40 protein-coding genes, 3 pseudogenes and 2 riboswitches are annotated in these 49,921 nt (G+C 63.9%); of the genes and pseudogenes, 27 read left to right on the forward strand and 16 right to left on the reverse strand.

Features of this window, described 5'->3' with window-relative positions:
• Positions 1 to 177: 177 nt before the first annotated feature.
• The 3 genes from APH36_RS08175 to APH36_RS08185 are packed head-to-tail and all read left to right on the forward strand — an operon-like array spanning position 178 to position 3,463.
• On the forward strand, positions 178 to 1,326 hold the full coding sequence (locus tag APH36_RS08175) for an LLM class flavin-dependent oxidoreductase (protein ID WP_060498217.1): 1,149 nt from the start codon (positions 178 to 180) through the stop codon (positions 1,324 to 1,326).
• A gap of 17 nt (positions 1,327 to 1,343) precedes the next feature.
• Positions 1,344 to 2,408, forward strand: coding sequence for an ABC transporter substrate-binding protein (locus tag APH36_RS08180; protein WP_060498218.1), 1,065 nt, complete (start codon positions 1,344 to 1,346; stop codon positions 2,406 to 2,408).
• Entirely contained in the window at positions 2,405 to 3,463 is a 1,059-nt protein-coding gene (locus APH36_RS08185; RefSeq protein ID WP_060498219.1) for an ABC transporter substrate-binding protein, read from the forward strand. The genes APH36_RS08180 and APH36_RS08185 overlap by 4 nt, the downstream gene beginning before the upstream one ends.
• A 54-nt stretch (positions 3,464 to 3,517) precedes the next feature.
• Here the strand turns inward: APH36_RS08185 and APH36_RS08190 are convergent, their stop codons facing one another.
• Positions 3,518 to 4,717 (reverse strand): sugar transporter, encoded by a 1,200-nt coding sequence (locus APH36_RS08190; RefSeq protein ID WP_060498220.1) that lies wholly within the window; start codon positions 4,715 to 4,717, stop codon positions 3,518 to 3,520.
• A 205-nt stretch (positions 4,718 to 4,922) separates the two neighbouring features.
• Between APH36_RS08190 and APH36_RS08195 the strand changes: the two genes are divergently transcribed.
• The gene (locus tag APH36_RS08195) at positions 4,923 to 6,239 is read left to right on the forward strand and encodes a hypothetical protein (protein WP_060498221.1); all 1,317 of its coding nucleotides are present in this window, start codon (positions 4,923 to 4,925) and stop codon (positions 6,237 to 6,239) included.
• 137 nt (positions 6,240 to 6,376) lie between these two features.
• On the opposite strand, the gene calA is transcribed toward APH36_RS08195, so the two are convergent.
• On the reverse strand, positions 6,377 to 7,429 hold the full coding sequence (gene calA / locus APH36_RS08200; protein ID WP_060498222.1) for a vanillin reductase: 1,053 nt from the start codon (positions 7,427 to 7,429) through the stop codon (positions 6,377 to 6,379).
• A gap of 181 nt (positions 7,430 to 7,610) precedes the next feature.
• On the opposite strand from calA, the gene APH36_RS08205 reads away from it, so the two are divergent.
• Positions 7,611 to 8,516, forward strand: a complete 906-nt coding sequence (locus tag APH36_RS08205; protein ID WP_060498223.1) for an AraC family transcriptional regulator — start codon at positions 7,611 to 7,613, stop codon at positions 8,514 to 8,516.
• Between the two features lie 64 nt (positions 8,517 to 8,580).
• On the opposite strand, the gene thpR is transcribed toward APH36_RS08205, so the two are convergent.
• Complete coding sequence (thpR, locus tag APH36_RS08210) at positions 8,581 to 9,126, reverse strand: RNA 2',3'-cyclic phosphodiesterase (protein ID WP_060498224.1); 546 nt, start codon at positions 9,124 to 9,126, stop codon at positions 8,581 to 8,583.
• Positions 9,127 to 9,284: 158 nt separating this feature from the next.
• Here thpR and lpxO point away from each other — a divergent pair, with 158 nt between their 5' ends.
• From lpxO to APH36_RS08260, 10 genes and pseudogenes are all read left to right on the forward strand, one after another.
• Positions 9,285 to 10,184: a lipid A hydroxylase LpxO gene (lpxO, locus tag APH36_RS08215; protein ID WP_060498225.1), complete on the forward strand. Its 900-nt coding sequence runs from the start codon at positions 9,285 to 9,287 to the stop codon at positions 10,182 to 10,184.
• A 120-nt stretch (positions 10,185 to 10,304) separates the two neighbouring features.
• Positions 10,305 to 10,649, forward strand: a complete 345-nt coding sequence (locus APH36_RS08220; protein ID WP_013973174.1) for a carboxymuconolactone decarboxylase family protein — start codon at positions 10,305 to 10,307, stop codon at positions 10,647 to 10,649.
• A 78-nt stretch (positions 10,650 to 10,727) separates the two neighbouring features.
• Positions 10,728 to 11,297, forward strand: coding sequence for a GNAT family N-acetyltransferase (locus tag APH36_RS08225; RefSeq protein WP_060498226.1), 570 nt, complete (start codon positions 10,728 to 10,730; stop codon positions 11,295 to 11,297).
• 56 nt (positions 11,298 to 11,353) lie between these two features.
• Positions 11,354 to 11,562: riboswitch (cobalamin riboswitch) on the forward strand.
• A gap of 108 nt (positions 11,563 to 11,670) precedes the next feature.
• Positions 11,671 to 13,797: a TonB-dependent siderophore receptor gene (locus tag APH36_RS08230; protein ID WP_060498252.1), complete on the forward strand. Its 2,127-nt coding sequence runs from the start codon at positions 11,671 to 11,673 to the stop codon at positions 13,795 to 13,797.
• Between the two features lie 203 nt (positions 13,798 to 14,000).
• The gene (locus tag APH36_RS08235) at positions 14,001 to 15,167 is read left to right on the forward strand and encodes a DUF1624 domain-containing protein (RefSeq protein WP_060498227.1); all 1,167 of its coding nucleotides are present in this window, start codon (positions 14,001 to 14,003) and stop codon (positions 15,165 to 15,167) included.
• Between the two features lie 80 nt (positions 15,168 to 15,247).
• Positions 15,248 to 15,447: riboswitch (cobalamin riboswitch) on the forward strand.
• A 109-nt stretch (positions 15,448 to 15,556) separates the two neighbouring features.
• On the forward strand, positions 15,557 to 16,567 hold the full coding sequence (locus APH36_RS08240; protein WP_060498228.1) for an ABC transporter substrate-binding protein: 1,011 nt from the start codon (positions 15,557 to 15,559) through the stop codon (positions 16,565 to 16,567).
• The gene (locus APH36_RS08245; protein WP_060498229.1) at positions 16,567 to 17,583 is read left to right on the forward strand and encodes an iron ABC transporter permease; all 1,017 of its coding nucleotides are present in this window, start codon (positions 16,567 to 16,569) and stop codon (positions 17,581 to 17,583) included. The genes APH36_RS08240 and APH36_RS08245 overlap by 1 nt, the downstream gene beginning before the upstream one ends.
• Complete coding sequence (locus tag APH36_RS08250; RefSeq protein WP_060498230.1) at positions 17,580 to 18,368, forward strand: ABC transporter ATP-binding protein; 789 nt, start codon at positions 17,580 to 17,582, stop codon at positions 18,366 to 18,368. Before APH36_RS08245 ends, APH36_RS08250 begins: the two co-directional genes overlap by 4 nt.
• A gap of 17 nt (positions 18,369 to 18,385) precedes the next feature.
• A complete protein-coding gene (locus APH36_RS08255) occupies positions 18,386 to 18,820 on the forward strand; it encodes a pseudoazurin (protein ID WP_060498231.1) in 435 nt (144 codons plus the stop codon).
• Positions 18,817 to 20,154: pseudogene (locus APH36_RS08260) on the forward strand (OprD family porin). Before APH36_RS08255 ends, APH36_RS08260 begins: the two are co-directional and overlap by 4 nt.
• A gap of 47 nt (positions 20,155 to 20,201) precedes the next feature.
• On the opposite strand, the gene APH36_RS08265 reads toward APH36_RS08260, so the two are convergent.
• Both APH36_RS08265 and APH36_RS08270 read right to left on the reverse strand, forming a co-directional pair.
• Positions 20,202 to 20,525: a hypothetical protein gene (locus APH36_RS08265; RefSeq protein WP_060498232.1), complete on the reverse strand. Its 324-nt coding sequence runs from the start codon at positions 20,523 to 20,525 to the stop codon at positions 20,202 to 20,204.
• Positions 20,526 to 20,646: 121 nt separating this feature from the next.
• Positions 20,647 to 21,144, reverse strand: coding sequence for a GNAT family N-acetyltransferase (locus APH36_RS08270; RefSeq protein WP_060498233.1), 498 nt, complete (start codon positions 21,142 to 21,144; stop codon positions 20,647 to 20,649).
• A 129-nt stretch (positions 21,145 to 21,273) separates the two neighbouring features.
• On the opposite strand from APH36_RS08270, the gene APH36_RS08275 reads away from it, so the two are divergent.
• From APH36_RS08275 to APH36_RS08300, 6 genes and pseudogenes are all read left to right on the forward strand, one after another.
• A complete protein-coding gene (locus APH36_RS08275; RefSeq protein WP_060498234.1) occupies positions 21,274 to 21,753 on the forward strand; it encodes a hypothetical protein in 480 nt (159 codons plus the stop codon).
• 75 nt (positions 21,754 to 21,828) lie between these two features.
• Entirely contained in the window at positions 21,829 to 23,400 is a 1,572-nt protein-coding gene (locus APH36_RS08280) for a sensor domain-containing diguanylate cyclase (protein WP_060498235.1), read from the forward strand.
• Between the two features lie 117 nt (positions 23,401 to 23,517).
• Positions 23,518 to 24,294, forward strand: a complete 777-nt coding sequence (locus APH36_RS08285; RefSeq protein WP_060498236.1) for a ParA family protein — start codon at positions 23,518 to 23,520, stop codon at positions 24,292 to 24,294.
• Positions 24,295 to 24,379: 85 nt separating this feature from the next.
• The gene (locus tag APH36_RS08290) at positions 24,380 to 24,790 is read left to right on the forward strand and encodes a DUF2946 family protein (RefSeq protein ID WP_060498237.1); all 411 of its coding nucleotides are present in this window, start codon (positions 24,380 to 24,382) and stop codon (positions 24,788 to 24,790) included.
• A 74-nt stretch (positions 24,791 to 24,864) separates the two neighbouring features.
• Positions 24,865 to 27,015, forward strand: a pseudogene (locus APH36_RS08295) (TonB-dependent receptor).
• Between the two features lie 211 nt (positions 27,016 to 27,226).
• Complete coding sequence (locus APH36_RS08300; protein WP_060498238.1) at positions 27,227 to 28,564, forward strand: MFS transporter; 1,338 nt, start codon at positions 27,227 to 27,229, stop codon at positions 28,562 to 28,564.
• 32 nt (positions 28,565 to 28,596) lie between these two features.
• Here APH36_RS08300 and APH36_RS08305 read toward each other — a convergent pair whose 3' ends face one another.
• From APH36_RS08305 to APH36_RS08315, 3 genes are read right to left on the reverse strand one after another with little or no spacing between them, the layout of a single operon-like run.
• A complete protein-coding gene (locus APH36_RS08305) occupies positions 28,597 to 31,743 on the reverse strand; it encodes an efflux RND transporter permease subunit (protein ID WP_060498239.1) in 3,147 nt (1,048 codons plus the stop codon).
• Between the two features lie 16 nt (positions 31,744 to 31,759).
• Entirely contained in the window at positions 31,760 to 32,974 is a 1,215-nt protein-coding gene (locus APH36_RS08310; protein ID WP_060498240.1) for an efflux RND transporter periplasmic adaptor subunit, read from the reverse strand.
• The gene (locus APH36_RS08315) at positions 32,967 to 34,220 is read right to left on the reverse strand and encodes a TolC family protein (RefSeq protein ID WP_060498241.1); all 1,254 of its coding nucleotides are present in this window, start codon (positions 34,218 to 34,220) and stop codon (positions 32,967 to 32,969) included. Before APH36_RS08315 ends, APH36_RS08310 begins: the two co-directional genes overlap by 8 nt.
• Before the next feature lie 205 nt (positions 34,221 to 34,425).
• Between APH36_RS08315 and aroQ the strand changes: the two genes are divergently transcribed.
• Both aroQ and APH36_RS08325 read left to right on the forward strand, forming a co-directional pair.
• Positions 34,426 to 34,875 carry a type II 3-dehydroquinate dehydratase gene (gene aroQ / locus APH36_RS08320; RefSeq protein ID WP_016714675.1) on the forward strand — a complete coding sequence of 150 codons (450 nt, stop codon included), beginning with the start codon at positions 34,426 to 34,428 and terminating at the stop codon, positions 34,873 to 34,875.
• Entirely contained in the window at positions 34,872 to 35,720 is an 849-nt protein-coding gene (locus APH36_RS08325) for a shikimate dehydrogenase (RefSeq protein WP_060498242.1), read from the forward strand. Before aroQ ends, APH36_RS08325 begins: the two co-directional genes overlap by 4 nt.
• A 119-nt stretch (positions 35,721 to 35,839) precedes the next feature.
• Here APH36_RS08325 and APH36_RS08330 read toward each other — a convergent pair whose 3' ends face one another.
• Both APH36_RS08330 and APH36_RS08335 read right to left on the reverse strand, forming a co-directional pair.
• Positions 35,840 to 36,355 (reverse strand): thioredoxin family protein, encoded by a 516-nt coding sequence (locus tag APH36_RS08330; protein ID WP_060498243.1) that lies wholly within the window; start codon positions 36,353 to 36,355, stop codon positions 35,840 to 35,842.
• A gap of 10 nt (positions 36,356 to 36,365) precedes the next feature.
• Positions 36,366 to 36,641 carry a DUF2790 domain-containing protein gene (locus tag APH36_RS08335; RefSeq protein ID WP_060498244.1) on the reverse strand — a complete coding sequence of 92 codons (276 nt, stop codon included), beginning with the start codon at positions 36,639 to 36,641 and terminating at the stop codon, positions 36,366 to 36,368.
• Between the two features lie 220 nt (positions 36,642 to 36,861).
• Here APH36_RS08335 and APH36_RS08340 point away from each other — a divergent pair, with 220 nt between their 5' ends.
• The 3 genes from APH36_RS08340 (at position 36,862) to APH36_RS08350 (ending at position 39,502) form a co-directional block, all read left to right on the forward strand.
• Positions 36,862 to 37,602, forward strand: a complete 741-nt coding sequence (locus APH36_RS08340) for a response regulator (protein WP_003250463.1) — start codon at positions 36,862 to 36,864, stop codon at positions 37,600 to 37,602.
• Positions 37,599 to 38,885 (forward strand): HAMP domain-containing sensor histidine kinase, encoded by a 1,287-nt coding sequence (locus APH36_RS08345; RefSeq protein ID WP_060498245.1) that lies wholly within the window; start codon positions 37,599 to 37,601, stop codon positions 38,883 to 38,885. Before APH36_RS08340 ends, APH36_RS08345 begins: the two co-directional genes overlap by 4 nt.
• 134 nt (positions 38,886 to 39,019) lie before the next feature.
• Complete coding sequence (locus APH36_RS08350; RefSeq protein WP_060498246.1) at positions 39,020 to 39,502, forward strand: DoxX family protein; 483 nt, start codon at positions 39,020 to 39,022, stop codon at positions 39,500 to 39,502.
• Between the two features lie 119 nt (positions 39,503 to 39,621).
• Here the strand turns inward: APH36_RS08350 and APH36_RS08355 are convergent, their stop codons facing one another.
• From APH36_RS08355 to APH36_RS08380, 6 genes and pseudogenes are all read right to left on the reverse strand, one after another.
• Positions 39,622 to 40,320: a DUF2063 domain-containing protein gene (locus APH36_RS08355; RefSeq protein WP_060498247.1), complete on the reverse strand. Its 699-nt coding sequence runs from the start codon at positions 40,318 to 40,320 to the stop codon at positions 39,622 to 39,624.
• Positions 40,313 to 41,146, reverse strand: a complete 834-nt coding sequence (locus APH36_RS08360) for a DUF692 domain-containing protein (protein ID WP_060498248.1) — start codon at positions 41,144 to 41,146, stop codon at positions 40,313 to 40,315. The genes APH36_RS08355 and APH36_RS08360 overlap by 8 nt, the downstream gene beginning before the upstream one ends.
• A gap of 73 nt (positions 41,147 to 41,219) precedes the next feature.
• Entirely contained in the window at positions 41,220 to 41,711 is a 492-nt protein-coding gene (locus tag APH36_RS08365; RefSeq protein WP_060498249.1) for a hypothetical protein, read from the reverse strand.
• Between the two features lie 174 nt (positions 41,712 to 41,885).
• A complete protein-coding gene (locus APH36_RS08370) occupies positions 41,886 to 42,437 on the reverse strand; it encodes a DUF4174 domain-containing protein (RefSeq protein WP_060498250.1) in 552 nt (183 codons plus the stop codon).
• A 228-nt stretch (positions 42,438 to 42,665) separates the two neighbouring features.
• Positions 42,666 to 47,163: pseudogene (locus APH36_RS33045) on the reverse strand (NEL-type E3 ubiquitin ligase domain-containing protein).
• Between the two features lie 79 nt (positions 47,164 to 47,242).
• On the reverse strand, positions 47,243 to 49,603 hold the full coding sequence (locus APH36_RS08380; RefSeq protein ID WP_060498251.1) for a DNA polymerase II: 2,361 nt from the start codon (positions 49,601 to 49,603) through the stop codon (positions 47,243 to 47,245).
• A gap of 93 nt (positions 49,604 to 49,696) precedes the next feature.
• On the opposite strand from APH36_RS08380, the gene APH36_RS31570 reads away from it, so the two are divergent.
• Positions 49,697 to 49,834: a hypothetical protein gene (locus APH36_RS31570; RefSeq protein WP_156342102.1), complete on the forward strand. Its 138-nt coding sequence runs from the start codon at positions 49,697 to 49,699 to the stop codon at positions 49,832 to 49,834.
• The last annotated feature ends 87 nt before the right edge of the window (positions 49,835 to 49,921 follow it).

Raw genomic sequence — 49,921 nt, forward strand, 5'->3', positions numbered from 1 at the left:
GAGGCCGGGCCTGCTCATGCTGCTCTCCCAGCATCCACTGCTGCCCGATTGCTGCCTCAGCAGCACCCCATCACATGCCGACCCCGCAAACCACCACCCCACAGGCCCTGCGCCGTCCATGGCATAGCCGTTGCACCACCCTCCCCACTCGCACACTCTCCCCCTTCAGGAGCCCCCATGACCACCGAATTCTTCTGGCGCCTGCCGCTGGGCACCGACGGTCCGCAGCTGTCCACCGATCGCCACAACCGCGGCAACCCCGTGCATCGCCCCGGCAACATTGCCCCCGGCCGGCTGTCGGGTGGCCAGGCCGACGGTTTCACCTACATCGACTACATCGCCCAGGTAGCCAAGGCTACCGAACTGGCCGGCTTCGAAGGCGCACTGCTGCCCACCGGCCCGGAGCCATGGATCGCCGCCGCTGCGCTGGCCCGCGAAACCCGCCGCATCCGCTTCCTGATCGCCTTCCAGGCCACCTGGACGCTGCCCGCCTATGCCGCGCAGCAGGCAGCGATCCTGCAAAACCTCAGCGGTGGCCGCCTGGACTGGAACATCATCACCGGCGGCAACCCGGCCAGCCAACGGGCCAATGGCGACTTCCTGGAACACGACCTGCGTTACAAGCGCACCGGCGAATTCCTCGACGTGATCCAGGGCCTGTGGCAGAACGACACGTTCTCCTACGCAGGCGATATCTACCGTCTGGAAAACGGCAGCCTGCCGCCGGGCCTGCAACACGAACGCAAACCGGGTGTGTACTTCTCCGGCTTTTCCGATGCTGCGTTGGACGTGGCCGCGCGCCATGCCGATGTGTACCTGAACTGGGCCGAGCCGATTGACAAGCTCAAGCCGCACATCGAACGCGTACGCGAGCTGGCCGACAAGCAGGGCCGCACCGTGCGTTTCGGCCTGCGGGTCGACCTGTTCGCCCGCGAGACCGAAGAACAAGCCTGGCGCGAACTGCGCCAACAGTTCGAGCGCCTGGAAGGCAAGGCCAGCGCCTCGGCCAAAGGCTTCATAACCGGCTCGGACTCCGTCGGCGGTGCACGCCAGGCAGCCTATCACCAAGGTTTGCAGGGCTTTGAGGAACTGGTCCTGGCACGCAACCTGTGGGCCGGTTTCGCCAAGGCCAAGCCTGGCCCCACCGTAGGCCTGGTGGGCAGCCACCAGCACATTGCCGAACGCCTGGCCGAATACCGCGATGCCGGTTTCAGCACCTTCATCCTCGCCGCCAACCCGCACCTGGAAGAAGCCCTGCGCATCGGCCAGGAAGTGCTGCCGCTGGTGCAGCAAACCACCCCAGCCCCCTTGCAGGCCAGCGCCTGAACCTACCGGAGCACACCATGAGCCAACCCCTCGATACCCTGTGGTACACGCGCTGTCCGGTGCCCACCGGCCTGGGCATCGCCGTGCAGCAAGGCTGGCTGCAGGACGACCTGGCCAGCCTTGGCACCCAGGTGCAGTCCTTGCGCGAAGCCGACCAGCAGGCCGTGCGCGAATCGCACTTCGACCACAGCTTGCTCAATTCGGTACGCCACGGCGGCAGCATCCCGGCCATCTGGGCCCGCGCCCAAGGGCGTGACACCCGTGTGATCGGCCTGTCGTGGGCCGATGAAGCGCAGTTGATCCTGACGCGACCAGACAGCGGCATCCACACCGTAAAAGACCTCAAAGGCCGCCGCTTTGGCCTGCCTGACTGGGCCTCGGCACAGATCGACTTTACCCGCGCCCAGGCCCTGCGCGGGCTGGAAAATGCCCTGAAGCTCGAAGGCCTGCAAGTGGGCGACGTGGAGCTGGTCAACTACCGCTACGACGGCACATTCAGCGACCGCCCGGTGCGCAACGTGGCCGGTACACCGGTGTCCAGCACCCAGAGCGAAGGCCGCAACCTGGAACTGGCCGGCCTGCTGCGCGGCGAGGTGGACGCCACCTTCCTCAAGGGCGCCAGTGCCGCGCAACTGTCCCACGCCTTTGCCCTGCGCACGGTGATCGACACCGGCAGCCACCCCGACCCGCTGATCCGCAGCAACAATGGCACGCCGCGCACGCTGGCGGTAGACAGCCACCTGCTTGAGCAGCATCCGCAGGTGGTGCGTACCTTGCTCGGCTCGGTACTGCGCGCCGAACATTGGGCCCACCAGCACCCGGATGAAACCCGCCGCTACCTGGCGCGGGAAACCAACAGCAGCGAATACTGGGTGCAAGTGGCCTACGGCGCTGACGCCCACCTGCGCCTGAGCACCCGCCTGGACGAGCAGGCCATCGACGCCCTGCAGGACTTCGTCGAGTTTCTCAAGCGCTGGCGCTTCATCCCTGCCCGCTTCGAGGTGCGCGACTGGATCGCCCGCCAACCCCTGGACCAGCTGCTGGCCCCCCTTCCCATGGACAGGAAACCCGCGACCCCATGACCAAGCCCCTGGAAACCCTCTGGTACACCCACAGCCCCGTGCCCACCGGCCTCGGCATTGCCGTGCAGTCAGGGCGACTGGCCGAGGCCTTTACGCCGTTCGGCACCAATATCCAGTCGTTGCGTGAGTCCAGCGAACGCGAAGTACGCGAAGCCCACTACGACCACCACCTGCAGAACTCGGTACGCCATGGCGGCAACATCCCGGCGATCTGGGCCTACGCCAGTGGCGTCGAGACCCGTGTACTGGGGCTGTCGTGGAGCGATGAAGTGCAGCTGATTCTCACCACCGAAGAAAGCGGTGTGCGCAGCATTCGCGACCTGAAGAACCGCCGCTTCGGCCTGCCCAAATGGGCCAATGTGCAGATCGACTTCACCCGCGCCCAGGCCCTGCGCGGGCTGGAGAATGCCCTGAAGCTGGAAGGCCTGGCGGTGGCCGATGTCGAGCTGGTCGACTATCCCTACGGCGGCACTTACAGCGACGATGCCAAGCAGCACCTGTATGGCGCCGAAGTGAGCCTGGACACCAGCCGCTTCAGCCGTCGCAACAACGAGCTGATCGGCCTGCTGCGTGGCGATATCGATGCCATCTTCCTCAAGGGCGCCCATGCGGTGCACCTGGCCCACGAGTTCGGCCTGCGCGTGGTGGTCGACACCGGCAGCCATCCCGACCCGCTGATCCGCAGCAACAACGGCACCCCGCGCACCCTGACCGTGGACCGGCACTTGCTGGAAAACCACTTCGATGCCAGCTGTACCTTGGTCGATACGGTGCTGCGCACCGAACAGTGGGCCTGGGCCAACCCGGAAGAAACCCGGCGCTTTCTGGCGCGCGAGCTGAACACCAGCGAGTACTGGGTGGCGGCGGCCTATGGCGACGATGCGCACCGGCGTTTGCGCACGACGCTGGACAGCCGCTCGATCGAAGCGCTACAGGACTTTACCGAGTTCCTGTTCAGGTGGGGGTTCATACCGCGCCGCTTCGGTGTCCGGGAGTGGATTGATTTTCGGGTGCTGGAGCATGTGATCGGCTCGACGTCCCGGTTGGCGGTTTGAATGCCGGGGCGCGCCTTGCGCCCCTAAGCCACACACGTGCGCGCCAGGCGCGGGTCAGTGCGCCAGTGCCTGGCGGAACCGTCGGGTGCTGGCAACCGCCAGCACCAGCCCGATGACTGCCACGCTACCGCCCACAAGGCCGATATCCGCCACGTCCATCTGGCTGCTGACGATACTGCCCAGCAGCGCGCCACCACCAATACCGATGTTGTAAATGCCCGAGAACAACGCCATGGCCACATCGGTGGCGTCGGATGCCAGCTTCAACGTCTTCGACTGCAACGACAGGCTGAAACTGAGAATCGCCACACCCCAGAACATGCTCAGTACCGCGAACGCATAGAAGTTGCCCGACAGCGGCAGCAACAACAGCAGGCACGCTGCCAACAGGCCGATCGAACCCACCAGGAAACCATGGGGGAAACGGTCGCTGTAGCGGCTGAACAGCAACGAACCGAACACCCCGGCACCGCCAAACAGCAGCAGCAACAGCGTGGTGCGCTCACCGCCAATCTGCGCCACATGCAGCGCGAACGGCTCAATGTAGCTGTAGGCGGTGAACTGCGCCGTGATCACCAGCGTCACCAGCGTATAGGTAATGACCAGCGCCTGGCGCTTGAACAGGATCGGCAGGCTGCGCAACGAGCCGGAGTTCTGGCTGGGCAGCAGCGGCAGCGATTTCATCAGGCACAGCATGGTGGCCAGCGCCACCCCGGCAATGCTCAGGAAGGTGATGCGCCAGCCCAGCGCCTCACCCACCACGCGGCCCAGCGGAATGCCCAGCACCATGGCCAGGGTGGTACCAGTGGCCAGCAGGCCCAGCGCCTTGGCCTGCTGGCCCGGTGGTGCCACGCGCACCGCCAGCGAGGCCGTGATGGCCCAGAACACCGCATGCGCCAAGGCAATACCGATACGGCTGACCAGCAGCATGGCAAAGCTCTGCGACAGCCACGACAACAAGTGGCTGACAATGAACACCAGGAACACGCACAGCAACAAGCGCCGCCGTTCGACGTTACGGGTCAGCAGCATCATCGGCAGCGAGGCCAGCGCCACCACCCAGGCATAGATGGTCAGCATCAGGCCGACCTGGGCAGTGCTCATGTCGAAGCTGCGGCCAATGTCACTCAACAACGCCACCGGCACGAACTCGGTGGTGTTGAAGATGAAGGCTGCCAGGGCCAGGGCGATGACGCTCAGCCAGCTGCCGCCGCCCGCCGTGGGTGGCTGGTGGGTGGGTATGGGTCCGTTCATGGGTGCAAACCGCTTCTCCGCAGACAAGGCAACAGGTCGCACGCCAGCCACCCGCTTGCAGGGGCGCCGACGCACGCTTTGTTATTGATAGGAATGCCCGGCATGGTACGCGTCAAGCCGGAGCCTCACAACCGCGTGGTAGGCAGAAGGAGTACCATGCGCGTTTTGTGTGAAACGCGCGTGCAACAAGGAGCCCGATCCGCTCATGGACAAGCAGCACCCCCAGCAGCAGTGGCAGCAGGCGGTAACTGCCTACGCCCAAGCCGTCAACGACTACGTCGCGCAGGGCCGTGCGCAAGGCTGGGATAACCTGGAAGCGCCACAGGCGCCAGCCACCGGGCACTTGCTGGACGCCTGGCTGGCTGCCCTGCAGGCCGCCAATCGCCCTGGCATCGACGAACAGCAGCGCCGAGCGTTTCGCGAGGCCTGGCCACCCGCACACCACCCCTTGGCACCGTTGCTCGATGACCACGGCCAAGGGATCAGCCATGTCCTGCTGCTGGAGGACGGCAGCCTGCTGGCCCGCATCGGCATGCCTTACGACAAGGGCCAGGTCGTGCGTATCGACTGCCATGGGGTGACGCCGGTGATCGGCATCGAGCACTTCGGCCGCTGCCCGGCCCGCCGCTACTTCGCCCTGGCTAATGCCGAGGGCGTGCGTGTGACCGACGGCTGGGGTGGCCCGCAAGTACAGCGGTTGGCATGGCCAAGCGGGCTTGAGGGGTTGCCGTCGGGGTACCCGTTCGAGCCGTTCGACCTGCCGCCCGCGCCAACCGCGCTGGTCCCCTTCCCGGATGGCCAGCGCGTGCTGCTGGTAAGCGCCGAAGGGATCTTCGTGCTGACCACTCAAGGTGCGACTCGCCTGCTGCCGCAACAAACGCGGGTGCTCGACGAGCTGGCCGAAGGCACCGACCCGGACGACATCAGCCTGAGACTGAGCATGGAGCATGGTGCGGTATCGGCGGATGGCCAGCTGATCGTGGTGGGCGAGCAAGGCACCCGCCACCAGGTGCTGGATGCCCAGCTCAGGCCGGTTGCCGAGATCGGCCCAGGCAGCGAGTACCCGCACTTTGCGTTGTTCAACCGCACGGGTGACCAGTTGATCGTCAATGCCTGCCATTTCCATAGCGGTGCAACGCTGGCAGTGAAGGTGGCGGACTTGCCGGGGCTGGATACCGATTACTACAGCCAGGACCCGCGTACCCCGCTGGTGCAGGACGGCGCCAGGGTCTATGCCGGGGTGGCGCGCGATGGCGAGTACATTGTAGGGGATGCCTATGGCTACCTGCGGGCGTTCGGGGAGGATGGTACCGAACATTGGCAGCATTACCTGGGGTCGACCATCAGTGCGATGGATATCAGCGCCGATGGGCAAACGCTGGTGGCGGCGAGCCATGCGGGGGTTGTGTCGGTGATCGCGCTGGACAGCGGGCGGCCTGAATGGCAGATCGGCACCGGGGCGCATGGCGAGGTGCGGCGGTGGTTGTTCTGGAAGGGTTGGGACAAGGCGATGGCCTGGTAACGGCTCCAGCCGCTTTATTGCCTGTACTGGCCTCTTCGCGGGCAAGCCCGCTCCCACAGGGACCGCACAGACTTTGAAAACTGTGCAGTACCTGTGGGCTTGCCCGCGAAGAGGCCGGTACAGACAACCGAAAATAATCAGCCCTGCAAAGTGGCCATGTCGATTACGAACCGGTACTTCACATCACCGGCAATCATACGCTCGTACGCCTGGTTGATATTGCGAATATCCAGCATCTCGATATCGCAACGGATGTTGTGCTCGGCGCAGAAGTCCAGCACTTCCTGAGTCTCGGCAATGCCCCCGATCAACGACCCCGCCAGCACCCGGCGCTTCATCACCAGGTTGGCCGCGTGCACCGCCGGGTCGATCGGTTCGATCAGGCCGACCAGAATGTGCACACCGTCGAACTTCAGGGTTTCAAGGTACGGGTTGAGGTCGTGCTGTACCGGAATGGTGTCCAGCAGGAAATCGAACCGGCCGGCAGCAGCGTGCATCTGCTCGGCATCGGTGGACACGATCACGTGGTCGGCGCCTTGGCGGCGGGCTTCTTCGGCCTTGGCCTGGGACCGGGTGAACAGGGTCACTTCGGCACCCAGGGCCTTGGCCAGCTTGATGCCCATGTGGCCAAGCCCACCCATACCGAGGATGCCGATTTTATGGCCCGGGCCGACGCCGTGGTGCTTGAGCGGCGAATAAGTAGTGATGCCGGCGCACAGGATAGGCGCCGCGCTGGGCAAGTCCATGCCAGCCGGAATGCGCACCACGAAGTGCTCGCTGACCACGATGCTGCTGGAATAACCGCCCATGGTGTTGCTGCCGTCGACCCGGTCCGGGGTGGCGTAGGTCATGGTCGGGCCTTCCAGGCAATATTGCTCCAGGTTCTTGGCGCAGGCTTCACAGTGGCGGCACGAGTCGACCATGCAGCCGACGCCCACCAGGTCACCGACCTTGTGCGCAGTCACCTGGCCGCCCACCGCCGTGACGCGGCCGATGATTTCGTGGCCGGGCATCAGCGGGTACACGGCAATGCCCCATTCGTTGCGCGCCTGGTGGATATCGGAATGGCACACGCCGCAGTAAAGGATTTCGATGGCGACATCGTCCGGGCGTGGGTTGCGGCGCTCGAAGGTGACAGGGGCCAGGAGGCTGGTGGGGGTTTGGGCGGCGTAACCGATGGCGGTATACATGCAGGGCCTCGCAGTAAAGTGAAACGATTCAGGCGGCGCATTTTGCGCGCCGTTTGCTGCCTCGCACACGGCTGATTCTCCGGCATGCATGCCTGATTCTCCGAAGATTCCCCCCAGCATCTGGCGCTACACCTTCAATCTGCGATGATTAGGCTGTCCGATTCTCTGCCCCTGGTTCACCATGCAACTGACCCGCCACGTCGACGCCAACGCGCCGCTCTGCGCGCTGATCCGCAGCCTCGCCACGCGCCCTGGCTTCGTCCCCACGCACCTGCCCCAGGTACAGGTGCTGAGCTGGGACCACTATGTGGCCAGCAGCCCTCAGATCTACGAGCCCAGCCTGATGATCCTGGCCCAGGGCAGCAAGCTGGCGCGCCTGGGGCCGCGTACCCTGGAATATGGCGCCGGGCATTACCTGGTGCAGGCGTTGTCGGTCCCGTTCATGTGTGAAACCTTCGCCACACGTGAAGCGCCCTTGCTGGGCGTGGCGGTAGACATCGACCGTGGCGTGCTGAGTGAACTGGTGCAAAGCATGGACCTGGCACCGGACGCTGCAGTGCAGGCACAAACCCCGCAATCAATGACTTCGGCAGCGCTGGATGCGCCGATGCGCGACAGTGTGGAGCGGCTGCTGCACTGCCTGCAGGACCCGCTGGATGCCAAAGTGCTGGGCCCGGCGCGCGTACGCGAAGTGCTGTACACCGCCCTGCGCGGCCCACAGGCCGGTGTGTTGCGGGCACTGGTGGAGCAACAGGGGCACTTCGCCCGCATCGGCGCCGCCCTCGCCCACCTGCGCGCGCACTACAGCGAGCCGCTGAGCGTGGAGGCACTGGCTGCGCGGGCAAACATGAGCGTTTCGACCTTCCACGAACACTTCAAGCGCTGCACCGACATGGCACCGATGCAGTACCTCAAACGCCTGCGGTTGTTAAAGGCGCAGCAGATGCTGATCGGTGAAGGCCTGGGGGTGGCACAAGCTGCGCACCGGGTGGGCTACCAGAGCACCTCGCAGTTCAGCCGCGAGTACAAGCGCCAGTTTGAACGCAGCCCGGGGGATGAGTCGCCGTATCAGAGCTTGCCGGTGTAGCAGACCATCACCGCGTTTAGAGCCATGGCATTGATTGCGGGCTTGCGCGCAGCTTTGCCCAGCGTCAACTCGAAAGCGGCCACTGTTCCAATGGCCAGTAAGATCCCTTACGCGACTCGTATAGCGTGAAGTGGCGTGCCGAGAGGTAGAACTCCGGCGCGCTGCAGGCTTCGGGCGGTTGCCCACGGTAATCCCTGGACAGCGTCAAGTGCGGGCGATATTCACGGCTGGCGGCCTCCACCCCCAACGGCAGCAACGCCTGCTGCAACCCGTACACCAGTTGCAACAGGGCCGGCGGTGTCTGCTGTGCCTCCAGCACCAAAGCGCTGGCCCGCTGCCACACCTGCAAACGGTCGAGCAACAGCCGTGGCGGCGCAGTCGGCAGCGCCAGTTGATCGACCGCCGCACAGATCGCAGGCACCTGCGCGGCATCCACGTCACCAAGAAACAGCAACGTGACATGAAAGTTGGCCGCCGACACCGGTTTGCCGCTGCGCAGGTTCAAACCCCGGCGCCACTGCGCCAGGGCACGGCGCTGTACATCGCTGACCGGCAGGGCGAAAAACAGCCGTTTGAAGGGGCTACCGCTGGGTCGTGCATCCTGAACCATACAAACTCCCGAACATGAAACGTTTGCGCAAGACTGTAGGGCATTACACCAATGTCGCCCCGTCGTTTCGTAACAATAAGTACAAACTGCCCCCATGATTGTTTATGCTGGCTGGCTTATGCCATGGCGCATGGCCATTTTTCGACAAGTAAACGTCCATGAAAATTGCACTCGTACTTATCTTCGTCCTCTCGATCGCCTATGTTCACCTTCGCGGTCGGGTTCGTCACAAGCTGACCCGCCAGCTGGGCGACCATTCCAGCTTCCTGGCCCCGGTCAACAGCTTCCTGTACCTGTTTTCCAAGCTGCCGGCCAAGCCTTACCTGCCGGTCGAGGCCTTCCCCGAACTCAAGCCGCTGCAGGACCACTGGCAGGAAATCCGCGAGGAAGGGCGCCAGTTGCTGCATGTGGGCGAAATCAAGAAGTCCGACAATTACGATGACGTCGGTTTCAACTCGTTCTTCAAGACCGGCTGGAAGCGCTTTTACCTGAAGTGGTACGGCGAAAGCCACCCGTCGGCAATGGCCCTGTGCCCACGTACCACCGAGCTGCTGCAAGGCATCGGCACCGTCAAGGCCGCCATGTTCGCCACCCTGCCGCCGGGCGCCAAGCTGGTGCGCCACCGTGACCCGTATGCCGGCTCGTACCGCTATCACCTGGGCCTGGATACGCCAAACGACGACGGTTGCTACATCGACGTGGACGGCGAGAAGTACTCGTGGCGCGACGGTGAGGGGGTGATCTTCGACGAAACCTACATTCACTACGCGGCCAATACCACCGAACACAACCGCATCATCCTGTTCTGTGACGTCGAGCGCCCGCTCAAGTACCGCTGGGCAACGGCGTTCAACCGCTGGTTCAGCCGCAACGTCATGGCCGCCGCCGCCGCGCCCAACGGTGACGGCGACAAGACCGGTGGTATCAACCGGCTGTTCACCCGCATCTACAAGATCCGCGAGCGTGGCAAGGCACTGAAGAAGCGCAACCGCATGCGTTACTACCTGGAAAAATGGGCCGTGGTCGCGGCGTTGGTGCTGGTGTTCATCTACATCTGACCGGTTTATGCAGGCCCTTCTACCATCGGCCTGCGTACACCCACCAAAGTACAAGCCTCACACTTGCCACACTTCGACTAGCCTGAAAGCTCCACTCGCAACCCCCCCAAGGTGAAGACGATGAGCATGATGGACTGGGACGCCTACCGTAAGCAGTTGATGGCCGGCATCGGCGATCTCAAGCAACTCTCCCCCGACACCGTGGCCGGCTACATGACCGCCAGCGGTGCGGGGGCCAAGACCAACCACCTGGACGCCAAGACCCGCGAGCTGATCTCTCTGGCGGTGGCTGTGACCACCCGCTGCGACGGCTGCATCGCCGTACATTCGCAGCAGGCGGTCAAGCATGGCGCCAGCCGCGAGGAAATTGCCGAGGCCCTCGGCGTGGCCGTGGCCATGAATGCCGGTGCCGCGCTGGTCTACTCGGCGCGGGCCATGGATGCTGTGGGCAAGGCCAACGGCTGAGCACAAACGGCTCCGCCGCCCTTGCGCGACGGCGCCGCGCGATCCAGACTGGGCGGCTTAGCCCGCGCAGGAACCCGCATGATCCACATTCGCCCCATGACGCTCGACGATTTCGATCGTTTCTGGCCCACCTTCCAGGCCATTGTCCAGGCCCGTGAAACCTATGCCTTCGACCCCGCCCTAAGCTTCGAACAAGCCCGCCAGTTGTGGCTGGAACTGCCCTTGCACACGCTGCTGGCCGAAGAAGATGGCGAGCTGCTGGGTTCGTATTACCTCAAGGCCAATGCTGCCGGGCCTGGTGCGCATGTGGGCAATTGCGGCTACATGGTCTGCGAACAGGCGCGTGGCCGTGGCGTGGCGCGCCTGATGTGCGAGCACTCGCAGAAGCTGGCACGTCAGGAGGGCTTTCTGGCCCTGCAGTTCAACTCGGTGGTGGCCAGCAATGAAGTGGCCGTGGCGCTGTGGCGCAAACTGGGCTTCGAGACCGTTGGCCGCTTGCCCAAGGCTTATCGCCATGCCCGCCTGGGGCTGGTGGACTGCCTGGTGATGTACAAATGGCTGGCGGACGAGCCGGTGGTGGAGAAGCCGCCATTGCTGATCGGGCGCAAGAATATCGAAGCGCGGGTGTCGCGCCGGCGCGGGCGCTGATCGGCCAACCGCGCTCACCCACACCGCGCATTTGACGCCCCGGCGTTTCAATGGTCAGATGCGCGCCAGTTTCAGGTGCCCTGTACCGCCGCGTGCAGGGTGAAACGGGAAGCCGGTGCGTCGTATCGACCACGACAAGTCCGGCGCTGCCCCCGCAACGGTAAGCGAGCGAACCCTTCGACATACCACTGTGCATGAGCATGGGAAGGTGAAGGTTTCATGCCCCTCGCAAGCCCGGAGACCGGCCTGGAGCTTCACTTGGCAACCCGCGGTGGGCGGGCGCAGGCCGGTATCCGTGCGCGCGCCTGCCTGCACGGTGCGCCTTTGCGTGTTTTCCACCGGGATCCATTCATTCCTGCAGCAGTGGAACGACATGTCCCGTATGTTCAAGCTTCATCCCCTGGCGGCCTGCCTGGCCGTCGCCCTGCCAGCCCTGGCCGATGACCAAGGCCGACAGCCCCTGGCCCTGCCCTCCACGGCCATCACCGACACCCTCGACAGCCACGCTATCGACCTGGTCACGCCGACCCAGGCCGGCTCGCGCCTTGGCCTCAACGCCCTGGAGACGCCGGCCAGCACCAGTAGCATCAGCACCGAGCAGATCCAGCAGCGCAACAACCTCACGGTGCAGGACGCCGTGACCCGTTCGCCGGGCATCACCTTTGTCGGCTCCCCGGGCGACGGCGGCACGGGCCTTTCTGCTCGCGGCTTTGCCGGGCACAGCTCGGTGATGACCCTGTTCGACGGCGCACGTCTGTACACCGGCGCCGGCACCCAGACCTTCCCTGTCGACCCGTGGATGGTCGAGCGCATCGACGTGATTCGCGGCCCGGCTTCGGTGCTGCATGGCGAGGGCGCCACCGGTGCGGTGGTCAACGTGATCCCGAAAAAGCCGTTTGCCGGCGAAGTGCGTAACCACCTGCGCCTGGGGTACGGTTCGTGGGACCGCCAGCAGCTCGGCCTGGACAGCGGTGGCAGCCTCAGCGAACGCCTGAGCTACCGCCTGACCCTGAACCAGCAAAGGGGCAATGGCTGGGTCGACCGCACCCCTTCGCGCAGCCTGGCCCTGAGCGCCGCGCTGCGTTTCGACGCCAGCGACGACCTCAGTTTCACCCTTGCCCACGACCGTGGCGATGCGGAGCCAGCCAACTACTACGGCACGCCACTGATCGATGGCCACTACCGCAGCAGCCTGCGCAAAAAAAACTACAACGTGCAGAACGACGTGCAGCACTACGTCGATGAATGGACCCGGCTGAACACCGACTGGACGCTGAACGACCACCTCAGCGCCAGCAACCAGCTGTACTACATCAAGAGCCGCCGCCACTGGCGCAACGCCGAAGACTACAGCTGGGACGCCGAGCGCCAGGAGTTGCAACGCGGCAGCTACCTGGAGATCAAGCACAACCAGGAGCAGTTCGGCGACCGCCAGACCTTTACCTTCGACCACACCCTGTTCGGCCTGGCCAGCAAGACCGTGGTGGGCGCCGAGTACAACAAGGTGCGTTTCAACGTCGACAGCAATGCCCCCTACAACGACGTGGGCGGCGACTACATCGACCCGTGGCAGCCGCAACCTGGGTGGTTCCACAGCGCCTCGCCCCTGCGCCCGCAAACCTTGTCCACCACCCACACCTTCGCCTTGTTCGCCGAGAACCGCCTGCAGCTGAGCGATCGGTTGTCGTTGGTCACGGGCGTGCGCCGCGACCAGAACCACATCGACCGCGACAACCTGGTCGATGGCAGCCGCAGCGACCACAGCCTGCAAGGCGGCAACTGGCGCGTCGGCCTGGTGTATGCGTTTACCGACGACCTATCGCTGTACGGCCAGTACTCCACCAGTGAGGATGGGGTGAACAACCTCATCAGCCTCAGCCCGGCTCAGATGCACTATGACCTGACCGAGGCGAAGCAGACCGAGGTGGGCCTGAAGCAACGCTTCTGGGACGGTCGCGGTGAATGGACGTTGGCGGCCTACCACATCGTCAAGAAGAAGCTGCTGGTTGACGACCCGATCACCCACGAGAGGCAGCAGGCCGGGCAGCAGACGTCTGATGGCCTGGAAGCAACCCTGGAACTGGCGCTGGCGCATCAGTGGCAGGTGTCGGCGAACGCATCGCTGGTGCGCGCCAAGTATGATGACTTTGACGAAATGGTCGGTGGTGCAGCGCAGGACCGTGCGGGCAATCGCCCGGCCAATGTGCCACGGCGGACTGCCAACCTGTGGCTGAGCAAAGGCTTCGGGCAGCAGGTGGAGGCCGGCATTGGTGTGCGTTATGTGGATGAGCGCTTTGCCAATACTGCCAATACCCAGAGCGCGCCTGGGTACACCGTGGTCGATGCCAGTGTTGCCTGGCAAGTGCTACCGGACGTGCGGCTGGGGTTGCAGTTGAACAACCTGTTTGATCGTGAGTATGTGCAGTCGGCGTTCAGTGGGCAGCAGTGGTTGATGGGGATGCCACGATCGTACTTTGCGACGGTGGATTACAGCTTCTGATTCAGGTTGCCTGTACCGGCCTCTTCGCGGGCTCGCCCGCTCCCACAGGGATATCACAAACATTGAAAACTGTGGTGTACCTGTGGGAGCGGGCAAGCCCGCAAAGAGGCCGGCACAGGTAACACAAAACCCTCTACCAACCTCTAACCAATTAGTTATAAGATAACGTTTTACATGACATTCATTCCTATCAGCGACCCTCCATGACAAGCGCCAGCGCCACCCCCACCCTGCTCACCCAGCGCCTGCAGAGCATCGACGCCCTGCGCGGCCTGGTGATCCTGTTCATGCTCCTGGACCACGTCCGCGAAACCTTCTTCCTGCACCGTCAGGTCAGCGACCCGATGGCCATCGACACCACCGAGCCGTCGCTCTTCATCAGCCGCACGCTGGCCCACCTCTGCGCGCCAGTGTTTGTCCTGCTGACCGGCCTTTCGGCCTGGCTGTACGGCGAAAAGCATCAGGGCCGTGGCGATGTGTCGGCGTTCCTGTTCAAACGCGGTCTGTTTCTGGTGGCGCTGGAGTTTACGCTGGTCAACTTCGCCTGGACCTTTCAGCTGCCGCCCAGCGTCATCTACCTGCAAGTCATCTGGGCGATTGGCATCAGCATGATCGCCCTGTCGCTGCTGGTATGGCTGCCACGCGCCGCCCTGCTGACCCTGGGCGCAGTCATCGTCGCCGGCCATAACCTGCTCGACGGCCTGCACTTCGGCGTGGAATCGGCCTTGCATGTACCGTGGGCGATCCTGCATGACCGTGGCTGGCTGGCGTTTTCCGATACCCTGCGCCTGCGCACGTCCTACCCGGTGCTGCCGTGGATCGGCGTCATCGCCCTGGGCTACGGCCTGGGCCCGTGGTTCGCCCGTGGCAGCGAGGCCGGCGAACGTCAGCACCGCCTGCTGCTGGCCGGGCTGGTCGCGTTGCTGGGCTTTGTCGTGTTGCGAATGTTCAACGGCTATGGCGAGGCGCCCTGGAGCGGCTACCCAACCTTCACGCAAACCCTGATGAGCTTCTTCAACATCACCAAATACCCGCCGTCACTGCTGTTCCTGGCACTGACCCTGGGCTGCGGCCTGCTGTTGCTGCGCGCCTTCGAGCGCGCCGGCCAGGCCCGCTGGATCAGCGTGCTGGCGGTGTTTGGTGCTGCGCCGATGTTCTTCTACCTGCTGCACCTGTACGTGCTGAAGCTGCTGTACCTGGCCAGCGTGGCGCTGTTCGGCCTCAACCATGGCGACTATTTCGGTTTCGATGGCATCGCCGCCGTGTGGCTGGGTGCCGTTCTGCTGGCCGCGTCGCTGTACCTACCGGTGCGCAAGTTCGCCCGCCTGAAAGCGCGCCGTCGCGACATCACCTGGCTGAAGTATTTCTAGCTGCAAGTTGCAAGCTGCAAGAGGTGGCAGCGTACGCCTGCTCGCTTCTGCTTGAAGCTTGAAGCTTGAAGCCGAAGGCGTCTAAGATGCGGGCCGCCGGTTTCCACCACGGAATTAATAGGGAATCCCAGGCCCGCCAACACGGGCCAAACGGAACTGCCCCCGCAACTGTAGGTGCCGAGCCTGCTCCATCGATGCCACTGGGCGTAATAGCCCGGGAAGGCTGGAGCCGGGCCATGACGCACCAGTCAGGAGACCTGCCGGCCTACTTATACCAACCGGCGGGGTGTCCGGGATTGGCCATCTGTGTTGCCCCTGCCAACGGCGGGGCGCGGCGATGCCTGTCCGTGCGTTCCTCACCCGAACTGTCCGATAGGAGATCGCCCAGCATGCTGCCCCGTTTCGCCACCCTGCTCGCCGGCCTCGGCCTGACTGGCCTGGCCCAGGCCGCCGCCACCCATTACCCGCTTACCGTCGAGAATTGCGGCAGGCCGCAGACGTTCGCCCAAGCGCCGCAACGCGCCGTCACCATCGGCCAGGCCGGCACTGAAATGCTCTACGCACTGGGCCTGGGTGACAAACTGGCTGGCACCTCGTTGTGGTTCAACAACGTACTGCCCGAATACAAGGCGCAGAACGACAAGGTGCCGCGCCTGGCCGACAACGACCCAAGCTTCGAGGCGGTAGTGGGCAAGCGCCCGCAACTGGTCGCGGTACAGTTCGAATGGATGGTCGGCGCCCAGGGCGTAGTCGGCACCCGCGAACAGTTCGACGAACTGAAGATACCCACCTACCTGCTGCCGTCGGACTGCGAAGGCAAGGACAACCTGGTCGGCGCCGACGGTACTCGCCTGCAAGCGTTCCAGGTAGGCAGCATCTACAAGAGCGTCAGCCAGCTGGCCGAGATCTTCGATGTGCAAGACCGCGGCACTGACCTGAATGCCGAGCTTAAAGGCCGCCTGGACAGCGCCAAGGCACACCTGGCGGGCAAGGACCTGTCCGCCACCTCGGCACTGTTCTGGTTCTCCAGCGCCGACCTCGACATCGACCCGTACGTGGCCGGCCGCCAGGGCGTCGCCGACTTCATGCTGCGCACCCTGGGCGTGCGCAACGTGGTCGAGTCCACGGAGGAATGGCCCACCGTAGGCTGGGAAACCTTGGCCAAGGCCAACCCCACCTGGCTGATCATCGCGCGCATGGACCGTCGCCGCTTCCCCGCCGACGACTACCAGAAAAAGCTCGAATTCCTGCGTAGCGACCCGGTTACCCGCAACATGGACGCGGTGAAGCATGACCGCATCATCATCCTCGACGCCGACGCCATGCAGGCCGGCATCCGCCTGTTCAGCGGCCTGCAGACGTTGTCTGCCGCCTTTGCCAGCGGTAAAGCGGCCCAGTGATGATTCGCCTGTTACCTTGCATCGCGGTCGCCCTCGCAGCCCTGCTGGCCGCCTTGCTGGCCGGCACCGCCATGGGTGAAACCAACCTGTCGCCCCGTGTGGTTGGCCAGGTGCTGGCCAACCACCTGTGGCAGGCCGGCTACCCGGTCGACCCGATCGACGCCGGCATCGTCTGGAACTACCGCCTTACCCGCACCCTGGTCGCCGCTGCTTGCGGTGCCGGCCTGGCGACGTGTGGCGTGATCCTCCAGGCGCTGTTGCGCAACCCCTTGGCCGAGCCTTATCTGCTGGGGCTGTCTGCCGGCGCCTCGACCGGCGCGGTGCTGGTCGGCCTGCTGGGGCTGGGTGGCCTGGCATTGAGCATGTCCGCCGGGGCGTTCATCGGCGCACTGGCCGCATTCACCCTTGTTCTGGTACTGGCCCGCGCGGCCGGCCCCGGCAACAACAACGCCCAGGTCATCCTTGCCGGCATTGCCGGCTCGCAACTGTTCAACGCGCTGACCGCCTTTCTGATCACCAAGTCGGCCACTGCCGAACAGGCACGCGGCATCCTCTTCTGGCTGATGGGCAACCTCAGCGGGGTACGTTGGCCATCGGTGTGGCTGGCGGTGCCGGTGGCACTGTTCGGCCTGGTGGTGTGCCTGTTGCACCGCCGCGCGCTGGATGCTTTTACCTTCGGCGCCGATTCGGCTGCTTCGCTGGGCATCCCGGTGCGGCGCATCCAGCTACTACTAATCAGTTGCGCGGCGCTGGTGACGGCGGTGATGGTGTCCATCGTCGGTGCCATCGGTTTTGTCGGGCTGGTGATTCCCCATGCCCTGCGCCTGCTGCTCGGCCCCGGGCACAGCCGCCTGCTGCCCGCCAGCGCACTGGGCGGCGCGCTGTTCCTGATTGCCGCCGACGTGCTTTCGCGCACCTTGATTGCAGGCCAGGTGATCCCTGTGGGAGTGGTCACCGCGCTGATCGGGGCACCGGTCTTCGCGCTGATTCTGGTTAGCCGCCGGGGGCGCTCATGACCGTCATGACCGCTGTACAGGTTTCGCCCCTGAGTTGCCAGGGCCTGGGGTTGCAACTGGCCGGCAATACCGTGCTCAGCGGTATCGATCTGAGCGTTGTCGCGGGTGAAACGCTGGGCATTGTCGGCCCCAACGGCTCAGGCAAGTCTTCGCTGCTCAAGTTGCTGGCCGGGCTGCGCAAGCCGGCCAGCGGCAGCGTGCAACTGCTGGGCGAACCGCTGGCACAGCTGTCCCGCCGCCGTGTGGCGCAGGCCCTGGCACTGGTCGAACAACAGGCCGACACCCTCGATGCAATCCGTGTGTTCGACGCCGTGGCCTTGGGCCGTACACCTTGGCTGTCAGCACTGGCTCCGTTCTCACAAGAAGACCGTGTCATCGTCGAGCAGGCGCTGGCTGACCTCGACGCCCTGCACCTGCGCACACGCCTTTGGGGCACATTGTCCGGTGGCGAGCGCCAGCGCGTGCACATCGCCCGCGCCCTGGCGCAACGGCCGCAAGTACTCTTGCTGGACGAGCCGACCAACCACCTGGACATCCAGCACCAGCTAAGCCTGCTGCAACAGGTTCAGGCCCTGCCGGTCACCACCCTGGTAGCGCTGCACGACCTCAACCAGGCGCTCACCTGCGACCGCGTGGCCGTACTCGACAAAGGCCACCTGGTCGCCCTGGGCAAACCCCTTGAAGTGCTCACCCCCGAGCGCCTGCTGAACACCTTTGGCGTTCACGCCCATTACCTTACCGACCCCTTCGACGGCGCGCGCATCCTGCGCTTTCGCGCCCCCTGAACCAGGACGTTCACCCGATGCCGCTGCGCCCTCTCGCCTTGCTGCTTGCCAGCACCCTGCTCGCCCCGGCCGCGCTGGCCGACGTGTACGAAGTGAAAATGCTCAACCGTGGCAGCGAAGGCGCGATGGTGTACGAGCCGGACCACTTGCGCATCGCGCCCGGCGACACCGTGCGCTTCCTGCCCACCCAGAGCGGGCACAATGCGGCCAGCGTGGCAGGCCTGCTGCCCACCGGGGCCAAGCCCTTCAAGAGCAAGCTGAACCAGCCGTTCGAACAGACCTTCAGCGAGCCGGGCATATACGGCATCCAGTGCATTCCGCACCTGGCGATGGGCATGGTGATGGTCGTTCAGGTAGGTGACGCATCGGCGACCGAACTGCCCGCCAACTTGCCGGCGCGGGCCAAGGCCCGCTTTGCTGCCCAGTTGCAGAAGCTTGAGGCCGCGCAATGAGCCGGTTGTTGTTGGCGCTGCCACTGCTGGGGCTGGCGCCCTTCGCCCAGGCCGACTCCGCACAGTCGCAAAGCAACGGTTTTGTCGAGGATGGCAGCTGGAGCATCCTCAACCGCAGCGTGTTCGACCAGCGCGACTACAAGCGTGGCGGGCGCAACAGTTCCGCACGAAATACCTACAAGCCACGCAGCGAACGCAGCGGCAAGGCTGAAGAATGGGCCTAAGGTTTGATGGGTACCTTCCAGTCTGGCTTTACTCAAGGCCTGATAGGTGTCGGCGTAGATGCCCACGCCTACCTGGGCGTGCAACTGGACAGTGGCGGCGGCCGTGCGGGCAAGGCGCGCTTGCTGGGGGTCGATAACGACGGGCACCCGAAGAACGAATACAGCCGCGCAGGTGCGGCATTGAAACTGCGCATGGCCAATACCGTGTTGTCCTACGGTGAGCAGCGGATCAAGACCCCGGTGTTCAGCTCTTCCGACAGCCGCCTGCTACCCGAAACCGCCACCGGTTATTTCCTTACCAGCAACGACTTCAACACGCTCAAGCTGGTGGCCGGGCACTTCAACGAGAGCACCGACCGCAATGCCACAAGCCACGATCAGGGCTTTGTGGTGAACTACTCCAACGGCAAACAGGGCAACAGCTTCGACCTGGCCGGGGTGGTCTGGAACCCGGGCGCCCGCTTCAGCGGCAGCCTCTACACCTCGCGCTACGAGGACAGCTGGAACCAGCATTACCTGGGCAGTACCCTCAGCCATGCGCTGGATAACCGCCGCAGCGTCAGCCTGGACCTCAACCTGTACCGCACCACCGACACCGGCAAGGCGCTGTCCGGGCGCATCGACAACACCCCCTGGAGCCTGGTATCGCGCTACAACCAAGGGCCGCACGGGTTCAGCCTGGGCTGGCAACAGGTAGACGGCAACACGCCGTTCGACTATGTGACGCGTGGCGCGATCTTCATTGCGAACGCGGTGCAGATGTCGGACTTCAACGCACCCAACGAAAAGTCATGGCAGGCACGCTATGACCTGAACATGGGGGCCTATGGGGTGCCAGGGTTGAACCTGACGGCGCTGTACGTGCGGGGGTTCGATATCGACGGCACACATGTCGACCCGACTGGCGGGTATGCGTACCTGGGGTATGCCAAGGGTGGCAAACATTGGGAACGCGACCTGGAGGCGCGGTATGTGGTGCAGAGTGGCAAGGCCAAGGGCACCACGTTCTCGCTGCGGCATAACATGCACCGGGGGAACACGGCGCAGGCGGAGCTGGATGGTGACCAAATTCGCTTGGCGGTGGAATGGCCACTTTCGGGTAGTTTCTGAGGTACGGTGTTGCCTGGATGGGGGCCGCATAGCGGCCCCAGTAACTTTCAGGCAACCGAGCTGCCTGCAGGCAGCAACCCCCACTCCACCCGTTCCTGAACGCTCATCGTCGCCAATACCTCGGCAAAGGTCTGCTCAAGCTCCGAACTGACATTGCCAAATACCCGGTAGTTGGTCAGCAGGTAGCGCTTCACCGTCCTCGGCCAGCGCCGTTCCTTGTGCGCCGCATTGATGATGCCTTTGGCATCATGCCGCGTCGCGCCACGCCACAAGTCCATCAACCTGTTCTCGAAATCGCCGAAGGTCCACAGGTCACTGCGGTCCTCGAACTCGTCCAGCAGTTTAAGTTTGTACAGGGCCATGTGTGGCATCGTGAGCCTCCCTCGGTGCAGTGAAAAAGCCTTGCATGAGGGAAGTTAATCAAGCCGGGCCGTCCTGGAAATGAACGCGTCGATCACGCCGAAAAGGCCGCTGTAGGGGCTTTCCCACAAATCACCGCAGCCGCAGCTGCATGTGCGTGGTCTGCCAGACCGGGTCTTGCTCCACGTCCACCACCGCAAACCCATGCCGTTCCCAGAACGCAATCGCACCCGGGAGAAACGGATGCGTATGCAGGTACAGGCAATCGATACCCGCCTGCACCGCCTGCTCGCGCAATGCACTGAACAACGCGCCAGCCAGCCCCTGCCTGCGATAGGCCGGCAGCACGAACAGGCGTACCACCTCCACTACCCGCTCGGCGTGATAGTCAAGCTGGGCAAAACGATGGTCATAGGGCACATAGCCGATCACCGCGACCAGCCGACCGTCATCGCGGGCTTCAAGAAAGCACCCCGCGCCGTCCAGGTAGGTTTCGGCAAAGTGCGCAAGGTCGTGCGGCAAGGGGGCCGCGACAAGCATCGGGAACAGCTCGCGGCGGGCGCTTTCGACAAACGCCACGACTTCGGCAATGGCGACGCACTGTACAGGTTGCAGGGTCCGGTTCGGCATGGGCTGCTGGCAATGGTTGGAGGGCTGGGTTCTACACCAGCGTGCCGGTCAAGGCAAATCACGGGGCTCGTCGCGGCCATGCGGACATCGGTATAATCGGCAGTCTTCACTGCCCGACCAGGCCACGCCATGCCTCGCTTCCAGAAGTTGCTGTTGCCCCTGCTGCTGACTGCCGCCCTTGCCGCCTGCGACCAGAAGCCCACCCGTAAACAACAGATAATCGCCCAGCTACCGCTGCAGGATGCCTACACGCACAATATCGAGCGCATGGCCACGCTGCTCGGCCGCACTCACCCGCAGCTGTCGCAAGCCACCATCCAGGGCGTACTGCGCAAATACCTCACCGTCGAGGACCAGCACCAGGACCTGTTCCGCCTCTACAGCGAACAGAATTTCAGCGACGCCGAGTTCGCCACCATCGTCGATGCCACCCAGGACCCGGCCAAGGCCCGCGCGCTGGAAGACACCGAAGCCGGCCGGCGCCTGAGCGAAAAGGTCACTGCCCTGATGCGCGAAACCGCCCGCGATGTGAAGGTGCAGGCGCTGGTCGAGCGACGCATGCAACAGGTGGAAGACGAGCTGAATGCGCTAGACAGGGCAGGCTCCTGAATGCAGCGCCCGTTCACGCGCTAGTGCATATGGCTGTTCCCATTTCTTAGCTATCTTCAAAGCCCGAGGTCAGGATTGCCACACGCCAAGCACGGATTGCGCCTGGATCTACGAACACTCATTCTGGTGCTCTGCGCCCTTACGGCCCTGGTCATGCTGTGCGCCAGCTATTTCGCCAGCTACCGCGTGCAGCGGCAGCTGCTGATCGACCACGCCCTGGAAGCCAACCGGGTGTATGCGACGAAACTGGCGGCCATCACCGAGACCTTCATCGGCAACGCCTTGCAGCAGCTTTCATTCAGCGCCGGCGTGCAGGGCCACCAGTTGAGCGACGCGGCAGCACTGCAGGTGGAGACCGACCGTGTACTGGGCCAGAGCATGGCCTTCAACTCCACGTTCGTGATCGATGCCAACGGCGTGCTGCTGGCGATTTCCCCAGCCTCGCTACGCCACTTTGTCGGCACCCGCATGCAGTCGCCGGGTGTGCAGGAAGCCCTGCACGAACGCCGCCCTCTGGTTTCCACACCCTACCTGTCGGCGGCCAACAACCTGGTGGTGGTGTTGTCGCACCCCATTTTCGACAGCAACGGCCGTTACCTCGGGTACGTGGGTGGCAGCCTGTACCTGCGAGAACGCAACATCCTCAACAGCCTGCTGGGCGAGCACTTCTACAAGGACGGCTCGTACCTGTATGTGGTTGACCGCAACCGTCGCCTGCTCTACCACCCCAACAGCCAACGGGTAGGCACCGTGGTGGAAGGCAACGCGCTGGTCGACCAACTGGCAACACTGGACAGCGGTACCCGGCAACTGACGAACAGCCTGGGCGTGGAAATGCTGGCCGGGTACGCTACCGTGCCCAGCGCCGCCTGGGGCGTGGTGGCGCAGCAGCCGCTGGCACAGACCGTAACGCCGCTGAGCCACCTGATTCTCAACGTAATCGGCACCTCCGCGCCCTTTGCGCTGGTGGGCAGCCTGCTGCTGTGGTGGCTGGCCCTGACCATTGCCCGACCACTCTGGCAACTGGCCGCCGGCGCCCGTTCGATGGACCGTGCCGGTACAGCCGAACGCTTGCACCGGGTACCCGCCTGGTACTTCGAGGCGGCCGAGCTCAAGCGTGCGCTGTTGTTCGGGCTGAACCTGCTGCAAGAACGCATCGGCAGGCTTGACCGTGATGCCCAGACCGACCCGCTGACCGGCCTGGGCAACCGCCGCAGCCTGGAACTTAGCCTGTCGTTGCTGGAAGCCGAAGGGCGGGCATTTGCGGCCATCGCGCTGGACATCGACCATTTCAAGCGGGTCAATGACAGCCATGGGCACGAGATCGGTGACCAATTGCTGCGCCAGCTGGCCGAGCTGATGCGCCGGTGTTGCCGCGAAGGGGACCTGCTGTGCCGCACCGGCGGCGAAGAGTTTCTGATGATGCTGCCGGGGGCCAGCCTGGAGGTGGCCGCTGTGGTGGCTGAGCGGTTGCGGGTTACCGTGCAGGATACGCCGCTGGAACCTGTGGGGGCGGTGACCATTTCGCTGGGGGTGGCGCGCTGGGGTGGCGAGGCAGGCGGAGAGCCTGTGGAAACACTGAGCGAGGCTGACCGGGCGCTTTACCGGGCCAAACAGGAGGGGCGCAATCGGGTGGTCATCGCCTGACCTGTGAGGCGGCAAAGATGAAACATGCAGTTGTAACAATGTCTGTCATAAAAATGTCGTGTTCCCGTCATAGGATTGACCTCAACCTGACATTTTCACTTCATGGATGAGCGTCTCATGCGTCGTGTGGTTTTCAATCAGAAAGGGGGCGTCGGCAAATCCAGCATCGCCTGCAACCTTGCGGCTGCCAGTGCCGCGGAAGGCTACCGGACATTGCTGGTCGACCTCGACCCACAAGCCAATGCCACCTACTACCTGACCGGCCTGGTGAACGACGACATTCCAGCCGGCATCGCCGACTTCTTCCGCCAGACCTTGTCACCGGTCACGGCCGCCGGCAAGAAGCACCGCGTGGCAATCACCGACACCCGCTACAGCAACCTGCACCTGGTCACCGCCAGCCCCGACCTCAGCGACCTGCAAAGCAAGCTGGAGAGCAAGTTCAAGATCAACAAGCTGCGCAAGCTGTTGGTGGAACTGGGCGAGGACTACGAACGGATCTATATCGACACCCCGCCAGCGCTGAATTTTTACACCTTCAGTGCGCTGGTGGCGGCCGAGCGTCTGCTTATCCCGTTCGATTGCGACAGTTTCTCGCGCCAGGCCCTGCACTGTGTCATGGCCGAGGTCGAGGAACTGCGCCAGGACCACAACCCGGCGTTGCAGGTAGAAGGCGTGGTCGTCAACCAGTTCGCCGGGCGTACTGCACTGCACCAGACCCTGGTCGACCAGTTGCGCGGCGAAGGCATGCCGGTGTTGCCGGTGTACCTGAGCAGTTCGATCAAGATGCGTGAATCGCACCAGGCGTCGGTGCCGTTGGTGCACCTGGCACCACGGCACAAACTGGCGATGGAGTTTGTCGATTTGCTGGATGTGCTGGAGCGGGCCGCCTGACAGACCTTGGGGGCTGCTTTGCAGCCCCAAAAACTCGCAGCAAAAGACCTACCCGACCATTCATCCGAATGGTAGATTCCTCGCCATGAAAACCACCCGACACATACGCACGCTGACGGCCTGGACGCTATACGCCAGCGTCCTGTTCAGCCTGCTGCTGTGCGGCCTGCACCATGGCCAGATGGGCGGGCTGCGCCTGGCCGGGCTGGAGGGCGGCTTCTGCTCGGTGAACAGCGAACACGGCGTGGCCATCGACCTGGACGGCGCCGGCGGTGACCAGCACATGGCCCAGCTGGACTGCCCGGTGTGTTCCTCGTTCGGCCTGGCGGTACCGCTCAGCAGCGGCGGCTGGTCGTTCACCGCGACGCAAGCCGTGGCCACCTCGCCCATCGTCGTGCGCAGCTGGGCACAACCGCCGCCGCGCTACCAACGCCCCGCCCTCAATCCCCGCGCCTCCCCCGCCGTCTTCCCCGCAGCCATACCTCATTACGCCTGACATCAGCCGGGTGCGGGTGCGCCTGCGCGCGCGCTCGCCGTCAGCCATGACCTTTGCGTGGAAGACACACAAACATGCTTCGCAAGACCTCTCTGGTGCTCCTCATGGGCACCTGCAGCTTCGCCTGCGCCGAAATCGCCCCCGTTGAACTGGGCGCCACCACCATCGACGGCGAACGCGATGCCGCCAGCGGTGTGCAACTGGACGAACCGATCCGCACCGGCTCGCGCCTGGGCCTCACCGCACGGGAAACACCCGCCTCGGTCAGCGTCTCGGACCGCCGCCTGATCGAAGAACGCGGCGCCAAGGACAGCCAGGACGTGATCAACGCCATGACCGGCGTGAACGCCTCGGCCAACCCAGGCTTTGGCGGCTTCGTGGCCTACCGTGGCTTTACCCAGAACCAGGTCACCCAGTTGTACAACGGCATCAACCTGGGCTACAGCAGCGCCACCCGGCCAGTGGACGCCTGGGTACTCGACCGCGTCGAGCTGATTGGCGGGCCGTCTTCATTCCTGCATGGTGCCGGTGCCGTGGGCGGTTCGATCAACTACATCACCAAACTCGCCAGCCGCGACCAGCAGACCATTGACGGGCGTATCCGCTATGGCAGTTTCGACGACAGCGAGGTGGCGTTCGGAATCAACCAGGCGCTGGCCAGCAACCCCGCTGACGCCCGCCATTTCATGCGCCTGGACTTCAGCCGCGGCCAGGGCAACGGTTACGTCGACCGCAACGAACGGCACACCGACAGCCTGGCCTTTTCGCTGCTCAGCGACCTGGCCCCCAACCTCACCCACACCCTGGCGCTGGAGTACCAGGAAGACCGCGAAGACAGCCCCTACTGGGGTTCGCCGATCCTGCCGGGGCGCAGCACGATGAAGATCGACAACAGCCGCCGCTTCGAAAACTACAACGTCGCTGACGGCCGCTATGAGCAGCGCGTACGCTGGCTGCGCTCGATCCTCGACTACCAGGTCAGCGACAGCACCAGCGTGCAAAACACGCTGTACCACTACAACGCCCAACGCGACTACCGCAACCTTGAACGCTATGCCTACACCCCCACCGGCCAGGTGCGACGCAGCAGCCCTTACCTGCAGCGCCACGACCAGAACCTGCTGGGCGACCGCATCGAGCTGCGTCACGACAACCAGCTGTTCGGCCTGGCCAGCCAGTGGTCATTGGGGCTTGAATACTCACGCATGCGCCAGACTCTCTACCCCACTTCCGGCAGCTGGAGCGACGTGGTCGATGCCGAGCACTTCAACCCTGGCAGTTTCGATGACATCCCCGGGGTGAATGCCGGCCTGACCAAACAACGTCGCCACGAGGTGACCAACCGTGCGGTGTTTGCCGAAAACCGCCTGCAACTCACCGAGCGCCTGGCCCTGCTGACCGCCTTGCGCTACGACTACCTGGACATGGAAGTCGCCAACTACGGCGCCGTGACGCCCACCTCGCCGGCCTAGTTCGAACGGCGCTGGGAGCCGCTGTCCGGGCGTATCGGCCTGACCTATGCACTGACGCCTTCGGCCAGCCTGTATGCGCAATACAGCACCTCGGCCGACCTGCCCGCCGGCTCGCTGGCAGCCGCGACTTACTCCAATGTGGGGTTGTTCGACCTGTCCAAGGGCGAGCAATGGGAAGTGGGCAGCAAGTTCGACTTCCTCGACGGGCGCGGTGCGGCCACCCTGGCGCTGTATCAGATCGTGCGCAAGGACTTTGCCGTGCGCGACTCGAACGACGCCAACCTCACGGTCCAGGCCGGGCAGCAGACTTCACGCGGGGTGGAGCTGTCCGGGCGCCTGCAGGTAACGCCAAAACTGCTGGCCGAAGCCAACTACGCCTACGTCGATGCGCAGTACGACGAATTCAACGAGGCCGTCAACGGGGTATCGGTCTCGCGTAAGGGCAATGCACCAACCAACGTACCGGCCAATGTCGCCAACCTGTGGCTGACCTACAGCCTGTCGTCGGCGTGGTCGGTGGGCGCGGACGGGCGCTACGTGGGTTCGGTGTATGCCGACAACGCCAACAGCCTCAAGGCCCCGGCCTACACGCTGTTCGGCGCGTTTGCCCGCTACCGGCTGGACGAGCACACCACGCTGACCGGGCGGGTGCGTAATCTGACCGACGAGGTGTATGCCAAGCAGGCCTACAACAGCCAGTACTACATGGGGCCGCCGCGCACCTTCGAGCTGGCGTTGGACATGCACTTCTGAGCCAATGGTCTGTCTTGCATGAACATCCCGGCCTGAATTGGCTCTTGTGTGCGGCCTTGCGAACCACTCGCGGTTGATTCAGGTATCCCGAGGTCGCCCTCGACAAAGCACGCTCCAGCGCCCGGCGATCTACTGGCAAGCACAACAATGAGGGCGCGGCCCGACCGCGCCACGTTCATCATGCCTGCCAATGGAACCGGAGAGCACTCGCATGTCCGCACCTCATGAGGTATCCCCCGCCACCCTGCGCAGGGTGATCGCCGCCTCAGCCATCGGCAATTTCGTCGAGTGGTTCGACTTCGCCGTCTATGGCTTTCTCGCCACCTTGATCGCCAGTCAGTTCTTTGCCAGCGAAGACGCCGGCGTGGCCTTGCTCAAGACCTTTGCAGTCTTTGCCGTGGCCTTTGCCCTGCGCCCGCTGGGCGGGATCGTGTTCGGCGCGCTGGGCGACCGCCTGGGGCGCAAGCGCATCCTGTCGCTGACCATTTTGCTGATGGCAGGCTCCACCACCCTGATCGGCCTGCTGCCGACCTACGCCAGCATCGGCTTGGCCGCCCCTGCGTTGCTGACCTTGGCGCGCTGCCTGCAGGGTTTTTCTGCCGGCGGCGAGTATGCCGGGGCCTGCGCGTACCTGATGGAGCATGCGCCCAACGACAAGCGCGCCTTCTATGGCAGCTTCGTGCCGGTCTCGACCTTTTCTGCCTTTGCCTGTGCAGCGGTCATTGCCTATGGCCTGGAGGCCAGCCTGTCGAGCGAGGCGATGAATGCCTGGGGCTGGCGCATTCCGTTCCTGATCGCCGCTCCGCTGGGGCTGGTCGGTTTGTACCTGCGCTGGCGCATGGAAGAAACCCCGGCGTTCCGTGAAGCCATCGCCCAGGGCAAAGCGCACGAGCATTCGCCGCTCAAGGAAACCCTGCGCAATCATGGCCGGGCCATTCGCAACCTGGGGGCGTTCATTTCGCTGACTGCGCTGTCGTTCTACATGTTCACCACCTACTTCGCCACCTACCTGCAACTGGTGGGCAACCTGACCCGCGCGCAATCGCTGCTGGTGACCACCGTGGCGCTGCTGTTCGCCGCCGTCGGCTGCCCGTTGGCCGGGGCGTTCTCGGACCGGGTGGGGCGACGCAAGACCATCGCTTTTACCTGCCTGTGGGTGATGCTGTGCGTGTTCCCGGCGTACTGGCTGGCCAGTTCGGGCTCGATGTCCGGCGCGCTGATCGGGGTGATCCTGCTGGCGCTAGGGGCGTTGTGCAGTGGTGTGGTTACCGCAGCGCTGCTGTCGGAAAGTTTCCCTACCCGCACCCGCTATACCGCTTCGGCAATTACCTACAACGTGGCCTACACCCTGTTTGGCGGTACGGCGCCGCTGGTGGCAACCTGGCTGATCGGGCAGACCGGCAGCAGCCTGGCACCGGCCTTTTACCTGGTGGTGATTGCGCTGGTGGCGTTGGTGGGGGGGTTGGCGTTGCCGGAGACTTCACGGATTTCGTTGCATGATGAAGTGGGAGCCGACCGCGTGCAGCCTGAAGCCCGTAGTACCGTTTGAGATATGTGGGGCTGCTTTGCAGCCCCAAATTTTCAGCCTTCCTGCACCTCTTCACGCCGATACGCCCACTGATACAACGCCGGCAACACCAGCAACGTCAAAGCAGTCGAAGACAGAATCCCGCCAATCACCACCGTCGCCAGCGGCCGCTGAACCTCCGCCCCGGTCCCGGTCGCCAAGGCCATCGGAATGAACCCCAGCGACGCCACCAGCGCGGTCATCAAGACTGGCCGCAAGCGCGTCAGCGCGCCCTCTTCCACGGCCGCCCGCAGGGTACGCCCTTCTTCGCGCAACCCACGGATAAAGGCAATCATCACCAGCCCGTTGAGCACCGCCACGCCTGACAGCGCAATGAACCCCACACCCGCCGAGATGGACAGCGGAATGTCCCGCAACCACAGCGCCAGCACCCCGCCGGTCAAGGCAAACGGGATGCCGGTGAACACCAGCAGGCCATCCCTGAGGTTGTTGAACATCATCAGCAACAGCGCCATGACCAGCAGCAATGCCACCGGCACCACCACCTGCAAGCGCTCGGCCGCCGACTGCAGCTGCTCGAACTGGCCACCCCAGCGCGTCCAGTAGCCCGGTGGGATCTGAACCTGGCCAATAAGTGTCTGTTCAGCCTCTTCGACAAACGAGCCCAGGTCGCGCTCACGCACGTTGGCACTGACCACCACCACGCGCTTGCCATCCTCGCGGCTGACCTGGTTCGGCCCCAGTTGCAGGTTCAGCGTGGCCACCTGCGACAGCGGAATAAACCCGATTTGCGCAGCGCCGGCTGTGGCACTGGCCGGCACCGGAATCAGCAGGCTGCCCAACCCGTCCACATCGGTGCGCAAGGTTTCGGGCAGGCGCACCACCATGTCGAAGCGGCGGTCACCTTCATACAGCGTGCCTGCCGTGCGCCCCCCTACGGCGATGGCGATGGCGTCCTGCACGTCACCCACGTTCAGGCCATGGCGGGCGGCCTTGTCACGGTCGATGTCGATGGTCAGCACGGGCAGGCCGGTGGTCTGCTCAACCTTCACCTCAGACGCACCCGGCACGCGCTGCAGGCTGCTGGCGATTTGCGCGGCGGTGCGGTTGAGCACGTCCATGTCGTCTCCGAACAGCTTTACCGCCACATCGCTGCGCACCCCGGAAATCAGCTCGTTAAAGCGCAACTGGATCGGCTGCGACAGCTCGTAGTTGCTGCCCGGTACGCTGGCCGCCGCACGTTGTACTTCGGCAATCAGCTCGTTACGCGGCTTGCCCGGGTCCACCCACTGCTCGCGTGGGCGCAACATCACGTAGGCGTCGGAAATGTTCGGGGGCATCGGGTCGGAGGCGATCTCGGCGGTGCCGGTGCGGGCAAACACCCGCTCCACTTCCGGCACCTGGGCGATGATCGCCTGCTCCAGGCGCTGTTGCATGTCCACCGACTGCGACAGGCTTGTACCCGGCACGCGAAGGGCCTGCAAGGCAAAGTCGCCCTCGCTGAGGCTGGGGATGAACTCGCTGCCCATGCGGCTGGCCATTACACCGGACAACAGCACCAGAGTGGCCGCTGCGGTAAACGCCAGCTTGCGCCGGCCCAGCACCCAGGCCAGCACCGGGGCATAACGCTGGCGCGCCGTGCGCATCACCAGGCCTTCTTCTTCCTTGACCTTGCCGGTGACGAACAGGGCGATGGCCGCCGGCACAAAGGTGACCGAGAGAATCATCGCACCCAGCAGGGCCATGACCACGGTAAAGGCCATGGGGTGGAACATCTTGCCCTCGACCCCGGTCAGGGCAAAGATCGGCAAATAAACCACCATGATGATCAATTGCCCGTAGATCAGCGGCCGGCGCGCTTCGCGGGCGGCGGCAAACACCTCATGGAAGCGCTCGCTGCGGGTCAGCATGCGGCCATGGCGTTGCTGGGCGTGGGCCAGGCGGCGGATGGCGTTTTCCACGATCACCACGGCGCCATCGACGATGATGCCGAAGTCCAGCGCGCCCAGGCTCATCAGGTTGGCGCTGACCTTGTTGCTGAACATGCCGGTGAAGGTGAACAGCATCGACAGTGGGATGACCATGGCAGTGATCAGCGCAGCGCGGATGTTGCCCAGGAACAGGAACAGCACGGCGATGACGAGAATGGCGCCTTCAACCAGGTTTTTCTTCACCGTGGCGATGGCTTTTTCCACCAGGTTGGTGCGGTCGTACACGATCACCGCCACCACGCCCTTGGGCAGGTTGCGGTTGATCTCGACCAGTTTGGCGGCAACTGCCTGTGACACTGTGCGGCTGTTTTCACCGATCAGCATGAACACCGTGCCCAACACTACTTCACGGCCGTTCTCGGTGGCCGCGCCCGAACGCAACTCTTCACCCAGGCCAACCTCGGCCACATGGCTGACGCGGATCGGCGTGCCGTCCACGCTGGATATGACGATATTGGCGATGTCTTCGGCCGAGGCCACCTGGCCCGGCGCCCGGATCAGCAACTGCTCGCCATTGCGTTCGATGTAACCGGCACCCACGTTGGCGTTGTTGCGCTCCAGCGCGCCGATCAGGTCGTTGAGGGTGAGCTTGTAGGCCGCCAGCCGCTTGGGCTCCGGTGCAATCAGGTACTGCTTGGCATGGCCGCCGATGCTGTTCACTTCGGCCACCCCCGGCACATTGCGCAGCTGCGGCTTGATGATCCAGTCCTGGATCACCCGCAGGTCGGTAGGTGTGTAGGGCGTGCCATCCTCCTTCAGGGCGCCCTGTTCGGCTTCCACGGTCCACAGGAAGATCTCGCCCAAGCCGGTGGAAATTGGCCCCATGCCCGCCTCAATACCCTCGGGCAACTGCTCGCGGGCCACTTGCAGACGCTCGTTGACCAGCTGGCGGGCGAAGAACAGGTCGGTGCCGTCATCGAAAATGACCGTGACCTGCGACAGGCCCGAGCGCGACAGCGAACGGGTCTGCTTCAGCCCTGGCAGGCCCGCCATGGCCGTCTCGATGGCAAAGGTAATGCGCTGCTCGGTTTCCAGCGGCGAGTAGCCGGGTGCGGCGGTGTTGATCTGCACCTGGACGTTGGTGATGTCCGGTACAGCGTCGATCGGCAGTTTCTGGTAGCTGTGGATACCCACCGCGGCCATCAGGACCACGGCCAGCATCACCACCAGGCGCTGCTCGATGGCGAATTGGATCAGGCGTTCGAACATGCAGGCGTCCCCGTGATCAGTGGCTGTGCTCGGCCGAGCCTTTGCCCAGTTCCGACTTGAGGACAAAGCTGCCGGCGGCGGCCACCTGGGTACCGGCGGCAAGACCGTCAATGATTTCTACCTGGCCAGCGTCGCGTCGGCCGGTTTTCACCGGGCGAGCCTCGAAACCTTCTTCAGTGCGGGCAAACACAACGGTTTGCTCTTCCCAAGTTTGCAGGGCATTTTCCGACACCACGACAGCAGCATTGAAGCGTTCGACGCTGACAGCCACATTGACGAACAACCCGGGGCGCCAGGCGCCGTTGGGGTTGGTCAGGGTGGCACGCACAGTGGCGGCACGGTTCTGCTCGCCAAGCAGGCTGCCAACGTAGTTGACCTTGCCCTCGACCTGGGCACCCAGGTCCGGTGCGCTGACCGTGACATTGCGGCCGGTCACCACCTTGTCCAGGTCACGCGGGGCCACGGCGAAGGTAGCCCACACCCGGCTCAGGTCAGACAACGTGAACGCATTGCTGGTCTCATCGACCACTTCGCCCACGGTCAGGTGCTTTTCCACCACCACCGCATCGAACGGGGCGCGCAGCTCATAGCGGTTGCCAGCGCCAGCCGGGCCCACGGCGGCGACCTTCTGCCGGGCGTTGGCCAAGGCGATCTCGGCCTCCTGCAACGCCTGGCGTGCCTGCAGGTAATCCTGTTCGGCGCTGATGCGTTCCTGCCACAGCTGCTGTTCGCGCTGGAAGGTCAGGCGCGCCAATTCCAGGCGGCGCTGGGCGGCCTGCTGCTCGCTGCGCAGGTCCGAAATCTGCTGGCTGGCGATCACCGCCAGTACCTGCCCGCGCTTGACCGCCTGGCCCAGCTCTGCCTGCACCGCCTCGACCACGCCGGGTACACGCGGCACCACGTGGGCCGTACGGTCTTCGTCGAAGCGGATTTCCCCCGGAAAACTGATAGCGGTACCCAGTGCCTGAGGGCCGGCGGTAACCAACTGCACACCGGCGGCCTCGATCTGGGCGATGGACAGGTGCAACTGGCCCTCTTCTTCGCCGTGGCCCTCCTCTTCGTGGCCTTCGCCGGCTTTCTCGGTGCCATGGCCGTGGTCGTCTTCGCCGTGGTCATCGTGCCGGGCTTCTGTTTTCGACGCCTGGCCGAGGTTGCCGGTCCAGGCCAGGCCGCCCAGCCCGAGCGCGGCCATAGCGGCAACCAGAAGGGCTATCTTGCGTGGGTTAGTCATTGTTGCTCCTGCTGTTCAAGGGGGTGCTCAGGCCATCGATGTCGCCATAGATCCGCTCGACCTGCGCCCGTGCATCGGTCGCCGAGGCCAGTGCTTCGAGGTACAGCCCGCGTGCCTCGATCAGCGTGCGCTGGGCGTCAAGCACATCGAGGAAGGCGAACTTGCCCATCTCGAAGCCACGGGTGGCGGTGTCCACGGCCTGCTGCGCAGCCGGCAGAATGGTGCGGTCGTAGGCGTCCACCTCCTGCATCGCCGTGTGCCACTGGCTGACAGCGCTACGGGTTTCACTGCGCAGGCGCAGCTCCACGGCGTTACGCAAGTCACGCGCCTGGTCGGCGCGGCGTGCGGCTGACATCACGTTGCCCTGGTTGCGGTCGAACAATGGCAAGGGCATCGACAGACCGACCACGTTGACGCGTTCGCGGTCCTCGCGGCTGTACTGGCTGCCGAGGCTGACGGTGAGGTTGGGAATGCGCTGGGCCTTTTCCGATCCCAAGGCGGCTTCACCACGCTCGACCTGGGCGGCGGCCAGGCGCCATTCGACCGTTTGCTCGATCCGGTCGAGCAAGGTGTCGGCCCTGGGCGCAACGCCAGGTGAAAGGTTGGCGGCCTGCAACCGGTCGAAACCTGCCAACGGGCTGCCGGTCAGGCGTGCCAAGGCCTGGTAGGCCACACCGCGCTGGGTTTGCGCGCGCCGCACTTCGGCCTGGGCCTGGGCCAGTTGCACCTGGGCACGGGTGGCCTCTACGGGTGATGACTGGCCAGCGGTGACGCGCCCCTGTACCACCCGCAACCCACGCTCGGTCAATGCCTGCGACTGCTGCGCCAGTTCCAGCGCGGTCTGCGCCCGCAAGGCGGCATGGAAGGCCTGCACCACATCAGCCCGCAGGCCATTGCGCTGGCGCTCCAGGTCGAGTTGGGCAATGGCCTGGCCGGCACCGGCCACCGCAATACGTGCGCCGCGCTTGCCGCCCAGTTCCAGCGGCTGGCTGAGGGTGACGGTGGTGGTGCTAGTGTCGCGGCGAGTGTCTTCGACCTCCCAGGACAACTCAGGGTTGGGGATCAACCCTGCCTGGCGCCGCTCGCCGTCGGCAATGCCGACTTCGCGGCCGGCGGCGGCCAGTTCCGGGTTCTGGGCAAAGGCGGCGGCAAGCGCCTGGGGCAGGCTCAGGCTCTGGCTGGCCTGGGCGCTGGTGGCGCTGGCCAGCAACAGGCAGAGCAAGGCGATCTTGCGGGGGATGGGCACGAACAAATCCTCGTCGACGCGTGTAGGCGAGGGACTGTAAAAAGCCGTGCTTATCGAGGCGGTGTCGGGAACATTACAATTTTGTAAGGTTTGGCTGCGTTCGATAATCGCCCACTTTCCCGGTGCGACGGTTTCGCCCAATTGACGGAACTAACCAGTCAGTACAAAACTACGCGCATCCAACAACAACAAAGCGACGCCCGTCATGAAGCCCCTCATTCTTGTGCTCAACGGCCCTAACCTGAACATGCTGGGCACCCGCGAGCCTGCCCAATATGGCCACGAAACCCTTGCGGATCTGGCGCAAAGCTGTGCCGATACTGCCCATGCCCACGGCCTGGAACTCGAATTCCGGCAAACCAACCACGAAGGCGAACTGATCGACTGGATTCACGCCGCCCGCAACCGCTGCGCCGGTATCGTGATAAACCCCGGCGCCTGGACCCACACCTCGGTGGCCATCCGCGACGCCCTGGTGGCCAGCGAACTGCCAGTCATCGAAGTGCACTTGTCCAACGTGCACAAGCGTGAGCCGTTCCGTCACCTGTCGTTCGTATCGTCCATCGCCGTCGGTGTCATCTGCGGCCTGGGCAGCCATGGCTACCGCATGGCCCTCAGCCACTTCGCCGAACTGTTCCAGGAGCGCACGGCATGAGCCAGCACGCCATCCTCGCCGGCCTGATCGGCCGTGGCATCCAGCTGTCGCGTACCCCTGCCCTGCACGAACACGAAGGTGATGCCCAGGCTTTACGCTACTTGTATCGGCTGATCGACGCCGACCAGTTGCAGCTGGACGACAGCGCCCTGCCCGGCCTGCTCGATGCCGCGCAGCACACCGGCTTCACCGGGCTCAACATCACCTACCCGTTCAAACAGGCGATTTTGCCGCTGCTCGACGAGCTGTCGGACGAAGCCCGGGGCATCGGCGCGGTGAATACCGTGGTGCTCAAGGACGGCAAACGGGTCGGCCACAACACTGACTGCCTGGGCTTTGCCGAAGGCTTGCGCCGTGGCCTGCCCGACGTGGCACGCCGCCAGGTGGTGCAGATGGGTGCCGGCGGCGCCGGTTCGGCGGTGGCCCATGCCCTGCTGGGTGAAGGGGTCGAGCGGCTGGTGCTGTTCGAAGTGGACGCGGCCCGTGCGCAGGCACTGGTGGACAACCTGAATGCCCATTTCGGCGCAGGGCGCGCCGTGGTTGGCAGCGACCTGGCCACGGCTTTGGCCGAGGCAGACGGACTGGTCAATACCACGCCGGTGGGCATGGCCAAACTGCCAGGCACGCCGCTGCCGATCGAGCTGCTGCATGCGCGCTTGTGGGTGGCTGAGATCATCTACTTCCCGCTGGAAACCGAACTGCTGCGCGCGGCCCGGGCGCTGGGATGCCGCACGCTGGATGGCAGCAACATGGCGGTGTTCCAGGCGGTGAAGGCGTTCGAGCTGTTCAGCGGGCGCCAGGCGGATGCGGCACGGATGCAAGCGCACTTTGCCAGTTTTTCCTGACTGATCGGTGTTGGCTGCTTCGCGGGCTTGCCCGCTCCCACAGGTATTGCGCAAAATTCACTGATTGCGCATGTCCTGTGGGAGCGGGCAAGCTCGCGAAGAGGCCGGCACAGGGCCAGTCACCCTTTCTCATCCAGCAAAGCCTGTATCACCCGTTCCTGCCCGCCATAATCCCCTTCGCCAAAGTGCACATGGCGCACCTGCCCCTTGCGGTCGACAAAGTAATGCGCCGGCCAGAACTGGTTGCCCCAGGCATTCCACACGTCGTAATCGTTGTCCACCGCCACCGGATAACCGATCCCCAGCCCGGCCACCTTGTCCCGCAAAGTGCCTACATCATGCTCGTAGTCGTACTCCGGCGTATGCACGCCCACCACCACCAGCCCCTGGTCGGCATAGCGCCGCGCCCAGTCGTTCACATGCGGCAGGCTGCGCTGGCAGTTGATGCAGTCCCAGGTCCAGAAGTCCACCAGCACCACCTTGCCCTTGAGCGCCGGCCCATCCAGCGGTGTCGAGTTGATCCACTGGCTGGCCCCCGACAGCGACGGCATCGCACCGTAGCTGTCGCGGGCCATCAGGTGCCCGGCCAGACCAAGTCCCGTCAGTGCCAGGGCAATACCCCCCACCTTCAGCATCAGGCGGCGATCAATTCTCATGGCAACCGCCGGTGGCGTAGGTGCGGTACTGCACGCTTTGCTGCTGGCCCTTGGAGTCGAGGTAGTCCATGCGGGTGTTCACCAGGCCGCAGGCGTTGCTCTGGTCATCCTGCACCGAGAGCACTTTCCTCACATCCAGGTGGTCGCCGTAGCGGTACTGCATGGCACCGGCATCGCCCATGGGGGCGGTGGCGGCCTGGGCGGCGATAGCGCCGAAGCTGAGCACGGCGAACAGGCTGGCGCTGGCGAAGGTCTTGACGTTCATGGCATCTCTCCTGAGTAACACTTGGGTATGGGAAGTTGTGCTTCCCGGTCGAGAGCCATTTCACGCCTGCCAGGTATCCCGTATGTGTCGTCCGAGGCTGTGATGTGCTTCCTGCTGTATCTGTACAAGTGCCAGATACACTGCAATACAAAACCCGGCAGGCAAGCGCGAACGCGCTCGGTACACTGCGCCCACCCCCCTTTACACAGGAACGCTGCGCATGGAACACGTCGATCACATCCTGATCGTCGACGACGACCGCGAGATTCGCGAACTGGTCGGCAACTACCTGAAGAAGAACGGCCTGCGCACCAGCATCGTCGCCGACGGCCGGCAGATGCGCGCCTTTCTGGAAGCCAACAGCGTCGACCTGATTGTGCTCGACATCATGATGCCCGGTGACGACGGCCTGCTGCTGTGCCGCGAGTTGCGCGCCGGCAAGCACCGCAACACCCCGGTGTTGATGCTCACCGCACGCAACGACGAAACCGACCGCATCATCGGCCTGGAAATGGGCGCCGACGACTACCTGACCAAACCGTTCTCCGCCCGCGAGCTGCTCGCCCGCATCAACGCCGTGCTGCGCCGCACGCGCATGCTGCCGCCCAACCTGACCATCAGCGAAAGCAGCCGCCTGCTGGGTTTCGGCCAGTGGCGCCTGGACACCACCGCGCGCCACCTGCTCGACAGCGAAGGCACCCTGGTGGCCCTTAGCGGCGCCGAGTACCGCCTGCTGAGGGTGTTCCTCGACCACCCTCAGCGGGTACTCAGCCGCGAACAGTTGCTCAACCTGACCCAAGGCCGCGAGGCCGACATTTTCGACCGCTCCATCGACCTGCTGGTCAGCCGCCTGCGCCAACGCCTGGGCGACGACGCCCGCGAGCCCAGTTGCATCAAGACCGTGCGCAGCGAGGGCTATGTGTTCTCGTTGCCCGTGCAACTGCTCGAGTCGCCATCATGAAGTGGCCACGCACCCTGGCATCACGCCTGGCGCTGATCTTCTTCACCGGCCTGGTGCTGGCGTACGGCCTTTCGTTCGGCTTGCAGGCCTACGAGCGCTACATCAGCAGCCGCTCGATGATGCTCACCAACCTGGAACAGGATGTGGCCACGTCGGTCGCCATCCTCGACCGCCTGCCCGCAGCCGAACGTGCCGCCTGGCTGCCACGCCTGGAGCGGCGTACCTACCGCTACCGCCTGGACCACGGCCTGACAGGCGAGGCGATGCCTAGCAGCGACCCGCCCATGGCCGCCGAGTCGATCGTGAAGGCCATTGGCAGCGACTACCGCCTGACCTTTCAGGAAATACCTGGGCCGAACGCGCACTTCCAGGCGCACCTGAGCCTGGCCGACGGTGCGCCGCTGACCATCGACGTGACCCCGTCGCCGGTCCCGGTGGCCCGCTGGCTGCCCGTGGTATTGCTGATTCAGCTGGCCGTGCTGCTGCTGTGCACCTGGCTGGCAGTGCGCCTGGCCATCGGCCCCCTCACCCGCCTGGCCCACGCCGTGGACAACCTCGACCCGGACAAACCCGGTGTGCAACTGGATGAAAGCGGCCCGCGCGAGGTGAAGTACGCCGCCGTGGCCTTCAACGCCTTGCAGGCGCGCATCGCCGCCCACCTCAAGGAGCGTATGCAACTGCTGGCAGCCATTTCTCACGACCTGCAAACGCCGATCACACGCATGAAGCTGCACGTTGAAGTGATGGACGATGGGGTCGAGAAAGACAAGCTGTGGAGCGACCTGGGTGAAATGGAGCACCTGGTGCGCGAAGGCGTGGCCTATGCCCGCAGCATGGACACCAGCACCGAAGCACCCTGCCGGGTCAACCTCGATGCCTTTCTTGATAGCCTGGTGTTCGACTACCAGGACAGCGGTGCCCAGGTCGAGCGCCACGGCAGCACGGGCAGCCTGCTGGAAACCCGCCCGCATGCACTGCGCCGGGTGCTGGTGAACCTGGTGGACAACGCCCTCAAGTTTGCCGGCACCGCCGAACTGGAGGTGTGCCGCGAGGGCGGCACGACCGTAATCCGTGTGCTCGACAACGGGCCAGGGATTCCCGGCGGCGAACTGGACGAAGTGCTCAAGCCGTTCTACCGGGTAGAGGGTTCACGCAATCGCAGTACGGGGGGTACCGGGCTGGGGTTGGCCATTGCCCACCAGTTGATCCAGGCGATGGGCGGCCGGCTGACCTTGAGCAACCGAGAACGTGGCGGATTGTGCGCGCAGATCGAACTGAAATGACTGGCTTTGGTGGGGGCGGGTGTCGCCTGAGGCTTCGGTACAAACCGATACACAACCCCATCACCCCCGACACACTGCAGATACTCCACCCCCACACACTCCCAGCCACATAACCTGATTCTGGGAGCCACTTGATGAAAGCACTTACTTTGGCCACCTTCGACCGCTTCGGCACCTGGAGCGCCGACCTGCCACTGCGGCTGTTCCTGGCTTGGGAGTTTTTTGAATCCGGCCTTGAGAAGTTCAATGGCAACAACTGGTTCGCCGACCTGCAAGGCCGCTTTCCGCTCCCCTTCAACCAGCTGCCCGCCGAACTGAACTGGCAGCTGTCGATGTGGGCCGAGCTGGTGCTGCCGTTGCTGCTGTTGCTGGGTCTGGGGACGCGGCTGGCATCGCTGGGGCTGATGGTGGTGACCGTGGTGGCAATTGCTGCGGTGCATTGGCCGGCACACTGGTCGAACCTGGCCGAGCTGGCGCAGGGGTATGCCATTACTGACCAGGGCTTTGGCAACTTCAAGTTGCCGCTGATTTATCTGGTGGCGTTACTGCCACTGCTGCTCAAAGGGGCTGGGCGGTTGAGCCTGGATCATTGGCTGCGGGTGCGCTTCAACAGGTGATATCGCCGAGGCTGCTTTGCAGCCCATCGCCGGCAAGCCAGCTCCCACAAAGAGCACCTTGCACCGAGCCTGTGGGAGCTGGCTTGCCGGCGATGGGGCGCAAAGCGCCCCCAAGGCCCTCAAACTGTTCCGACAATGACACCCTGTTCGCGCAACCCCGCCAGCAATGCCAGCCCCTGCTGCGCATCCCCTCCCAACGCCTCCAGGCGCGCCCGTCCGGTACCCTGCTCCAGCGCCAGCAACCGATAGGCCATCGGCGCCAGGCGGGCAAAGCGCACCGTCAACGCAGCATCGCGATACACCAGCAGCAACGTCGGTGCCTCGGGCGCAACCGTTGGCTGATAATCCACCCCAATGCGCTCTACCGGCCACTGATAAGCCAGCACCCGCGCCACGCAGGACAACAACGGCACCCCGTCCAGCAAATCGCCTGCCGGGTCATGGGCCGGGTCCTCGGCATCGCTCAAATACAACTGCGCCTCGACCCACTCATAGTGCGCCAGCTCCAACTGCCAGGGCGCATCCAGCTCGACGCCTTGCAGATAATCGACAAACGCTTCGGCAATCTCGGTAAACAAGGGCGTCTGGCTACGGTAGTTGGCATAGAAAGCTCGCACGCGGGCATGCCAACGCTGTTCACCCAACGCCTGACGCATCACCGGGAAGCTGCCCGCCAGGAGGCCCTCGATAGCGCCATAGAACAACTCGCGGTAAACCTTCAGACGTCGCGCCTCCACGCCCGGCGGCGGTGCGTTGCGTTGCGGGTCGCGCACGTGACGGGCCAAGGTGTATTGCTGCTCGCGCAACATCTCATTCATCACGCTGCCCTCCCGACGCCAGTTGCACGCTGCGGATACGCGCCGTCTCGGCCAACAGTTCGGCCAGCGGGGGATAGTTGAAATCCCGTTCGAGCACGGTCGGCTGCACGCCAAAGCGCACACAAGCGAGGGTGTACAACGCCCACACATCTTCCTTTACCGGCGCCCCATGGGTGTCGACCTTCAGGTCCGGTGCTTCATCGTAATGGCCGGCTATGTGCATGCCGGTCACCCGGGCCTGGGGCAAGCCTTCAAGAAAGGCCCGGGCTTCGTAGCCGTGGTTGCAGGCATTGACGAAAACGTTGTTGACGTCCAGCAGCAAGTCGCAATCGGCTTCATCGAGTACCGCACGGATAAAATCAAGCTCGCTCATCGCCTGATAAGGCGCGGCGTAGTAGCTGATGTTTTCCACGGCAATACGCCGGCCCAATTGCTCCTGCGCCTGGCGTATGCGCGCAGCCACATGGTGCACGGCTTCGTCGGTGAACGGTATGGGCATCAGGTCGTACAGGTGCCCGTCGTCACTGCAATAGCTCAAGTGCTCACTGTACAGGCGTACCTGGTGGCGATCGAGAAAATGGCGGGTCTGATCGAGAAAATGCAGGTCGAGTGGCTCACTGCCGCCCAGCGACAACGACAGCCCGTGGCAAGTTATGGGAAAGCGCTCGGCCAACTGGGCCAGGCCCTTGCCGTAGGCGCCGCCAACCGCTATCCAGTTTTCCGGCGCGCATTCAAGAAAGTCCACTGCACCAGCGTCCATCGTTAGCAGTTCCGGCAACAGGCCACGGCGCAAGCCAAGCCCGGTGTTCAACGTCGCAGCACGCATAAACAGGTCTCCAACAGGCACAACGCCCCGCCTGACCAGCAGGAGGGGCGTTGCGTCACTTCAAAGGGTAAGGTCAGGATTTGCCAGCCAAATGGCTGAACAGCCCCTCGGGCATGGCCTTGCCATTGGCTTGATAGATCGCCTTCAGGTGGTCCGCCGCTTCTTGCTCGGAGATGAAGCCGTCATGGTTGCTGTCGATCTTGTCGAAGTCGCCGGCACGGTCCTTGGCCACCGCCAGAAACTCATCCCGCGAGACCTTGCCATCGTGGTTGCTGTCGGTTTTGGCGAACGAGGCATCGCCGCACTTGCCTTCGCCGCATTTGCCTTCAGCCCCGGCCTTGGCGCTGGCACCACACTTGCCCTCACCGCATTTGCCTTCGCTTTGGGTGGCCTTGGCGCTGCCGCCGCATTTGCCTTCGCCACACTTGCCCTCGCCGGCCACCTTGGCCGAAGCCAGTTGGTAACCTTGTGCCAGCGGTTCCACGGCAAACGCACTACTGGTCAATGCCATGCTGCCGATCAGGGCGGCGCCGAGCAGGCCGAGGGTGTTTTTTGCTTGAGTCATGATGCAGCTCCACTGTGGTTGGAAAGTGGAGCCATTAAGCCGTTGCGGTTTGTCGTGAATGTATCGCGCCAGGCGCGCTTTTGTATGGGAGCGGGTCTGCAGCGCGGTCAGATACAGTGGGATACACAACGCCCGGCAACGAGCCCCAAGCTACCTTGGGGCCAGGACGCGTGTTCAGTCTTCCAGCGGTTTGGGTGGGGCCGCCGGTTTGGCTGGCTTGGCCGGTTTGCTGTCCTTGGCCTTTGCGTCCGGCGCCGCGGCCACAGGTTCGGGTGCGGTCACCGCCTTTTCGCTGGCGGGCAATTCATCGACCGCCTTGAAAATCGCCTGCGGGTCGATAGGTTCACCGCTTTCGTCATCCTTGAGCATGTGCCGTTCGCCGTCCTTGCCCACCAGAATCACCTTGGTGCCCTTGCTCGCGCCCAGCTTGAGCTCGCGGATCAGGGCCATGGTGGTCTGCTGCTCGAGGTTTTTGTCCTCGCGCTTGCCCATCATGTTGGCGACGCTGTAGAGCACCAGGTTGCGCTCTTTGAAGGCGGCTTGGGTGGCCGGGTCTTCCAGTGCCTTGTTCAACCCGCGCAAGGTCGGGTCGGCAGTGCTCGGGGCAATCACCACCAATGGCCTGGCCTTGCCCAGCTCCTTGGCCAGGGGTGCATCACTGTCTGCGGCAAACAAGGGGCCGGCAACAGCTAGCAAGGTAGCGAGAGTCAGTGACCGGACGAGCATGCGTATCTCCTTATTGTCTCGATATACCAATGACTACAGATCACGGAGAAAAATCCGACAAGGAGCCTAAACCACTTCACTCAAGAACGGGCCGTGGAAAAGTAACTGTCGATTTCCAAGTGTTCTGAAGCCAAGGCGACAGAGCGGACACAAGCTCCTGTCACCTTGACTGAGCATAGCCCAAAGCCGCTTCGCACAGGGGCAGGCCACCCCTGCATTGAGCCGCCATCAGCGCACATGAACGCCTGGGTCTTCTGGCCCCACTTCCATGGCACGAATGGTCAACTCCAGCATCAGCCCCCTGCGTGCAGCACGTTGGGCGTCACGAATGGCATCTGCCTGCTCGAGCATCTCACCCTCAGGGAGCGCTTCATCGTCAAGGACCGTTTCAAGCTGCCGCCTGAACGGCCGGTCAACTTCGGCGAACCGGTCAGGATAAGTACGCTCCAGGTGCGCCTGCCAAAATTCACGGTCAACCATCGAGCGGGCGAGCTCATCCCGGGTTTCGGCATCCAGCACTGCCGCTTGCGCCGCCGCCAGGTCCGCCTGGAGAACCCCTGAAATAGCATGGAAGCTCATATCACCCACCTGCAGGGGCAAGTCGAGCGGTTCCCTCAGCCCAACCCTGAAGGCCAAACCGACCTCACTTCCCTCTTGCTCCCTGCCATGTTCGAGTGCCCATCGGGTAGCAAACCTGTCGACCGCATCCTGGCGCCATAAACATCTTCCCAGCCGAAGCAGGGCGCGTTCGTCCTTTCCTTGAGCGGCATGTTCAACTTGCCACACGAGCAGGTTCAGTTCGAGATTGCTCAAGCACCAGGTTGCACCATCCTGGCACCCCCATTCATCATTGGCCACGGACAACAGGTGCTCCCGCAATTCCGGCGTGATGGCCATCGCTTGCAACACCGCCATCACCCGATTACCCATCGCCCGCGCATTGACGCGAAAATCCTCGGACATCAACAGTTGCCTGAGGACGCGGAAAAACCGCTCGGACTCCGTCCCTGCATCCAGGGAATCCCAGGCTGCGAGCATCAAGCCGCGATGCTCCGGGGCCACCGCATCCCCCCATACTTCACGCGCGTGATCCAGCCGCAGCAGCGCTTGCTCCTCGTCGACGACAAGTTGCTCGCTCCTCAGCGAAGCCTGCAACCGCTCTGTCTGTGCTTCACCCAAGGGGTTGCCACTCAGGCGGATCCTTCGACGGCGCCATACGGGTAACTGGTAGTAATGCTCCGGCACCTGCCGGATCCGGTTTTCCCGCAAGTCAACAGCCACCAACTGATCGCGGTCGAAAATGCCTGGGGGAAGCTGGGTGATTTGTGTGTCGCGAAGGCTCAGCCAGCGCAGTTCGGCCAACCCGGCCAACGTGAACCCCCGCCGCAGTGGATTGTGGGACAGGTCGAGGGATTCCAGGCCAGTACAACAGGCCAGTGTGGCGGCTTGCTGCAGGTTCAGGCCAATGCGGTTGTTGGTAAGGCTCAGGTGCCGTAGCTGCGTGAACTGCAGCAACGGTTGCGGCAGCCGCGTCAGTAGGTTGCCACCCAAATCAAGGGTTCTGAGATTAGGGAAGGCCAACAAGAAACTGTCAGGTATTTCCATGAGGTCAAGGTGCAGCAACGACAGGCTGCTCACCCCTCTGAAGGTGACCTGCGCGGGCAGGCTGGGCAAACCGCCCGACCTGAAATTGCAATACATGACATGGAGGTTTTCTTGTGCGTCGATGTGCAGATCGCCCACCCCCACCGACCGTCTCCAGCAATTGAACAACGTCTGGCGCAAGGCATCGCGGTCCTCCCGAACATCGCTCTGTTCCTGTGCTACCCAGGTTTCCAGCGTGTTGCGAAGCACCGTGAATTCAGTGCTCAGGTCCCTCAGTAGCCCTCTGAGCTGACGCCCTGAACGTCTCGCGTCATCGACCAAGGTGTCAATCTGTTCGTCACTCAACCAAGGGAAGATATCGCGCAATTCCGCCCTAAAGCCATTACCTCTTGACGCGAAACCGCTCACGCCTGCCCCCCCCCAGCGGGTAGCCCAAACGCCCGTCGGCCAAGCGCATCGGCGCTCGAAAAGCCCGCGGGCTTACCACACCTAGCAGACGACTGATCTGGTCACGGTGTCTCACCGCCTCGCGCCCAAGCATCACCCGGAGGTTGTGCGAGAACGGGTCACCGACCCCCATCATTTCCCGCTGCGCCTCGGTATAAGCTGACGCGATGACTTCAAACAGCTCACCTGCCTCACCGATCGCCTCACCCTGATCATCGAGCAGCTGGAACACGCCGTTCCGGTGCACCAGGTCAAATGCTTGCCCGCCTTGACCGCACTGCGCCAGCATCGGCCCGCCCCGATAGCCCTCGTACAAGCGCCAGCGCACACCTTGCTCGCCCCCAGGCAGCTCCTGCAACAGGCCCAAGGCCACCCGTGCCAGGTCCGCATTCTGCGGCGTGTCGAGGTACAAGGCTTCCAGAACCCGCGTTTGGCGGATACCCGACAGGCTGGCCCTGGCCGCTTCGGCCAGGTCGAGTGCGACCCTGCCGCTGGTCAACAAGCGCCTGCGATCAACGCCGCTGGCGGCCGTTACCAACGCTTGCGCGGTGCGTGTATGCAGCCCGGGGAAGACCCGGCGCAGCGCTGCGCTCCCAGGGCTGTCGGTGGGTTGCAACGCATCGTACAGGTACTGCAGCAATGGCCGGCGTTGTGTCCACGCCAGCTCAGCCAGTGCCTGATCTGGCAGGCCATTGGCACCTGGCAACCGCCGAGCGTGATCAAGCACGGTCGTATCTTCTACCGGCTCGCCGCTGCGCAAGCGGCCAATCATGCCGCGAATGCGCTGATCGAGCCCGACCCGCTGTACGCTGTCGAGCATACCTGGGCTGGGCGCCTGGGCATGAACATGCAAGCCTCGCACGTCATCGCCATCGAGCGCATGGAATAGCAGGACCTGATCGATCTGTTCGTCATCCAGCCTGTTGAAGGGTTCGCCCAGGCGACGAAACATGCGATAGCTATCCCGCCACAGGGCCGGTTGTTCATTCCATAACCGCCAGGCGCCAGCGCCATTGTGACGCAGCCTGGGACCATGGCCGGCAACGGGGCACAGTTGCCACTGGCCGTCCCCGGCCGATTCGGTCACACGATAATGATGGCCGTCCATCTCGATCCAGGCCTGCCCGCCCAGACGTCGGATGCCCATGGCGTCGCGGCTTGCGCCGGCATCGGGGGCCTGCCCTTGAAACGGGGTCAGATCCTGTTGCCAGAGTTTGACGGTGCCGTCTTCCAGCCGAGCCGGAACCATGGCATCGACCCGCACGGAGCGCGCCCAAAGCCGTCGGGCCACACCAACCCCCGCCACCGTGGTCGCAAGCACGGCAAGGTCGGTGGCAACATGGGTCAAATGGTCGAGCGCCTCTCGGCGATCCCCCTCATGCCAGGCTTCAAAACCATGGTACACCTCACCCAGCAGCTCCCACGCTGTCACGGCAAGCAGCGCCAGGCCAAGGCCCGGTACAAAGAAACTGGCCAGGTTAAGCAACGCCCATCCCTCGGCGGCCAGGCGCTGGTCATGCTGGCGCTGCACCTCACGGTCCAGCCTGGCCACAGGCACCGCGATCATCGCCGCATCCTCCTTGATCTGGCGAATACGCGCCTGTGCCAAACCATTGAACAACGGTTGCGAATAACCCTGCAAATACGGCTCGAGATCGCGGAACGCCCAGTCCGCCAGGTCATCGAACAGCGCCGAAACCTGGGCAAAGAAAGCCTGGCTGTCACGTCGCAGCACGAAGCGGCTGAAAAAACGCTGGTAGGCTTTGTCTCGCAGGCGACGACCCAACTCGCGGTTCAACTTGTCGACGTTCGCGAATGCGCGCCAAGGCGACACAGGGTCGCCTGGCACGTAGAGCAACACACGGCGGGTGGTGTTGAAAAGGACACCCTGGTCAATCACCTCGAACACGATCACCTGCTCAATCCGGCAACCCAGCAACTTCAGTTGCCTGGCCTGCACAAGGTCACCCGCCAGGCGCAGCAGCTTGCCATCCTCGCACATAGCCACCACCCACTTGAGCTCGCTGTCATCCAGCGTCGCTTCCTGCCTGGCTTTGTAGGCGTCTACCAGCATGGCGTGGCGACTGGCATCTACAAGGCAGGACTCCACGCGCCCTGCATCACCTGCGGGCTTTAGAGTGGAATCCAGATGACGTTGATAACCCTCACCCAAATCCAGCTCACGGCAAAGCGCAGCAAGCTCGATGCATGTGGGCGGTGCAAGCCTGCCCTGGCGCGGAACCAGCAGCCGATTACCGCGCGGCTATCCACCGGCCTGGGCCTGCTCGGCAGTGAAGTTGCGCAGTGCCACCTCAAGCAGCGGCTTTTCTTCATAGACCACCTCGGTGAGGTGCGCGCCTACCGGCTGGCTGTTGATGACAGGCTCGCGACGGCCCTCCAGAAACTTCAGCGTGCGCGCGTTGCCGCCAAGCCCGAAACGCGCGTCAAGGGCCTTCTCCAGGCCCGCCGCAACAAAGCTGTCGATACCTTCGATACTCCGCAGCAGCGCATTGACTTGCTCACGGCTGCGAAGGCTGTTCGCCAATGCCTTGCCGACCTCAGACAGTTGCCCTGGGGGTGTCTGACGCAACCAGAGCGGCAGGCGCTGGCTGATGATGCTGTCCTGGAACGCATCGATGGCTGCCTGTGCGCCTGAGGGCGGAGTAGTGTCCATTGCTCGAGGCCTCTTCACGAAAAGAGGCCAGACTAGGGAGCAGGCTCGGCACCGGGCACTAGATAGCTAACGCCTGCGCTCAGAACAGCTGTAACTGGCGGCCAGTCAGCGTGGCAAAATCATCGCCAACGAACGGCAAAATGGCATCTGCAACCGGCTGCAACTGCCGGCTGAGGTAGTGCTCGTAATCGATCGGCGATTGAAGGTTTTCCATCGGCTCGGGGCCGGCGGTAGTGATGACGTAACTGATCCAGCCGCCGCGCTGATACTGGCGAGGGCGACCGAGTCGGCTGTTGTATTCATCGGCCTGGCGCGCAGCCCGTACATGGGGTGGCACGTTGCGCTGGTAATCGGCCAGCGGCCGGCGCAGGCGCTTGCGGTACACCAGCAGGTTGTCGAGTTCGCCCGCCAGGGTCTGCTGCACGTAATGGCGCACGTAGTCGCGATACGGCTGGCCACGAAAGATCCGCCCGTACAGCTCCTGCTGAAACTGCTGCGCCAGTGGTGACCAGTCGGTGCGCACCGACTCCAGCCCCTTGTAAACCACATCCTCGCTACCGTTTGGGCGTTGTACCAGCCCGGCATAACGCTTCTTGCTACCCTCGTCGGTCCCACGGATGGTCGGCATCAGAAAACGCCGGTAATGCACTTCGAACTGCAATTCCAGTGCGCTTTCCAGGTTCATCTGCTGGCGCAGGTGCTCGCGCCACCACTGATTGACGTGGGCGACCAGTTCTCGGCCGATCTGTGCCGCAGCCGCTTCACCATGGGCGCCCTTGAGCCAGACGAATGTGGAGTCGGTATCGCCATAGATGACCTCGTAGCCCTTGGCCTCGATCAACGCCCGGGTCTGGCGCATGATCTGGTGACCGCGCATGGTGATCGACGAGGCCAGGCGCGGGTCGAAAAAACGGCAACCGCTAGAGCCCAACACACCGTAAAAGGCATTCATGATGATCTTCAGCGCCTGGGACAGCGGTGCGTTGCCTTCACGCTTGGCCGCCTCCCGCCCTTGCCAGACGCGCTCGACGATAGCCGGCAAGCAATGCTGGCTGCGTGAGAAACGCCCACCCCGGAAGCCTTCTACCGAGTGCTCATCGTCGGGCAAGCGCAGGCCCTCGACCAGCCCTACCGGGTCGATCAGGAAGGTCCGGATGATCGACGGGTAGAGGCTCTTGTAGTCCAGCACCAGCACCGAGTCGTAAAGGCCTGGGCGCGAATCCATCACGAAACCGCCGGGGCTGGCTTCGTCAGGGCGGCTGCCCAGGCTGGGGGCGACGAAGCCCAGGCGGTGCATCTGCGGGATATACAGGTGGCAGAAGGCGGCCACCGAACCCCCACTGCGGTCTACCGCCAACCCGGTGACAGAGGCGCGCTCCAGCAGGAACTCGAGCAGGCGGGTATGGGCGAAAATGCGCGTGACCAGCTCGCAATCCTTGAGGTTGTAGCGTGCCAGGGCGGGTTTGTCCTCGGCGAAACGGCGGTTGATTTCGTCCATGCGCTGGTACGGCGTGTCGATGGCCTTGCCTTCACCGAGCAGGGTTTGCGCGACATTTTCCAGGCTGAACGACGCAAAGCTCCAGGTTGCCGAGCGCAACGCTTCGATGCCGTCGATCAACAGCCGCCCCGGCGCGTCGGCGAAGACATGGCCGCCACTGGCGTGGCTGCGCAAGGTCATGGGGGCGCCGTTGCGGCCCAGTGTCAGCGTCACTTGCAGCAGCTTGGCGTGCTCGTGCAACAGGCGCAGGTCGAACTGGATCAGGTTCCAGCCGATGATTGCATCCGGGTCGTGCTCCGCCATCCACTGGTTGAGGCATACGAGCAACCCGGCACGGTCATCGCAATAGTGCAGGTCGAAGTCGAGGCCCTCAGGGTCGCCGTTGGCCGGACCGAGCATGTACACCTGACGCTGGCCGCAGCCTTCCAGGGCAATGCTGTACAGCTCGCCACGTTCACTGGTTTCGATATCCAGCGACACCAGACGCAGCGGTGGGCGATAGCCCGGCAGGGGCTTGAGCTGGGCATCGCAGATCACGCCCTGGTCATCGGGTTGCCCGGTGAACTGCACCGGCGCGGTGACGAAGCGCTCCATCAGGTAGCGCTCAGGCGGGCGGATATCCGCTTCGAATACATCGATGCCGGCATTGCGCATGCGCTGCTCCAGCTGCATCAATTGCCGGTGCTGCCGGCAGTACAACCCCAGCACCGGGCGCTGGTCGAAATCCCTCAATTGCAAGGGGCGTAGTTCGACCTCAGGCTCGTTGGCCAGCAACACGCGGGCATGCGCCTCATGTACCTGAGGGATAAACGCCACCGACACCTGCGGCGCCAGGCGAAGCTGTCGCGGCCCCTGGTCGGTTGCCAGCCAGAACTCCACGCAGGTGCCTTCGGGCGTGTCATGCCAATGCCGGGTCAGGACAAAGCCCTGCTGCAACTCCACTGCGTCGACCTCTGAATCGTTTGTTGTGTTGATTGCGGCGATTCTAACGCCGACGCACCGAGGGAGCGCATCTTCCGTAGGACATTTCTGAACATGAAGAAGATTGTTCCCGACCCACCTCGCCATTTCCTGAGCCATTCCCCGCTCTTCGCAGTCAAATCAGACATCAACCATCTCCACGCCCTCGCCCATGCCATCGATCTGGTGCTGACCAAGAATACCTTGCGCTGAGGTCTGTTCTTGCTGGGGTAAAGGCCCTGACGGAAATGGGGTTAGGGCCTGCAGGTGCCTGCCGCAATATTTTCAGGGCCTGTGAGA

The sequence above is a fragment of the Pseudomonas sp. NBRC 111133 genome (genome assembly GCF_001320605.1).
Classification (GTDB): domain Bacteria; phylum Pseudomonadota; class Gammaproteobacteria; order Pseudomonadales; family Pseudomonadaceae; genus Aquipseudomonas; species Aquipseudomonas monteilii.

Coding starts and splice junctions, on each gene's coding strand:
- APH36_RS08175 (WP_060498217.1), top strand. CDS start 178: ATGACCACCGAATTCTTCTGGCGCCTGCCGCTGGGCACCGACGGTCCG.
- APH36_RS08180 (WP_060498218.1), top strand. CDS start 1,344: ATGAGCCAACCCCTCGATACCCTGTGGTACACGCGCTGTCCGGTGCCC.
- APH36_RS08185 (WP_060498219.1), top strand. CDS start 2,405: ATGACCAAGCCCCTGGAAACCCTCTGGTACACCCACAGCCCCGTGCCC.
- APH36_RS08190 (WP_060498220.1), bottom strand. CDS start 4,717: ATGAACGGACCCATACCCACCCACCAGCCACCCACGGCGGGCGGCGGC.
- APH36_RS08195 (WP_060498221.1), top strand. CDS start 4,923: ATGGACAAGCAGCACCCCCAGCAGCAGTGGCAGCAGGCGGTAACTGCC.
- calA (WP_060498222.1), bottom strand. CDS start 7,429: ATGTATACCGCCATCGGTTACGCCGCCCAAACCCCCACCAGCCTCCTG.
- APH36_RS08205 (WP_060498223.1), top strand. CDS start 7,611: ATGCAACTGACCCGCCACGTCGACGCCAACGCGCCGCTCTGCGCGCTG.
- thpR (WP_060498224.1), bottom strand. CDS start 9,126: ATGGTTCAGGATGCACGACCCAGCGGTAGCCCCTTCAAACGGCTGTTT.
- lpxO (WP_060498225.1), top strand. CDS start 9,285: ATGAAAATTGCACTCGTACTTATCTTCGTCCTCTCGATCGCCTATGTT.
- APH36_RS08220 (WP_013973174.1), top strand. CDS start 10,305: ATGAGCATGATGGACTGGGACGCCTACCGTAAGCAGTTGATGGCCGGC.
- APH36_RS08225 (WP_060498226.1), top strand. CDS start 10,728: ATGATCCACATTCGCCCCATGACGCTCGACGATTTCGATCGTTTCTGG.
- APH36_RS08230 (WP_060498252.1), top strand. CDS start 11,671: ATGTCCCGTATGTTCAAGCTTCATCCCCTGGCGGCCTGCCTGGCCGTC.
- APH36_RS08235 (WP_060498227.1), top strand. CDS start 14,001: ATGACAAGCGCCAGCGCCACCCCCACCCTGCTCACCCAGCGCCTGCAG.
- APH36_RS08240 (WP_060498228.1), top strand. CDS start 15,557: ATGCTGCCCCGTTTCGCCACCCTGCTCGCCGGCCTCGGCCTGACTGGC.
- APH36_RS08245 (WP_060498229.1), top strand. CDS start 16,567: ATGATTCGCCTGTTACCTTGCATCGCGGTCGCCCTCGCAGCCCTGCTG.
- APH36_RS08250 (WP_060498230.1), top strand. CDS start 17,580: ATGACCGTCATGACCGCTGTACAGGTTTCGCCCCTGAGTTGCCAGGGC.
- APH36_RS08255 (WP_060498231.1), top strand. CDS start 18,386: ATGCCGCTGCGCCCTCTCGCCTTGCTGCTTGCCAGCACCCTGCTCGCC.
- APH36_RS08265 (WP_060498232.1), bottom strand. CDS start 20,525: ATGCCACACATGGCCCTGTACAAACTTAAACTGCTGGACGAGTTCGAG.
- APH36_RS08270 (WP_060498233.1), bottom strand. CDS start 21,144: ATGCCGAACCGGACCCTGCAACCTGTACAGTGCGTCGCCATTGCCGAA.
- APH36_RS08275 (WP_060498234.1), top strand. CDS start 21,274: ATGCCTCGCTTCCAGAAGTTGCTGTTGCCCCTGCTGCTGACTGCCGCC.
- APH36_RS08285 (WP_060498236.1), top strand. CDS start 23,518: ATGCGTCGTGTGGTTTTCAATCAGAAAGGGGGCGTCGGCAAATCCAGC.
- APH36_RS08290 (WP_060498237.1), top strand. CDS start 24,380: ATGAAAACCACCCGACACATACGCACGCTGACGGCCTGGACGCTATAC.
- APH36_RS08300 (WP_060498238.1), top strand. CDS start 27,227: ATGTCCGCACCTCATGAGGTATCCCCCGCCACCCTGCGCAGGGTGATC.
- APH36_RS08305 (WP_060498239.1), bottom strand. CDS start 31,743: ATGTTCGAACGCCTGATCCAATTCGCCATCGAGCAGCGCCTGGTGGTG.
- APH36_RS08310 (WP_060498240.1), bottom strand. CDS start 32,974: ATGACTAACCCACGCAAGATAGCCCTTCTGGTTGCCGCTATGGCCGCG.
- aroQ (WP_016714675.1), top strand. CDS start 34,426: ATGAAGCCCCTCATTCTTGTGCTCAACGGCCCTAACCTGAACATGCTG.
- APH36_RS08325 (WP_060498242.1), top strand. CDS start 34,872: ATGAGCCAGCACGCCATCCTCGCCGGCCTGATCGGCCGTGGCATCCAG.
- APH36_RS08330 (WP_060498243.1), bottom strand. CDS start 36,355: ATGCTGAAGGTGGGGGGTATTGCCCTGGCACTGACGGGACTTGGTCTG.
- APH36_RS08335 (WP_060498244.1), bottom strand. CDS start 36,641: ATGAACGTCAAGACCTTCGCCAGCGCCAGCCTGTTCGCCGTGCTCAGC.
- APH36_RS08340 (WP_003250463.1), top strand. CDS start 36,862: ATGGAACACGTCGATCACATCCTGATCGTCGACGACGACCGCGAGATT.
- APH36_RS08345 (WP_060498245.1), top strand. CDS start 37,599: ATGAAGTGGCCACGCACCCTGGCATCACGCCTGGCGCTGATCTTCTTC.
- APH36_RS08350 (WP_060498246.1), top strand. CDS start 39,020: ATGAAAGCACTTACTTTGGCCACCTTCGACCGCTTCGGCACCTGGAGC.
- APH36_RS08355 (WP_060498247.1), bottom strand. CDS start 40,320: ATGAATGAGATGTTGCGCGAGCAGCAATACACCTTGGCCCGTCACGTG.
- APH36_RS08360 (WP_060498248.1), bottom strand. CDS start 41,146: ATGCGTGCTGCGACGTTGAACACCGGGCTTGGCTTGCGCCGTGGCCTG.
- APH36_RS08365 (WP_060498249.1), bottom strand. CDS start 41,711: ATGACTCAAGCAAAAAACACCCTCGGCCTGCTCGGCGCCGCCCTGATC.
- APH36_RS08370 (WP_060498250.1), bottom strand. CDS start 42,437: ATGCTCGTCCGGTCACTGACTCTCGCTACCTTGCTAGCTGTTGCCGGC.
- APH36_RS31570 (WP_156342102.1), top strand. CDS start 49,697: ATGAAGAAGATTGTTCCCGACCCACCTCGCCATTTCCTGAGCCATTCC.